Annotated in this window: 55 protein-coding genes, 2 tRNA genes and 1 pseudogene (2 of these 58 running past the window's edge); 19 read left to right on the top strand and 39 right to left on the bottom strand. The window is 72.7% G+C overall.

What is annotated here, in order from left to right:
• Positions 1-191 carry the beginning of a phosphoglucomutase (alpha-D-glucose-1,6-bisphosphate-dependent) gene (pgm, locus tag K336_RS0100730; RefSeq protein ID WP_028706028.1) on the bottom strand. Its footprint begins 1441 nt before the window's first position, so the window shows 191 of its 1632 coding nt (coding positions 1-191); its start codon is at positions 189-191; its stop codon lies beyond the left edge, outside the window.
• Positions 192-311: 120 nt separating this feature from the next.
• On the opposite strand from pgm, the gene K336_RS18265 reads away from it, so the two are divergent.
• The 5 genes from K336_RS18265 to K336_RS16675 all read left to right on the top strand — a co-directional run bounded on the left by K336_RS18265 (position 312) and on the right by K336_RS16675 (position 7153).
• Positions 312-1280: a tetratricopeptide repeat protein gene (locus tag K336_RS18265; RefSeq protein ID WP_021797703.1), complete on the top strand. Its 969-nt coding sequence runs from the start codon at positions 312-314 to the stop codon at positions 1278-1280.
• 122 nt (positions 1281-1402) lie between these two features.
• On the top strand, positions 1403-1849 hold the full coding sequence (gene mce / locus K336_RS0100720) for a methylmalonyl-CoA epimerase (RefSeq protein WP_021797710.1): 447 nt from the start codon (positions 1403-1405) through the stop codon (positions 1847-1849).
• A gap of 244 nt (positions 1850-2093) precedes the next feature.
• Positions 2094-4763, top strand: a complete 2670-nt coding sequence (locus K336_RS13380) for a DUF2339 domain-containing protein (RefSeq protein WP_043149913.1) — start codon at positions 2094-2096, stop codon at positions 4761-4763.
• A 69-nt stretch (positions 4764-4832) separates the two neighbouring features.
• On the top strand, positions 4833-5516 hold the full coding sequence (locus tag K336_RS13375; RefSeq protein ID WP_051245270.1) for a lysophospholipid acyltransferase family protein: 684 nt from the start codon (positions 4833-4835) through the stop codon (positions 5514-5516).
• Positions 5516-7153, top strand: a complete 1638-nt coding sequence (locus K336_RS16675; RefSeq protein WP_051245269.1) for a hypothetical protein — start codon at positions 5516-5518, stop codon at positions 7151-7153. The genes K336_RS13375 and K336_RS16675 overlap by 1 nt, the downstream gene beginning before the upstream one ends.
• A gap of 45 nt (positions 7154-7198) precedes the next feature.
• Here the strand turns inward: K336_RS16675 and nucS are convergent, their stop codons facing one another.
• Complete coding sequence (gene nucS, locus K336_RS0100700) at positions 7199-7906, bottom strand: endonuclease NucS (RefSeq protein ID WP_021796976.1); 708 nt, start codon at positions 7904-7906, stop codon at positions 7199-7201.
• Positions 7907-7982: 76 nt separating this feature from the next.
• Here nucS and K336_RS19535 point away from each other — a divergent pair, with 76 nt between their 5' ends.
• Together K336_RS19535 and K336_RS13365 are read left to right on the top strand one after the other, a co-directional pair.
• Positions 7983-8261, top strand: a complete 279-nt coding sequence (locus tag K336_RS19535; protein ID WP_021796977.1) for a hypothetical protein — start codon at positions 7983-7985, stop codon at positions 8259-8261.
• Positions 8258-9112: an alpha/beta fold hydrolase gene (locus tag K336_RS13365; protein WP_081660453.1), complete on the top strand. Its 855-nt coding sequence runs from the start codon at positions 8258-8260 to the stop codon at positions 9110-9112. Before K336_RS19535 ends, K336_RS13365 begins: the two co-directional genes overlap by 4 nt.
• Here the strand turns inward: K336_RS13365 and K336_RS0100685 are convergent.
• A complete protein-coding gene (locus K336_RS0100685; RefSeq protein ID WP_021796979.1) occupies positions 9099-9791 on the bottom strand; it encodes a peptidylprolyl isomerase in 693 nt (230 codons plus the stop codon). The two genes, K336_RS13365 and K336_RS0100685, sit on opposite strands and share 14 nt — an antisense overlap.
• An 82-nt stretch (positions 9792-9873) precedes the next feature.
• On the opposite strand from K336_RS0100685, the gene K336_RS0100680 reads away from it, so the two are divergent.
• Positions 9874-10539, top strand: a complete 666-nt coding sequence (locus K336_RS0100680; RefSeq protein WP_028706026.1) for a cob(I)yrinic acid a,c-diamide adenosyltransferase — start codon at positions 9874-9876, stop codon at positions 10537-10539.
• Positions 10540-10570: 31 nt separating this feature from the next.
• Here the strand turns inward: K336_RS0100680 and K336_RS0100675 are convergent, their stop codons facing one another.
• The 21 genes from K336_RS0100675 to lysA all read right to left on the bottom strand — a co-directional run bounded on the left by K336_RS0100675 (position 10571) and on the right by lysA (position 29858).
• The gene (locus K336_RS0100675; protein WP_021796986.1) at positions 10571-11620 is read right to left on the bottom strand and encodes a lipoate--protein ligase family protein; all 1050 of its coding nucleotides are present in this window, start codon (positions 11618-11620) and stop codon (positions 10571-10573) included.
• Between the two features lie 15 nt (positions 11621-11635).
• Entirely contained in the window at positions 11636-12103 is a 468-nt protein-coding gene (locus K336_RS0100670; RefSeq protein ID WP_043120710.1) for a DUF2550 domain-containing protein, read from the bottom strand.
• Positions 12104-12166: 63 nt separating this feature from the next.
• Positions 12167-12631 carry a F0F1 ATP synthase subunit epsilon gene (locus K336_RS16670; protein WP_021796982.1) on the bottom strand — a complete coding sequence of 155 codons (465 nt, stop codon included), beginning with the start codon at positions 12629-12631 and terminating at the stop codon, positions 12167-12169.
• Positions 12631-14082 (bottom strand): F0F1 ATP synthase subunit beta, encoded by a 1452-nt coding sequence (gene atpD / locus K336_RS0100660; RefSeq protein WP_028706024.1) that lies wholly within the window; start codon positions 14080-14082, stop codon positions 12631-12633. The genes K336_RS16670 and atpD overlap by 1 nt, the downstream gene beginning before the upstream one ends.
• Positions 14083-15018 carry a F0F1 ATP synthase subunit gamma gene (locus K336_RS0100655; protein WP_028706023.1) on the bottom strand — a complete coding sequence of 312 codons (936 nt, stop codon included), beginning with the start codon at positions 15016-15018 and terminating at the stop codon, positions 14083-14085.
• A gap of 1 nt (position 15019) precedes the next feature.
• Positions 15020-16654 (bottom strand): F0F1 ATP synthase subunit alpha, encoded by a 1635-nt coding sequence (gene atpA / locus K336_RS0100650; RefSeq protein ID WP_021796984.1) that lies wholly within the window; start codon positions 16652-16654, stop codon positions 15020-15022.
• Positions 16655-16708: 54 nt separating this feature from the next.
• Positions 16709-17479 carry a F0F1 ATP synthase subunit delta gene (locus tag K336_RS13355; RefSeq protein ID WP_162142540.1) on the bottom strand — a complete coding sequence of 257 codons (771 nt, stop codon included), beginning with the start codon at positions 17477-17479 and terminating at the stop codon, positions 16709-16711.
• Positions 17480-17484: 5 nt separating this feature from the next.
• On the bottom strand, positions 17485-18039 hold the full coding sequence (locus K336_RS0100640) for a F0F1 ATP synthase subunit B (protein ID WP_021796980.1): 555 nt from the start codon (positions 18037-18039) through the stop codon (positions 17485-17487).
• Positions 18040-18049: 10 nt separating this feature from the next.
• Positions 18050-18271, bottom strand: a complete 222-nt coding sequence (locus tag K336_RS0100635) for an ATP synthase F0 subunit C (RefSeq protein WP_021796988.1) — start codon at positions 18269-18271, stop codon at positions 18050-18052.
• Positions 18272-18321: 50 nt separating this feature from the next.
• Positions 18322-19209, bottom strand: a complete 888-nt coding sequence (gene atpB, locus K336_RS0100630; protein ID WP_081660451.1) for a F0F1 ATP synthase subunit A — start codon at positions 19207-19209, stop codon at positions 18322-18324.
• Positions 19206-19448, bottom strand: a complete 243-nt coding sequence (locus tag K336_RS13350; protein ID WP_043149911.1) for an AtpZ/AtpI family protein — start codon at positions 19446-19448, stop codon at positions 19206-19208. Before K336_RS13350 ends, atpB begins: the two co-directional genes overlap by 4 nt.
• Positions 19438-19890 (bottom strand): hypothetical protein, encoded by a 453-nt coding sequence (locus K336_RS0100620; RefSeq protein ID WP_155944935.1) that lies wholly within the window; start codon positions 19888-19890, stop codon positions 19438-19440. The genes K336_RS13350 and K336_RS0100620 overlap by 11 nt, the downstream gene beginning before the upstream one ends.
• On the bottom strand, positions 19887-21005 hold the full coding sequence (locus K336_RS0100615) for a glycosyltransferase family 4 protein (protein WP_021796975.1): 1119 nt from the start codon (positions 21003-21005) through the stop codon (positions 19887-19889). Before K336_RS0100615 ends, K336_RS0100620 begins: the two co-directional genes overlap by 4 nt.
• Before the next feature lie 7 nt (positions 21006-21012).
• Positions 21013-21762, bottom strand: a complete 750-nt coding sequence (locus K336_RS13345) for an L-threonylcarbamoyladenylate synthase (RefSeq protein ID WP_233418681.1) — start codon at positions 21760-21762, stop codon at positions 21013-21015.
• 5 nt (positions 21763-21767) lie between these two features.
• Positions 21768-22661, bottom strand: a complete 894-nt coding sequence (prmC, locus tag K336_RS0100605) for a peptide chain release factor N(5)-glutamine methyltransferase (RefSeq protein ID WP_028706020.1) — start codon at positions 22659-22661, stop codon at positions 21768-21770.
• On the bottom strand, positions 22658-23734 hold the full coding sequence (gene prfA / locus K336_RS0100600) for a peptide chain release factor 1 (RefSeq protein WP_021798056.1): 1077 nt from the start codon (positions 23732-23734) through the stop codon (positions 22658-22660). Before prfA ends, prmC begins: the two co-directional genes overlap by 4 nt.
• A 121-nt stretch (positions 23735-23855) precedes the next feature.
• Positions 23856-24077, bottom strand: coding sequence for a 50S ribosomal protein L31 (gene rpmE, locus K336_RS0100595; protein ID WP_021798054.1), 222 nt, complete (start codon positions 24075-24077; stop codon positions 23856-23858).
• Positions 24078-24225: 148 nt separating this feature from the next.
• A complete protein-coding gene (gene rho / locus K336_RS0100590; protein ID WP_411431113.1) occupies positions 24226-26085 on the bottom strand; it encodes a transcription termination factor Rho in 1860 nt (619 codons plus the stop codon).
• A 383-nt stretch (positions 26086-26468) separates the two neighbouring features.
• Positions 26469-27083, bottom strand: a complete 615-nt coding sequence (thrH, locus tag K336_RS0100585) for a bifunctional phosphoserine phosphatase/homoserine phosphotransferase ThrH (RefSeq protein ID WP_021797474.1) — start codon at positions 27081-27083, stop codon at positions 26469-26471.
• 33 nt (positions 27084-27116) lie between these two features.
• Entirely contained in the window at positions 27117-28445 is a 1329-nt protein-coding gene (locus K336_RS0100580; RefSeq protein WP_021797468.1) for a homoserine dehydrogenase, read from the bottom strand.
• A 9-nt stretch (positions 28446-28454) separates the two neighbouring features.
• Complete coding sequence (lysA, locus tag K336_RS0100575) at positions 28455-29858, bottom strand: diaminopimelate decarboxylase (RefSeq protein WP_028706018.1); 1404 nt, start codon at positions 29856-29858, stop codon at positions 28455-28457.
• Between the two features lie 204 nt (positions 29859-30062).
• Here lysA and K336_RS0100570 point away from each other — a divergent pair.
• The 5 genes from K336_RS0100570 (at position 30063) to K336_RS0100550 (ending at position 35134) form a co-directional block, all read left to right on the top strand.
• Positions 30063-30134 (top strand) — tRNA-Arg (locus K336_RS0100570).
• Positions 30135-30300: 166 nt separating this feature from the next.
• Positions 30301-31707, top strand: a complete 1407-nt coding sequence (locus tag K336_RS13340; protein WP_021797471.1) for a glycosyltransferase 87 family protein — start codon at positions 30301-30303, stop codon at positions 31705-31707.
• On the top strand, positions 31704-33068 hold the full coding sequence (locus tag K336_RS16665; protein ID WP_021797479.1) for a glycosyltransferase 87 family protein: 1365 nt from the start codon (positions 31704-31706) through the stop codon (positions 33066-33068). The genes K336_RS13340 and K336_RS16665 overlap by 4 nt, the downstream gene beginning before the upstream one ends.
• On the top strand, positions 33065-34459 hold the full coding sequence (locus K336_RS0100555; protein ID WP_028706017.1) for a glycosyltransferase family 87 protein: 1395 nt from the start codon (positions 33065-33067) through the stop codon (positions 34457-34459). Before K336_RS16665 ends, K336_RS0100555 begins: the two co-directional genes overlap by 4 nt.
• Before the next feature lie 426 nt (positions 34460-34885).
• Positions 34886-35134 carry a WhiB family transcriptional regulator gene (locus tag K336_RS0100550; RefSeq protein ID WP_021797476.1) on the top strand — a complete coding sequence of 83 codons (249 nt, stop codon included), beginning with the start codon at positions 34886-34888 and terminating at the stop codon, positions 35132-35134.
• A gap of 118 nt (positions 35135-35252) precedes the next feature.
• Here the strand turns inward: K336_RS0100550 and K336_RS0100545 are convergent, their stop codons facing one another.
• Entirely contained in the window at positions 35253-36737 is a 1485-nt protein-coding gene (locus K336_RS0100545; RefSeq protein WP_021797483.1) for a sensor histidine kinase, read from the bottom strand.
• Positions 36738-36909: 172 nt separating this feature from the next.
• Between K336_RS0100545 and K336_RS20025 the strand changes: the two genes are divergently transcribed.
• Positions 36910-36984, top strand: coding sequence for a 50S ribosomal protein bL37 (locus K336_RS20025; RefSeq protein WP_377174161.1), 75 nt, complete (start codon positions 36910-36912; stop codon positions 36982-36984).
• Between the two features lie 139 nt (positions 36985-37123).
• On the opposite strand, the gene K336_RS13330 is transcribed toward K336_RS20025, so the two are convergent.
• Positions 37124-37435, bottom strand: a complete 312-nt coding sequence (locus K336_RS13330; protein WP_021797480.1) for a zf-HC2 domain-containing protein — start codon at positions 37433-37435, stop codon at positions 37124-37126.
• On the bottom strand, positions 37432-38058 hold the full coding sequence (locus K336_RS13325; protein ID WP_021797473.1) for a sigma-70 family RNA polymerase sigma factor: 627 nt from the start codon (positions 38056-38058) through the stop codon (positions 37432-37434). Before K336_RS13325 ends, K336_RS13330 begins: the two co-directional genes overlap by 4 nt.
• A gap of 161 nt (positions 38059-38219) precedes the next feature.
• Between K336_RS13325 and aroA the strand changes: the two genes are divergently transcribed.
• Genes aroA through K336_RS0100520 form a run of 3 tightly spaced genes read left to right on the top strand, consistent with a single transcriptional unit; the run spans position 38220 to position 41464 of the window.
• Positions 38220-39554: a 3-phosphoshikimate 1-carboxyvinyltransferase gene (gene aroA, locus K336_RS0100530; protein ID WP_028706016.1), complete on the top strand. Its 1335-nt coding sequence runs from the start codon at positions 38220-38222 to the stop codon at positions 39552-39554.
• The gene (gene rsgA / locus K336_RS0100525) at positions 39551-40591 is read left to right on the top strand and encodes a ribosome small subunit-dependent GTPase A (protein ID WP_028706015.1); all 1041 of its coding nucleotides are present in this window, start codon (positions 39551-39553) and stop codon (positions 40589-40591) included. The genes aroA and rsgA overlap by 4 nt, the downstream gene beginning before the upstream one ends.
• Positions 40592-40639: 48 nt before the next feature.
• Entirely contained in the window at positions 40640-41464 is an 825-nt protein-coding gene (locus K336_RS0100520; protein WP_028706014.1) for an inositol monophosphatase family protein, read from the top strand.
• A 263-nt stretch (positions 41465-41727) separates the two neighbouring features.
• Here the strand turns inward: K336_RS0100520 and K336_RS17345 are convergent.
• From K336_RS17345 to K336_RS0100490, 7 genes and pseudogenes are all read right to left on the bottom strand, one after another.
• Positions 41728-42006: pseudogene (locus tag K336_RS17345) on the bottom strand (DUF4956 domain-containing protein); the annotation flags it as partial.
• A gap of 309 nt (positions 42007-42315) precedes the next feature.
• Positions 42316-43509: a phosphoglycerate dehydrogenase gene (gene serA / locus K336_RS0100515; RefSeq protein WP_021798357.1), complete on the bottom strand. Its 1194-nt coding sequence runs from the start codon at positions 43507-43509 to the stop codon at positions 42316-42318.
• Between the two features lie 10 nt (positions 43510-43519).
• Positions 43520-44398, bottom strand: coding sequence for an ABC transporter ATP-binding protein (locus tag K336_RS13320; RefSeq protein WP_021798356.1), 879 nt, complete (start codon positions 44396-44398; stop codon positions 43520-43522).
• Positions 44388-45236: an ABC transporter ATP-binding protein gene (locus K336_RS0100505; RefSeq protein ID WP_021798361.1), complete on the bottom strand. Its 849-nt coding sequence runs from the start codon at positions 45234-45236 to the stop codon at positions 44388-44390. The genes K336_RS13320 and K336_RS0100505 overlap by 11 nt, the downstream gene beginning before the upstream one ends.
• Position 45237: 1 nt before the next feature.
• Positions 45238-46056: an ABC transporter permease gene (locus K336_RS0100500; RefSeq protein ID WP_021798360.1), complete on the bottom strand. Its 819-nt coding sequence runs from the start codon at positions 46054-46056 to the stop codon at positions 45238-45240.
• Positions 46053-47021: an ABC transporter permease gene (locus tag K336_RS0100495; protein WP_021798355.1), complete on the bottom strand. Its 969-nt coding sequence runs from the start codon at positions 47019-47021 to the stop codon at positions 46053-46055. Before K336_RS0100495 ends, K336_RS0100500 begins: the two co-directional genes overlap by 4 nt.
• A 5-nt stretch (positions 47022-47026) precedes the next feature.
• A complete protein-coding gene (locus K336_RS0100490; protein WP_021798358.1) occupies positions 47027-48550 on the bottom strand; it encodes an ABC transporter substrate-binding protein in 1524 nt (507 codons plus the stop codon).
• 451 nt (positions 48551-49001) lie between these two features.
• Here K336_RS0100490 and K336_RS0100485 point away from each other — a divergent pair.
• A tRNA-Met gene (locus K336_RS0100485) sits at positions 49002-49075 on the top strand.
• A gap of 334 nt (positions 49076-49409) precedes the next feature.
• On the opposite strand, the gene K336_RS0100480 is transcribed toward K336_RS0100485, so the two are convergent.
• The gene (locus tag K336_RS0100480) at positions 49410-49982 is read right to left on the bottom strand and encodes a manganese efflux pump MntP (protein WP_021798359.1); all 573 of its coding nucleotides are present in this window, start codon (positions 49980-49982) and stop codon (positions 49410-49412) included.
• Between the two features lie 938 nt (positions 49983-50920).
• On the opposite strand from K336_RS0100480, the gene K336_RS0100475 reads away from it, so the two are divergent.
• Positions 50921-51739 (top strand): class I SAM-dependent methyltransferase, encoded by an 819-nt coding sequence (locus K336_RS0100475; RefSeq protein ID WP_028706013.1) that lies wholly within the window; start codon positions 50921-50923, stop codon positions 51737-51739.
• A gap of 215 nt (positions 51740-51954) precedes the next feature.
• Here K336_RS0100475 and bioB read toward each other — a convergent pair whose 3' ends face one another.
• The 4 genes from bioB to K336_RS0100455 form a co-directional block, all read right to left on the bottom strand.
• Positions 51955-53061: a biotin synthase BioB gene (gene bioB, locus K336_RS13315; RefSeq protein ID WP_043149908.1), complete on the bottom strand. Its 1107-nt coding sequence runs from the start codon at positions 53059-53061 to the stop codon at positions 51955-51957.
• Positions 53062-53191: 130 nt separating this feature from the next.
• A complete protein-coding gene (locus K336_RS0100465; RefSeq protein ID WP_081660449.1) occupies positions 53192-54637 on the bottom strand; it encodes a sugar porter family MFS transporter in 1446 nt (481 codons plus the stop codon).
• Positions 54638-54728: 91 nt separating this feature from the next.
• Positions 54729-55019, bottom strand: coding sequence for a GNAT family N-acetyltransferase (locus K336_RS0100460; RefSeq protein ID WP_021797583.1), 291 nt, complete (start codon positions 55017-55019; stop codon positions 54729-54731).
• 29 nt (positions 55020-55048) lie between these two features.
• Positions 55049-55608, bottom strand: the 3' end of a protein-coding gene (locus K336_RS0100455) for a cobalamin-independent methionine synthase II family protein (RefSeq protein WP_028706010.1). 652 nt of this gene lie beyond the right edge of the window; 560 of the gene's 1212 nt are visible here — the last part of the coding sequence; its start codon lies off the right edge, out of view; it ends in the stop codon at positions 55049-55051.

Genomic DNA, 55608 nt, shown 5'->3' with positions numbered 1-55608 from the left:
GTGATCGCCGCGATGTGCGCCTCGTTGAAGGCGCCGTCGAGGCTGGAGCCGCGGTGGCCCGAGGTGCCGAAGACGACCTGCTGGTCGGGATCGGCGGGGTCGGGCTTCATGTCGTAGTAGGCGCCGATCACTTCGTCGACGTTGATCAGATCGGAGGGGAGAGCCGGTTGCCCGGCGCGTTCATGTGCCATGGCCCCATTCTCTCTCACCCGGACCGCACCGCGCAGGGGGTTCGTGCAGCGACCCGGCCCCAATCGTCCCCCGATCCGGGGACCGACCGGACCCCGATCGCCCGGTGGAACAATGGATGCATGAGTCAACCGGTCAATCCGCACAGGGCCTCCGACGCGCCGCAGCGTCAGGGCGCCGCAGCACCCGCCGCCAACGCCTCGTTCAGTCGTCCCGGCGCCATCGATCTGTCCCAGCTGGCGGCCCGGGCCCCCGCCGAGCAGGACCCCTCCGGCCCGGCCGCCGGCGTGGGCAGCTATGCGGTCGAGGTCACCCAGGCCGAGCTGAATTCCGTGCTCCAGCAGTCCATGAACCACCCCGTGGTCATCGCGCTCCTGTCGGGCTCCGACCCGGGCTGCCGACGGTTCCGGGAGACGCTCACGAGAGTCTCCGACGGCGACGCGGGCCGCTGGCTGCTCGCCACCGTCGACGTCGACACCCAGCCGGGCATTGCCCAGGCCCTCGGTGTGCAAGCCGTCCCGACCGTCGTCGCGGTCATCGGCGGTCAGGTCGCCCCGCTCTTCCAGGGCACCGCCGACGAGCAGCAGGTCCGCGCCGTCATGAAGCAGGTGCTCGACATGGCCGTCGCCAACGGCGTGGCGGGCCGCGTCGCCCCCGTGTCGCACCCCGAGGACGGCCCCGACCCGCGCTTCGCCAGGGCCGACGACGCGATGGCCGCCGGCGACTACGCCACCGCCATCGCCGAGTACGACAGACTCCTCGCGGCGAACCCGAAGGACCACGAGGCGGCCGCCGCTCGGGCCACCGCCTCGATGCTCCTGCGCGGCGCCTCCGGCGACGCCCGGGACGCCGTCGCCGCCGCCGACGCCGATCCGCAGGACATCGACAAGGCGTTCGCCGCCGCCGACGCCCAGATCATCGCCGGCGACGCGGCCCGCGCCTTCGAGCGCCTCATCGGCCTCGTGCGCACCACCGCGGGCGAGGACCGGGAGCGCGTGCGCGTGCGCGTCCTCGAGCTCTTCGAGACGATGGACCCGGCCGACCCGGTGCTGCTGGCCGCCCGCCGCGACCTGGGCCGGGCGCTCTTCTGAGCGCCCCGTGCCCCGGCGCCGGGGCACGGGGTCCGCGGCCGGTCCCGCCGGGCCGGGGGCAGGGCCCGTGACCAATGCCGCCCGACGGCGCCAGGTCGGCCGGTCTGTGCGATGATGTCCCCATGGAAAACGAAGATCTCTTCACCTGCATCGACCATGTCGCCTACGCGTGCCCCGATGCCGACGAAGCCGCGAAGTTCTACATCGAGACCTTCGGCTGGCACGAGATCCATCGTGAGGAGAACCCCGACCAGGGGATTCTCGAGATCATGATGGCCCCCGCCGCCGAGCTGACCCCCGACATGACCCAGGTCCAGATGATCAGCCCGATCAGCGAGACCTCCACCACCGCCAAGTGGCTCGAGAAGAACAACGGCCGCGCGGGCCTGCACCACATGGCGTGGCGCGTCGACGACATCGACGCCGTGAGCGCCACCCTGCGCGAGCGCGGCGTGCGCCTGCTCTACGACGAGCCGCGGGTCGGCACCGGCGGCAACCGCATCAACTTCATGCACCCGAAGTCGGGTCGCGGCGTGCTCATCGAGCTCACCCAGTACCCGAAGAACTGAGTCCTCCCGAGCCCCGGCCGATGACGGTCCGGCGGCGGATCATCCGTGGCGCGCCCTGTCGAGGCGCGCCACGGTCGCGTCCGCGCCGCCATCGGCGCCCGGGGAGTGGCCCCGGACCCGGGTGCCCTGCGCCGCCGCCCCGCCGCTCGTGATGGTCCTCTCCCCCGCCGGACTGCCCGTACGATGGGGGAACGTGGTGGTCCGACCCAGACGGTCCGACCCATCGGCAGAAGGAGAGGCCGCCGTGGATGAGGAGAAGACGATGGGAACGGACCCGGCGCCCTTCTCGGATGACGTCCTCGAGGCCCTCAGGGGGATCGACGCACGGCTCGGCGCCCTCGAGGGACGCCTCGCATCCATCGAGGCGGGCCTGCACGCCGACGCCCCGCGGACGCATGCCCCGCCTGGTGGGGCGGCGGCGCCCGCCCCGACCCCGCCGGCGATGCCCGTGGTCCCGCCGGCGATGGGCGCCCCGGTCGTACCGCCACCGCCCCAGCGGACGGGCGTCCCGCCGCAGGCGCCGACCCCAGCCCCGGTCGCGATGCCAGGCCTCGCGGCCCCGGCGATGCCCGTCGTCCCGGCGATGGGCGCCCCGGCCGTGCCGCCACCGCCCCAGCGGACGGGCGTCCCGCCGCAGGCCCCGCCTCCGGGTCCCTGGACCGTGCCGCCTGCCGCCCCCTCGTGGACCGGCGCGCCCGGCCCCGTTCCCCGGGGGCAGGACCCCCTCACCGCGGCGCCGTCGCGCCCAGCCCGCACGGAGAGCCGCGTCGGCACGTACCTCCTCGCGGGCGCGGCGGCCCTCCTCGTCATCCTCTCGGGGGCGACCCTCGTCGCGATGCTCTGGGATGCGATCCCCGACACGGTCAAGGTTGGCGCGGTGCTGGCCCTCGGCGTCGGGCTCACCGCCACGGGGACGTGGCTGGCGCTGCGTCGGCATGTCAGCGGCCTCCACGCCGCGACGGTCATGGGGATCGGCGGCGGTCTCGGGTTCGTCGGGCTCATGGGGGCCTGTCTGCTGGGGATCGTCCCGGCCGTCCCCGCCTTCGCCGCGCTGGGCGCGTGGACCCTGGTGCTCATCGTCCTCGCCGCGTGCACCCGCCTCGTCCTCACGACGGTCATCGCCGCCCTCGGCGGCGTGGCGACGGCGGCGCTCGCCGCCGGGCAGGCCGCCGCGCGTCCCCAGGAGTCCCTGCTCGCCCTGCTCCTCATGGTCTCCTACGTCGGCGCGACGGCCCTCGCGTCGGCCGTCGTGGTCCGGGTCGTGCCGCCGACGGCACGACCCGCCCACCTCGTCGCGCCCCTCCTCCTCGTCGTCGTCACCGCGGTCCTCGCGCCCTTCGAGGGCGCCCACCGGATCTCAGTGCCGGGGACGGCCGCAGCCACGGGGCTGCTCGTCGGCGTCCTCGTCGCGCACCTGCTCGTCCTCACCGCCTGCGCCCGCGCCGCGCAGGACCTCCGGGAGGCTCCGCCGGCCGACCGGGACGGGCAGGGGCCGAGCCCGGCCGCTCGGCCCTCGAACCCGTGGGGGGCCGCCTGGCTGGGCGCGCCCCTCGTCCTCGCCGTCCTGTTCGTCCGCCTCATCGCCCTTCCGGACGCCCCGTTGGACTCGCGCACGAGCTCCCATCTGCTCCTGGCCGTGCTCGGCGCCGCCGCGCTCGCCCGGCTCCTGCCGGCCGTGCGCCCGACGTTCGCCGCATGGGCGGGCCACTGCCTCCTCGCCGCGGCTCTCCTGGCGGGGCTGATCGGCTCGCCCCTGGGCGGCCTGCCGGCGCCGCTGCTCGGCGAGCTCCTGCTCGTCGCCCTGCTCGCCGAGGTCTCGGTGCTCCTGGCCGGCGACGTGTCGGGGGCGTGGGTCCTCGGCCTCCTCGCGGTGCTCGTCCAGGCGGTGGCGGCGAACCGCTGGGACGACTCCGTCGTCGTCCTCGCCAACGCCCTCGCCGTCGTCTGCCTCGTCCTGCTCGCCGATCATCTCCTGCCGGGCAATGGCGCCGTGCGCCCGACCACCCTCGTCGTGGCGGCCCTGCTCGTGTGGCGGGTCCCCCTGACCGCCGCTGCGACGGCCGGCGGGCTCGGCCTCCCGCAGCGGTGGGTACCGGCCCTGGGCTGGGGGCTCTCGGCGGCCGCCCTCGTCCTGCTCGCCGCGCTCGGCCTGGGCCAGGGGCTGCACCGTCCCCTCGCCCTGCTCGCCGGCCGGCACGCCGGGGACCGCGCCCGGCCCGTCACCGGCACCGGCCGCACCCGTCCCTCCTCGTGGGCCTCCGTCATCCTCGCACTCGTCGCGTGGGCGTGGTCCTGGAACTGGACGCTGCTGGACGCCGCGGCGCCCGACGGGGTCGCCGCCGCGCAGGGCCAGCGCATCGTCCTCGGAGCGGCGACCCTCGCCCTCGCGGTCGCTGTCGTGTGGCTGCTGGCCCCACTGCTCGCGCTGCCGTTCCACGGCCTCGTCGCGGCCCTCGTCGGCACCTGGCTCGTGGTCGCGGCGACCCTCCTCGTGAGAGACACGGCCGTGACGGGCGCGGCCGCCGGGGTCGCGATGCTCGTCTCCGGGGCCCTGGCGATCGTCCTCGGTTTCCGCCGGAGGGCCCGGGCCGTGCGCCTCTACGGGCTGTGCCTCGTCATCCTCATGGTCCTCAGGTTCGCCTTCTGGGACCTCGGGGCGCAGAGCTCCCTCACGAGGGTCCTCGCGCTGCTCGTGGGCGGCCTCGTCTGCTTCGGGCTGTCCGTCCTCTACGCGCGGGCGGACGCCCAGTGGGGCGCCCCCTCCCCCGCCGCGCAGGCCGCGCCGCCGGCAGCCCAGCAGGCCGTGGCCTGGCAGCAGGGCCCCGCCCGGCCCCAGCAGCAGGGCGCCCCCGGGTGGGCGCCGCAGGGGCCGACGCCCTGGCCCGGCGGACCGCCGGTCCGGAACGGCGGCTGAGGGGCCGTGGGGCGCACCTGGTCCGGCGGACCGGGCGTCCCCGAACGGGCGGTGCGGCACGATGGTGTCATGAGAATCCGTCGCGGCCTGGCCGGTCTCGGCTGGCGCCTGTCCCCCTACCGTCTCGTCGGCCACGAGCCGCCGTCCGAGCCGGGCGTCTTCCTCGGCGCGCCCCACACGGGCAACTGGGACTTCATCGCCCTCCTCGGCGTCGCCTGGCACTACGGGATGCCGATGAAGGTGCTCATCAAGGACTCCTGGGTCAGGGGCCCCGCAGGCCCCCTCATCCGGGCCATGGGCGGCATCGGCGTCGACCGCTCCCGTCCCGGCGGTCTCGTCGACGAGCTCGTCGCCCGGGCGGGGGCGACCGCTTCCAGCTCGTCATCGCGCCGAAGGGCACCCGTTCGCCACGCGCGCACTGGCCGGTCGGGATTCCGCAGGATCGCCCTCGCCGCCGGGCCGCCCGTCACGCCGGCGGGGATCGACCCGGCGCGCGGGGAGGTCGAGATCGGCCCCACGCTGACGATGACCGACGACGTGCGGGCCGACATGGACGCGATCCGCGCCTCCTGCGCGCGCTTCGGCGCGTCGTCCCGGCCAGGCGCTCCGGGCTCCGCCTGCGCGAGGAGGACGCCGGGCGCCGGGCCCCGACCGGGCCGCACCGCTGAGCCCGGTGTCCGGGGCGGCGAGTCCGCGGCGCGACGGGCCCGCCCCGTTGGTACCCTTCAGATGACCTTCCTCAGGAGCTTTTGATGAGCGATTACACCGACGCCGGCGCTGACGAGTTCAGCGAGGAGACCGGCCTCAACCTCTTCGACGACCGGGCCAGCGCCGCGGGCAGCTTCCCGCACGCCATGATGGGATACGACCGCAGCTCGGTCGACAACTACGTGCGCGACCTCGAGCGCCGTCTCGCCGCGGCGCGTCAACTCAACCGCGACCGGCTGCGCGACCTCGAGTCGCTCAAGGCCCAGCAGGGCACCACCGACTTCACCCGGCTCGGCGCGCACGCCACCGCGCTGCTGCGCGCCGCCGAGGCTCAATCCGACGACCTCGTCTCGAAGGCGGGCATCGAGGCCGAGCGGATCAAGGAGGAGGGCCGCCGCGTCGCGGCCGACCTGCGCGCGAACGCCCAGACCGAGGCCGACGACATCCGCGTCTCCGGCATGACGAATCTGCGCACGATGCGCGAGGAGCTCCAGCGCCAGAGCCAGGCCGTCCTCGACGAGGCCAAGGCCCAGGCCGGCACTCTCGTCGAGACGGCCCAGCGCCAGGCCCGGACGATCACGGACGAGGCCGAGCACACCGCCGCCATGACGCGCCGCACCGCCGAGGGCGAGGCCGAGGCCTCCCGCAACCAGCTCGCCAAGGAGGCCGCCGACGCGGCGACCGCCTCGCGCAACGAGGCCGACCAGATCACCGGCTCCGCGCGCACGCAGGCCGAGCGGATCATCGCCGACGCCACCGCCGAGGCCGAGCGGATCAAGGCCGACGCCACCGCCGAGGCCGAGCGGATCAAGGCCGACGCCACCGCCGAGGCGGAGGACCTGCTCGCCTCGGCGCGCACCGAGGCCTCCGAGACGCGGACGAAGGCCGAGCAGGAGGCTGCCGATCTGCTGCGCTCCGCCCGCGCCGAGGCCTCCGAGACGACGTCGAAGGCGGGCCGGCTGGCCGCGGACACCGCGAGCGCCGCCCAGGGGCAGGCCGAGAAGATCCTCGAGGAGGCCCGCGCCGGGGCAGACGCCATCCGCGTCGAGGCCAACGAGGCGGCCCGGGCGCGCCAGGAGGAGGCCACCGCCCAGGCCGAGCAGATGCGCGCCGAGATCGCCGAGCTCTACGCGGCCGCGACGAAGGCGACCGAGGAGTCCACCCGTTCGGTGCAGAAGCAGACCGAGGAGGCCCGCAGGATCACCGACGAGGCGCTCGAGAACGCCGAGCAGATCAAGATCGAGGCCGCGAACACGGCCGAGGCGACCGTCGCCGCGGCCAACCGCCAGTCGGCCATGATGAAGGACCGCCTCGAGGAGCAGTACTCCTGGCGCAAGGAGCAGCTCCAACGCGAGACCAACGCCCTCCAGCTGCGCAAGGACACCCTCGTAGCCCAGCTCGCCGACATCCGCGAGCTCGGCGAGGAGGCCGCCGAGGACTTCGCCGACGCGGACGGGGCGGAGCCCCCGGTCGACGTCGCCCTGCCCGAGGGCGGGGACGACCGGGGCGACGAGGACGCCGAGGACACCCGCGAGGTCCACATCACCGACAACGAGGAGTGGCTCAAGGAGGCCCCGCCCGAGGACGCCGGGGCCGCCGCCGACGAGCCGACCGCCCTCATCAACACCGAGGAGGTCGTCGCGGCACCGGCCGCCCAGCAGCACGGGAGGAAGCGCCGCTGAGGGACGCCCGGGCGGAGGAGGGGCGGCCGCTCGACGGCCCTCGGCTCAGAAGAGCCGCTCGGCGGCGTTGTCGATGCCGCGCAGCGCGTCGTAGTCGACGGTGAGGCAGGTGATGCCGCGGTCGGCCGCCAGGACGCGCGCCTGCGGCTTGATCTCCTGAGCCGCGAGGACACCGCTGACGGGCGCGATGAGCGGGTCGCGGTTCATCATCTTGAGGTAGCGGGTGAGCTGCTCGACGCCGTCGATCTCGCCGCGCCGCTTCACCTCGACCGCCACGTAGGCGCCCCGGGCGTCGTGGAGCATGATGTCGACCGGCCCGATGGGGGTCGGGTACTCGCGGCGCACGAGCGTGAAGCCCTCACCGAAGGTGCCGGGGTTCTCCGCCAGCAGGGCCTGCAGATGGGCCTCGACGCCGTCCTTGCGCAGCCCGGGCTCGACGCCCAGATCGTACTCGCTGTCGTCGATGATCTCGGCGATGGCGATCTGGAGGGTGTCCTCGCCGCCCCGGACCGTCCACACCTGGTCGATCCGCTCGTCCAGCTCGGCCGTCGTCGCGGCGAGGTCGGCCGGCGCATCCCGGACGGTGAGCGTGCACGGCGGGGTCATCCAGTTGAGCGGCTTGTAAGCGCGGTCATCGGCATGGACGGACACGGCCCCGTCGGCCTTGATCATGATGAGGCGGGTGGCCATCGGCAGATGGGCCGTGAGCTTGCCGCCGTAGTCGACCTGGCACCGGGCAATCACCAAACGCACCCGACCACGGTATCAGCAGCGCCGCCCCGCCGGTGCGGCGCCGGGCACGGGCCCGGCGCCCGACTAGTCTTGGGGCGTGGCACACCGTCGTCCGAGCAAGCACACGCGCCCCGCGCGCCCGCTGCGGCTCGCCTCGTACCCGACCAGCGCCGTCAAGCGCGACGGCCGCTGGGTCGTGCGCCGGATCCGCGCCGGGCGGTCGACGAAGGACTACCGCTGCCCCGAGTGCGACGGGATCGTCTCCGCGGGCACCGCCCACGTCGTCGCCTGGCCGCACACCCCGCCGATCGGCTCCGGCTCGGGCCTGGACTTCCGCCGCCACTTCCACGGCTCCTGCTGGGAGCGCCGCCCGTGAGCGGGGCCGTCGGGCTGCACACCGCGACGATCGGCTCCGGCCCGGTGCCGGTCGTCCTCCTCCACGGCCTGCTCGGCCAGGGCCAGAACCTGTCCACGGCGGCCAGGGGCATCGCGGACCTGGCAACGAGCCTGCTCGTCGACGTGCCGAACCACGGCCGTTCGGGGCGGACCGAGCACGTCGACTACCTGGAGCTGGCCGACGTCATCGCCGCCGAGCTGCGCGCCCGCGGCGCCGCCGAGCGCCCCGTCGTCCTCGTCGGCCACTCGATGGGCGGCAAGATCGCCATGTGCCTGACCCTGCGCCACCCCGACCTCGTCGCCGGGCTCGTCGTCGTCGACGTCTCACCCGTCGACCACGACGGCGCCGAGTCCTTCGGCCGGATCATCGACGCGATGCTGGCGCTCGACCTGACGCGGCTGCGCTCACGCGCCGAGGCGGACGAGGCGCTCGCCCCGGCCATCCCCGATCCGACGGTCCGCGGCTTCGTCCTGCAGAACCTGCGACGCACCGACGACGGGCCGGGATGGGCGTGGCTCGGCGACCCGCGCCTGCTGCGCGCCGAGCTGGACGTCGTGTGCGGCTTCCCCGACATGGCGGGCGCCCACTGGGACGGCCCTGTGCTGTGGGTCGCCGGAGCCGACTCCGACTACGTGCAGGACCGCCACGAACCGGTCATGCGCGCGCTCTTCCCCCGCGTCCGGCTGGTCCGCGTCCGGGGCGCGGGCCACTGGGTGCACGCCGACCGTCCGCAGGTCTTCATCGGGCTGCTGCGGGCCTTCCTCGCCCCGTGGAGCGCCGGTGCGGGGACTCGCCCCACGCGCCCCGGAGGCGGTCTCAGCCCAGCGTGACCCGTCGCAGCGTCGTGTCCGCAGCCGGGGAGGGCGAGGCGCCCTGGGCGAAGCCCTTCTCGGCGATCTGCGAGAGCACCTGCCGGCCCGCCTCGTCGACGGTGCCGAGCACGGGGTGGTCGCCGGAGATCGTCGAGTCGGCGTAGGTCATGAAGAACTGGCCCCCGTCGTGCTCGGGATCGGCCAGCGCGACCGTGCCCGCCGGGTAGCCGCACTCGGTGCGGTCCCCGTCCGAGCAGCTGACCAGCGGCGAGCCCGTCTCGGGGCTGAGGCCGTAGCCGGAGGTGCCCTTGCCGGTGCCGCCGGGATCGCCGCACTGGAGGACGAACAGCCCCGCCGTGGTCAGCCGGTGGCATCCCGAGCCGGTGTAGTAGCCCTGCTCGGCCAGCGACTCGAAGGAGTGCACCGCGCAGGGGGCCGCGGAGCGGTCGAGGGTGACGGTGATCGTCCCGGCGCCCATCGACAGCGTGACGGTGGCGGTGCCGGAGGCCGGCACCTGCTCCCCGTTCGGCGGGTCGACGGGCCGCGCCGGGCCACCGGTGACGGTGTACTCGCAGGTGACGCGGGCCACGGAGGCCGACCCGGTCCCGGGGCCCCCGGGCGTCGGGGCGCTCGCGCACCCGCCCAGCACCAGCGCGGTCGCCGCCGCGATCCCCACGAGCGTCGTCGTCCTGCCCATCTCATCGACCTCCCTGCTGCCTCACAGGGTGCCATCCTCCGGGCCCTTCTGCACGGCGCGCCATGCCGGTTACCCTGAGCCCATGGTGAATCTCACACGCATCTACACGCGCACCGGCGACGCCGGCAGGACGAGGCTGTCGAACAACGAGGAGACGGCCAAGACCGACCCTCGCGTGGAGGCCTACGGCTGCACCGACGAGACCAACTCTGCCCTCGGCGTGGCGCTCGCGCTCGGGCCTGACGAGAAGCTCCGCGAGGCGCTCGTCCTCATCCAGAACGAGCTGTTCGACGTCGGCGCCGATCTGTCCAATCCCGTCGTCGCGAACCCCGAGTGGGAGCCGTTGCGCGTCGTCCAGTCCTCGATCGACCGTCTCGAGCGCTGGTGCGACGAGTTCGGGGAGCCGCTGCCGAACCTGCGCTCGTTCATCCTGCCCGGCGGCTGCCCCCTGGCGGCCCAGCTGCACATCGCCCGGTCGCTCGCCCGCCGCGCCGAGCGCAGGGCCTGGGAGGCCGTCGAGGCCTTCGGCCCCGAGGACGAGCGGGCCGAACCGCACGGCGGGGTCAGCCTGTTGGCCGTGAAATACCTCAACCGTCTGTCCGACCTGCTGTTCACCATGGCGCGCTACGCGAACCTGGTCGCCGGGCACGATGAGGTGCTGTGGCTGCCCGGCGGTGAGCGCAACGCCGCGCACGCCGAGCAGGTCGCCGCCGCGAGGCCGGTGCACCGCTCCGCCGGCGCGCAGTGATCCGTCCCGTCCCGCCAAGCGGAACGGGACGTCACGGCACGCGGCGGGTCCACTCCTCGGTGGTGAACTTCTCGTCGAGCAGCCGCCGGGCCCGGGCGAGCTCCTCGGGGCGGTAGTCCGACTCGACGGCGTCGTAGCGGCCCATGAAGTGGGCGATGAAGCGCCGGAAGAGCTCGGCGCGGGACAGGCCCGTCTGCGAGCGCATGGGGTCGACGCGCCTGTTGGCGCTCCTCGTCCCCTTGTCGGAGAGCTTCTCGCGGCCGATGCGCAGCACCTGCATCATCTTCTCGGCGTCGATGTCGTAGCTCATCGTCACGTGGTGCAGGACGGTGCCGTCGGTGAGTCGGCGCTGGGCCGCGCCGCCGATCTTGCCCTTGTCGCTGGCGATGTCGTTGAGCGGCCGGTAGACGGCGTGGATGCCGACCTCGGCGAGGGCGCCGAGCACCCAGTCGTCAAGATAGGCGTAGGACTGCTCGTAACTGAGCCCCTCGACGAGCGCGCCGGGCACGGTGAGCGAGTAGGTGATGCAGTTGCCCGGCTCCATGAACATGGCGCCGCCGCCGGTGATGCGGCGCACGACCCGGATGCCGTACCGGGCGGCGTTGTCAGCGTCGATCTCGTTGTGCACGGACTGGAAGGAGCCGATGACGACGAGCGGGGAGTCCCAGTCCCAGAAGCGCAGGACCGGGCCCCGGGCGCCCGAGGACAGCTCGGCGGGGAAGACCTCGTCGAGCGCGACGTGCATGGCCGGGTCCATGACCCTCGGGCCGATGACCTCGAAGGCGAGGTCGTCCCAGCCGATGGCCCCGCCCACCGCGCGGCGGGCGGCGATGGCGACGGCCTGCGGGTCGAAGCCGACCATGCGCACGTCCTCGTCGAGGGCGGCGCGGATGGCGTCGGTCAGCTCCGCCACGGAGGCCGAGGTGGGGACCCCGTCGATGCCGGCGTTGATCCGCTCGAGGGCCTCGTCGGGTTCGAGGAAGAAGTCGCCCGACAGGTGGGCGTTCGCGTAGCGGCCGTCGACCTCATCGACCTGGACGACGACGAGCTTGCCGCCCCGGACCTTGTACTCACCGCGCACGGCGCGTCTCCTCGTTCATCTCGGGTTCGTCTGGTGGCGGCGGCCCTCGCCGGGAGGGCCCGCCTCGAGCCAGCTCATGAAGCCGGTGAGGCACTCGGTGTCCATGCCCAACTGCCACAGCGCGTGCCCGCTGGGGCCGGTGCGCTGGGCGACGGCAACGACCTGCTGGCCGACCGTGAGCCTTTGGAGGTCGGCCTCGGCGGGTGGGCGGTACTCGACCAGCTCCGCCTGGCGGCGGTGGATCACGACGTTCGGGCGCCGTCCGAGGGACAGCACCCGGTACCAGCCCAGATGGTTGCCCTCGTAGCGGGCCAGGCCGGAGTGCCAGGGGCGCACGACCGGGCGCTCCTGGCGCAGCTGACACTCGAAGACGCCGCCGCGCGACCAGATCCACCGGATGCGGAGGGCGCCGAGGACGCACAGCAGGGCGACGGCGACGAAGACCAGTGCCGCGAGCCCGACGACCATCCCTCCCCTGTCCATGGCCAGAAACCTACCCGCCCTGCGCCGGAGTGGCCAACACCGAGCGGACCAGGGGCATCGTCGTCAGTCCTGGTCGACGACCCGGACCGGGGCAGGGGTGACCTCGACCTGTCCTCCCCCGGCGAGCGCGGCCGCCGTCGAGGCGGCCCGCACCTGGGCGATGGCGTGGTTGTACTCGCGGACCTGGCTCTGGTCGGCCTCGCCCGAGTCGACGACGCCGTGCAGGTGGGCGATAGTGCTGCGCGCCTGGTCGACGGAGATCTTCGAGGAGATCTCGCCGAAGGCGCTCAGCAGCGAAACGTGGTTGCTGAAGACCGAGATGAAGCCGTCGGAGACGGCGACGACCTCGGTGACCCCGTCGACGCGCGTGATCTTCACCGCGCACGGCACGAGGGCGGCCATGATCGGCGCGTGGTTGGCCAGGATGCCGATGTCGCCTTCGGTGGTCCGGGCGACGACGCTGATGGCACGGCCCTCCCAGACCCTGCCCTCGGCGGCGACCACCGTGACCTCGAGGGGGGTGGACATCAGGACTCCTTCTTGAGCTGGTCCCACTTCTTGTAGACGTCGTCGAGATCGCCGACGTTGAAGAAGGCCTGCTCGGGGACCTCGTCGCACTTGCCCTCGCAGATCATCTTGAAGCTCTCGATGGTCTGAGCGAGGGGGACGGTGGAGCCCTCGACGCCGGTGAACTTCGTCGCCATGTAGGTGTTCTGGGACAGGAACTGCTGGACGCGGCGGGCCCTGGAAACGACGATCTTGTCCTCCTCGCTCAGCTCGTCGATGCCGAGGATGGCGATGATGTCCTGGAGCTCCTTGTTGCGCTGGAGGATCTGCTTGACCTGCGTGGCGACCTCGTAGTGCTCCTTGCCGACGTACTCGGGGGCGAGCAGCCGGCTCGTGCTGGTCAGCGGGTCGACGGCCGGGTACAGGCCGCGCGAGGCGATCTCGCGGCTCAGCTCGGTCGTGGCGTCCAGGTGCGCGAAGGTCGTGGCCGGGGCCGGGTCGGTGTAGTCGTCGGCCGGCACGTAGATGGCCTGCATCGAGGTGATGGAGTGGCCGCGCGTCGAGGTGATGCGCTCCTGGAGCTGGCCCATCTCGTCGGCCAGGTTGGGCTGGTAGCCCACCGCCGAGGGCATGCGGCCCAGCAGCGTGGAGACCTCCGAACCGGCCTGGGTGAAGCGGAAGATGTTGTCGATGAACAGCAGCACGTCCTGGCTCTGGACGTCGCGGAAGTACTCTGCCATCGTGAGGGCACTCAGGGCGACGCGCAGCCGGGTGCCCGGGGGCTCATCCATCTGACCGAAGACGAGGGCGGTGTCCTTGAGCACACCGGCCTCGTCCATCTCGTGGATGAGGTCGTTGCCCTCGCGGGTGCGCTCGCCGACGCCGGCGAACACCGAGGTGCCGCCGAAGTTGTGGGCGATGCGGTAGATCATCTCCTGGATGAGCACCGTCTTGCCCACGCCGGCGCCGCCGAACAGCCCGATCTTGCCGCCCTGGACGTACGGGGTGAGCAGGTCGAGGACCTTGAGCCCGGTCTCCAGCATCTGGGTGCTGGGCTCCAGCACATCGAACGGCGGAGGGTCGCGGTGGATCGGCCAGCGCTCCTGGACGCTGACGGTGGCGGGGTCGACGTTGAGGACGTCGCCGGTGGCGTTCCACACGTGGCCCTTCGTGACCTCGCCGACGGGCACGCTGATCGGGGCGCCGGTGTCGACGACCTCGGTGCCGCGGCGCAGGCCGTCGGTGGGTTTGAGGCAGATGCAGCGCACCGTGTTGCCGCCGATCTGCAGCGCCACCTCGAGGGTGATCGTGCGGCTGCCCTCGCCGGCGTCGAAGGTCACGTGGAGGGCGTTGTTGATCTCGGGGATGCGGCCGTCAGGGAACTCGACGTCGACGACGGCGCCGATGACGCGGACGACGCGGCCGTTGACCGTCGTCGTGGCGGGATCGGGAGCTTGTGCTGTGACAGTCATTCAGATCTCCTGCGTGGATTCGGACAACGCTCCTGCGCCGCCCACGATTTCGTTGATTTCCTGGGTGATCTCGCCCTGACGCGCCTGGTTGGCCTGCCGCGTGAGCGTGTCGATGAGGGTCCTGGCGTTGTCGGTGGCCGAGTGCATGGCCTGCTGCCGGGCCGCCAGCTCGGAGGCGGCGGACTCGCGCAGCATGTACTTGATGCGGTCGATGACGTACAGCGGCAGGAGCGCGTCGAGCACGGTCTCGGGGTCCGGCTCGAACAGGTACGGCGGGACGAAGCCCTCGGGCCGCTCCAGCGCCACGTCGGGGCTCTCGGCCACGTCCCCACTGTCCCGGACGATCTTGAGCGGCAGCAGCCGGATGATCTCGGTCTCCTGCGTCACGAGCGACCGGAAGCGGGTGAACACCACGTGGATCGAGTCGACGCCGCCCTCGTCGGTCGGTCGCAGGAAGGCGTCGATGAGGGTGCTGCCGATCTCGAAGGCGTGCTCGTAGTGGGGCTCCTCGCTGAACCCGGTCCAGGAACCGGTCAGCTCGACGCTGCGGTAGGCGAAGTACTCCTGTGCCTTGCGCCCGACCGTGTAGATGTCGACCTCGCGGCCGAGCTCGTGCAGCCGGTCGACGAGGCCCCCGGCCGCCCGCATGACATTGGCCGGGTAGCCCCCGGCCAGGCCCCGGTCGGAGTTCACCACGAGCACGGCGACGCGGGTGGCCGTCGTGATGTCGTTCGTCAGCGGGTGGCTCACGCGGGAGTAGGCCGCGGCCGAGGAGACCGCCCGGACCAGCTCGCGCGTGTACTCGTCCGAGTTGCGAGCCTTCCGCCGGGCCCTCGTGACGCGGGAGGCGGCGATGAGCTCCATGGCCTTCGTGATCTTCATCGTCGTGGCCACGGAGTTCTTGCGCTGCCGCAGTTCGCGCAGGGATGCGGGCATGTCAGGACCTCTTCGTCGCGACGATCCTGGCCTGGCCGATGCCCTTCGCGGCGCCCTCGTCGGTCTCCTCGCGGCGCAGCGGCTGGCCGTCGGCGGTGCGGAAGAGATCCGTGAAGGCCTCGATCCGGCGGGTGAGCTCGTCGGCGGACTCGTCCGAGAGCTCGCCGGAGCCCTCGATCGCGGCGAGGACGTCGGTCTGCCCGCGCAGGTGCTCGATGAACTCGTCGACGAAGCGCAGCACGTCGGCGACCGGGACGATGTCGAGGTGCCCGTTGATGCCCGACCACAGGGCGACGGTCTGCTCGGCCATCGGGACGGGACTGGCCTGGCCCTGGCGCAGCAGCTCGGTGAGGCGGGCGCCGCGGTCGAGCTGGCGCCGGCTCGTCGCGTCGAGATCGGAGGCGAACATGGCGAAGGCCTGCATGTCGCGGTACTGGGCCAAGTCGATCTTCAGCGTGCCGGAGATCTTCTTCATCGCCTTGGTCTGGGCGGCGCCGCCGACGCGGCTCACGGACAGGCCGACGTCGACCGCCGGGCGCTGGTTCGCGTTGAACAGGTCGGACTGGAGGAAGATCTGGCCGTCGGTGATCGAGATGACGTTCGTCGGGATGTAGGCCGAGATGTCATTCGCCTTCGTCTCGACGATCGGCAGGCCGGTCATCGAGCCGCCGCCCAGGTCGTCGGACAGCTTGGCGCAGCGCTCCAGCAGCCTGCTGTGCAGGTAGAAGACGTCGCCGGGGTAGGCCTCGCGGCCCGGCGGGCGGCGCAGCAGCAGAGACATGGCGCGGTAGGCCTCGGCCTGCTTGGTGAGGTCATCGAAGACGATGAGCACGTGCTTGCCGTGGTACATCCAGTGCTGGCCGATGGCCGAGCCGGCGTACGGCGCGATGTACTTGAAGCCGGCCGGGTCGGAGGCCGGCGCGTTGACGATGGTGGTGTACTCCATCGCGCCGGTCTTCTCGAGGTTCTCGCGCACCTCGGTGACGGTCGAGTTCTTCTGGCCGACGGCCACGTAGATGCAGCGCACCTGCCGGTCCGGGTCGCCGGTGAGCCAGTTCTCGCGCTGGTTGATGATCGTGTCGGTGGCGATGGCGGTCTTGCCGGTCTTGCGGTCCCCGATGATGAGCTCGCGCTGGCCGCGGCCGATCGGGACCATCGAGTCGATGGCCTTGAGGCCGGTCATGAGCGGCTCGCGGACCTCCTGGCGGTGCATGACGTCGGCGGCCTGGAGCTCCAGGGCGCGGCGCCCCTCGATGCCGGCCAGCGGCCCCTTGCCGTCGATGGGGCTGCCGGTGGCGTCCACGACCCTGCCCAGGTAGCCGTCGCCCACGGGCACCGAGAGGATCTCGCCGGTGCCGTGGACGGCCGAGCCCTCGTCGACGCCCTCCGAGTCGCCGAGGATGACGGCGCCGATCTCGCGGAGGTCGAGGTTGAGGGCGATGCCCGTCGTGCCGTTCTCGAAGCGCAACAGCTCATTGGCCATCGCATGGGGCAGGCCCTCGACGTGCGCGATGCCGTCGCCCGAGCTCGTCACGCGGCCCACTTCCTCCGGTGCCGCCCGGTCGGGCGTGAAGTCCTGCACGAAACTGTCCAGCGCGCTGCGGATCTCGTCCGAGCTGATGCTCAGTTCAGCCATGGCGTCCTGTCTTCCTCGATTCTCCATGTGCCCCCGGGGGCAGGTCTGTGGGGATCAGGCGAGCTGTCTGCGGGCCTGGTCCAGGGTGGCCGCGATCGTCCCGTCAATCACGTCGTCGCCGATGAGCACGCGCACGCCGCCGAGCACGTCCGGGTCGACGCTGATGCTCAGGTCGACCGGCGCCGCGTAGAGGCGCGCCAGCTGGGCCCTCAACCGCTCCGCCTGGTCCTCGGGCAGGGCCCTGGCGACGGTGACCCGGGCCAGCCGCCGTCCGAGGACGCCCGAGGCGATCTCCTCGTAGCCGGCGAGCGTCCGGCCGACCCGCCCGCCGCACCGGGCGGCGTGCTGGACAAGGACGAGCGCGGCGGCGCTCAGCCGGGGGCCGAGCAGCCGCGTCACGAGCGCGGAGCGCTCCTCGGGGCCGGTCCCGTGCGCCGACAGCGCCTGGTCGAGCTCGACGTGGGCGCCGATGAGCCGCGCGCAGGCCCCGAGCTCGGCCCGGACCGCCTCGGGGTCGCCCGTGCGGACGCCGATGCGCACCCCCTGCTCCTCGAGCGCGTCGGCGAGCGCGAACCCCGACGGCCAGTCCAGGGCGACGGCGCGCGCGAGCAGCCCCGTCGCCCCGGGGCCGATCCGCCGGCCGACCAGGCGCTCGGCGAGCCGGCCGCGGGCGTCCGGTTCGAGCGTCGTGTCGGTCAGCGCGCGGCGCAGCGGCGGATTGTCGCGCAGCGCGTCGGCGAGCTCGAGGAGCTCGCCGACCAGTGCGGCGGTCGGGGCGAGCCCGTCGGCGGCCGCGTCGAGCGCCGCGGATCGGTTCTCGGGCACGGCGTTCACTCCCCCGCGCCCGACACGCACACGGGCTGGGACTCGAGCTCGGCGAGGAAGCGGTCGACCGTGCGCCGGGCCCGCTCGTCGTCGTCGAGGGACTCCCCCACGATGCGACCGGCGAGCGTCGTGGCCAGGCCACCCACCTGGGACCGCAGCTCGGTCAGGGCGGCCTCGCGCTCGACGGCGATCTGCGCGCGGGCCTCGGCGATCATCCTCGCCTGCTCCTGCGCGGCCCGCTGCTTGGCCTCGGCGACGATGAGGTCGCCGCGCTCGGTGGCCTCGTCCCGGGCGCGCGCGGCCTCGGCCTGCACCGCGTCGAGCCGCTTGCGGTACTCGGCCCGGGCGGCGTCCGCCTCGGCCTGGACCTGCTCGGCATGCCTGATGCCGCCCTCGATCTCGTCGGACCGCCGCTCGTAGAGCTCCTCGAACCGAGGGGCCACCGCCTTGGCCACGATGAGCCACATGAGGGCGAGCAGGGCCAGCCCGGCGAGGAACTCGGGCAGCTCGGGCAGCAGGGGCCCGAGGTCGAGCAGCGGCACCAGTTCGAACGGTGTCATCGCGGACCGCTCACCGGATGACGAAGGCGAGGACGAAGCCGAGGATGGCGAGCGCCTCGACGATGGCGAAGCCGATGTAGACCGGCTGCATGATGGTGCCCCTGGCCTCGGGCTGGCGGGCGATGCCGTTGATGCCGGCGTAGAAGATGAGTGCCACGCCGATGCCCGGGCCGAGTGTCGCCAGGCCGTAGCCGAGAACGTTCAGCGAGCCGCTGATCTCCAACGGAGTCATTGCATTTCCTTTCGGATGTCTTCCTTCGGATGAAGAGGCTGAGGGGCTCCTCAGTGGGCCTCGCCCACGGATGACCCAATGTACTGCGCGGTCAGCATCGCGAAGATGTAGGCCTGCAGGAAGCCGATGAACAGCTCGAGGCACAGCATGAGCACGCCGAAGAGCAGTGTCACGACGCCGGTGACGTTGTAGAAGACGCTGTGGGCCCACGTGAGCAGGGCGGCGCCGCCGCCGACGAAGACCATGATCGACATGTGGCCGGCGAACATGTTCGCGAAGAGCCGGACCGACAGGGTCAGCGGCCGGGTGAGGAAGGTCGAGATGAACTCGATCGGGATGATCACCGGGACCAGCCAGGCCGGGACGCCCGAGGGCAGCATGGCGACCCGCAGGTAGCCCAACCCGTGCTGCTTGAAGCCGGACACGACGTAGGCCGCGAAGGTGAGGATCGCCGCCGCGTAGGCGTAACCGACCCGGGAGAACGTCGGGAACATGAACAGGAAGGTCTCGCCGAACCAGTTGCTCACGAGCACGAAGCAGAAGACGGTGAGCAGACAGGGCACGAACCGGTGGTAGCCCGGGCCGATCATGTCGCGGCCGATGTCGCGCACGAAGTCGTAGACGTACTCGGCGAAGAACTGCCCCCTCGTGGGGACGACCCGCAGCCGGTGGGCGGCGATGAGCCAGAAGGCGAGGATGCCGACGAAGGCGACGAGGGCCAGAAGGAGCGGCTTGGTGAACCAGGTGGTGCCGAACCAGCCCTCGAACTGGAAGTCCTCGGTGCTCGGGGCCCGCCATCCGGTGGTGGCGCCCGTGAGCAGCTGCGAGCCCCATGTGGTCGCGATCCACACGATGATGACGAGCACCGCGATGAGGGCCGGGCTCGTGCCCCTCCGACGCACGGACTCCTCGGGAGCCGTCCCCTGGGCAGTGCTCATTCATCCCCTCCGAACCGCTTGATGATCAGGTAGACGGCAGCAGCCGTCCCCACGACGAGACCGATGGGCAGGAACACGGTCGCGTGCAGGAGGCGATCGGCGAGCCAGCCGAGCGCCCCGTAGAAGCCGATGCCGGCGAGCAGATGGGAGACCGCCGTGATGCCGTCGCCGCGCGCGGTCCCGGGGACGCGCTGCTCGACGTCGGTCGCCGGGGCGTCGGGCCGGTGCTCAGCACTCATCGGCGTCCCCCTCCGCTCCATCGCAGTCGTAGACGTAGCTCCGTGTACGACGCAGAACCCGTATGATCCCACCGGACCAGCCGCAAACCAAGGCTACCGTCGTCCAGGCGAACCAGTCCACACGGCCACGCCCGGCGAGCCAGCCCGCCGCCGTCAGCCCCCGCATGGCCAGGAGCACCAGGGCCACCCGGACGACGAAACCGACCAGGACCGGGCCGAGGGCCCGCGCGCTCGGGGCGCGCAGCGCGCGCGCATTCCAGACGACGCCCACCGCGAGACAGCCGCCGACGACGACGAGCGCCAGCGCCCAGCCCAGCAGGCCGTCCGCGCCTGCGGCGACGAGACCGCCCACGGCGGTCGGGACGCTGCACAGCAGCGCCCCGGCCGTCCCGCCGCTCAGCATCGTGCGGGGCCAGGAGCGCCGCGAGGTCGTCCTCGTCACCGGGCGTCCCGCCCCGCACGACGATGGCGCGCGCTGAGCGGGCCGACGGTGACGAGAACGGCGAGGATGACGAGCACGACGAGCGCGGCGACGAGCCAGCCGTTCCAGACCAGACCGAGGACGATGACGCCGAAGGCGACCAGGGCGGTCCACATGTACATGATGAGGACGGCCTTGACCTGCGAGTGACCGCGCTGGAGCAGCCGGTGGTGCAGGTGCTTCTTGTCGGCGACGAACCACCAGTTGCCGTTCCAGGTCCGGCGGACGTAGGCGAGCGTCAGATCGGCCAGCGGGATCGCCATGACGGCGATCGGCAGCAGGATCGGCAGCAGCGCGGGCAGGATGTCGCCGCTGCTGGGCGTCAGGGCTGACGAGTCGATCTGGCCGGTCAGCGAGATCGTGCTGCAGGCCAGCAGCAGGCCCAGCAGCATCGAGCCGGAGTCGCCCATGAACATGCGCGCGCGGTGGAAGTTGTGCGGCAGGAAGCCGGCGCAGATGCCCGCGATCGTCGCGCTGACGAGCGAGGCCGTCGTGGCGACGGCGAACTGCTGCTGGTAGGCCAGCAGATAGGTGTAGAGGAGCAGCGCGAGCGCGCCGATGCCCACGACCCCGGAGGCCAGCCCGTCGAGCCCGTCGATGAGGTTGACGGCGTTCACGCAGACGAAGATGTAGAGCACCGTGACGAGCAGCGACGTGGGCGTGTCGAGGGCGATGATCTGGTGCGGCAGGCTCACCCAGTACATGCGCACCCCGTTGAGGACGACGACGCCGGCGGCGAGCACCTGGCCCGCGATCTTCGCCATCCACGGCAGGTCGATCGCGTCGTCGATGGCGCCGATGACGCAGATGACCGCCGCCGCGACGAAGATGCCCAGGGCGTCGTGGGTGAGTGTGGCGTGGCGGCCGAGGAAGGGCAGGTGGATGGCCAGGAGGAAGGCCGCGAGGACGCCGATGAGCATGGCCACGCCGCCCAGGTAGGGCGTCGGGCGCGAGTGCACGTCCCGTTCGCGCACCGGCGCGAGGGCGCCCGTGCGCACGGCGACGCGCCGGCACGGTCCGCAGAGCAGGAAGGTGCCGAGGGCCGCGATGAGCATGACCAGGAGGTACTCGCGCATGGCCGCCTCAGCCCCCGGTCCGGTCGTCCCGGCCGGCGTCGGCCGGGCGGGACGACCGGACCGGTTCGGCGTCCGGCCCCCCGTCGGCGCGGGGGAGGTCCTCGAGGCCCGGGCTGCACTCGCGCAGGGCCTCGAAGCCGATGACGCCGGCGCGCAGCATGCGGCCGCCGTAGCCCCTAGTGAAGTCGACGATGGTCGAGGCCGTCGGGCCGGGGGTCGGGCCGCCGTCGAGGTAGACGGCGACGCTGTCGCCGAGCATGGAGCGGGCGGCGGCCACGTCGGTGGCGGGCGGTCGGCCCGAGACGTTGGCGCTCGAGACGGCCAGCGGGCCGGTGCGGCGCAGCAGCTCCCGGGCGTCGTCGTGGTCCGGGACGCGCACGGCGATCGTGCCCCCGCTCTCCCCCAGGTCCATCCGCAGGCTCGTCGGGGCCCGCAGGATGAGGGTGAGGGCGCCGGGCCAGAAGCGGGCGATCATGCGCCGGGCGCCGGGCGGGACGGCCGAGGCGAGCGCGGGGAGCATGCCGGGTTCGGCGATGAGCACCGGCGGGGGCATGTCGCGCCCGCGGCGCTTGGCGTCGAGGAGGCCCTGGACGGCCTCGGGCGAGAACGGGTCGACGCCGACGCCGTAGACGGTGTCGGTGGGCAGGACGATCGGGCGCCCCTCGCGCACGGCCCGGCCGGCCGCGGCCATCGCCTCGTCGTGCTCGGTGCGCAGGTCGAGACAGCGGCCCGGCCCGTTCGGCTCGGACTCGTTCACGGCGCTCATTCTTCCACCTCGGGCCGCCGGGCCCCGGACGCACGCACCGCGCTGACGAAACGGGGGCGGCCGGTCAGGTCGGGGTGGTCCTCGATCGTGCCGAAGGCGCCGGAGCCGGCCAGCAGCCGGGGCGCCGAGCCGTCCTGGGTCTCGTCGTGCTCGGCGACGAGCCAGCCGCCCGGTCGCAGGAGCCTTGCGGCCGCGCCGACGAGCACGCGGAGGGCGTCCAGGCCGTCCTCACCGGAGAAGAGGGCCTCGGGCGGGTCGTGGTCGAGCACGTCGGCGGGCAGCGCCCCGGCGGCCGCGGCGGGCAGGTACGGCGGGTTCGCGACGACGAGGTCGACGCGGCCGTCGAGCTCGTGGAGGGCCTCGGCCATGTCGGCGTGGACGACCCGGACCCCGCGCGGCTCGAGGTTCCGCCGGGCCCACACGAGGGCCTCCGCGGAGCTCTCGACGGCGTGGATGCGCGGCTCGCCGGGGCACTCCTCGGCGATCGCCGCGGCGATGACGCCCGAGCCGGTGCACAGGTCGACGACGAGGGGCGTCGGACCGGTGCCGGGGCGCAGGGCGACGAGCCGGCGCAGCGCGAACTGGACGACGGTCTCGGTCTCGGGGCGCGGGATGAACACGCCGGGGCCGACGAGCACCCGGATCGTGCGGAACCAGGCGACGCCGGTCAGGTGCTGGACGGGCTCGCCGGCGGCCCGCCGGACGAGGAGCCGCTCGTAGCGGGCGGCGACGGGCTCGTCGAGCTCGCGCGTCGTGGCCAGGCCGGACGGATCCATCCGCGCGGCGTGGGCCAGGAGCAGGCGGGCGTCGGCCCGCGGCGTCGGCAGGCCCGCCCCGGCGAGCCGGGCGACGCCGTCCCTGAGCAGCGCCGCGGGGCGGCGGGCGCTCACGAGCGCCCCACCCTCTCGAGGCGCCAGGCGAGGTCGGCGGCGGCCAGGGCCTCGAGGAGCGGGCCGAGCTCGCCGGCGAGGACGGCGTCGAGGTTGTGCGCCTTGAAGCCGATGCGGTGATCGGTGATGCGGTTCTCCGGGAAGTTGTAGGTGCGGATGCGCTCTGAGCGGTCGACCGTGCGCACCTGACAGCGGCGGGCCTGCTCGGCCGCGGCGGCGGCCTCCTGCTGCGCGGCCGCGACGAGGCGGCCGCGCAGGATGCGCAGGGCCTGCTCCTTGTTCTGCAGCTGACTGCGCTGGTCCTGGCAGGTGACGACGATGCCGCTGGGCAGGTGCGTGACGCGCACCGCCGAGTCGGTGGTGTTGACGCCCTGGCCGCCCTTGCCCGTGGAGCGGTAGACGTCGATCCGCAGGTCGTCCGGGTCGATCTCGACCTCGTCCTCCTCGACGTCGGGCATGACGAGCACGCCGACAACCGAGGTGTGGATGCGCCCGGCGGACTCGGTGACCGGCACGCGCTGGACGCGGTGCACGCCGCCCTCGAACTTGAGGACGCCGTAGGGGGCCTCGTCCGCGTCGGCGCCGGGGGCGGCGCGGAGGGCGACGGTGACCGACCGGTAGCCGCCCAGGTCGGTGCCCTCGGCCTCGAGCGGCTCGACGGCCCAGCCGACGCGCTCGGCGAACCGGGTGTACATGGTCAGCAGGTCGGCGGCGAACAGCGCCGACTCCTCGCCGCCCTCGCCGGACCTGATCTGGAGGATCGCGTCGTCGGCGTCGTTGGGATCGCGCGGGGCGAGCAGGCGGGTGAGCCGCTCGGTGACGGACGCGAGGCGGGCGCCGAGCGAGTCGGCCTCGGCGGCAAAGTCGGAGTCGTCCCCGGCGAGCTCCTCGGCGGCGGCGAGGTCGTCGGCGAGCCGGTCGTGCTCGTCGAGGGCCCGCACGATGCCGGAGAGCTCCGAGTAGCGCCGACCGATCCGGCGCGAGCGCCGGGGATCGCCGATCACCGCCGGATCGGCGAGCTGGGTCTCGAGCCGGACGAACTCCTCGCGCAGCGACTGCGCGGCCTCGAACACGTGGACCCCTCTCCCCTTCCGGCCCGGCGCTCCGGCCCGGTGATCGGCACGGCGGGCGACGGGCGCCCGCAGACGACGGCAGGCGCCGGGGGACGGGACCCCCGGCGCCTGCCGATGAGAACTACTTGGCCGCCGCCTTGCGCTTGCCGTAGCGGCGCTCGAAGCGGGCCACCCGGCCACCGGTGTCGAGGATCTTCTGCTTGCCGGTGTAGAAGGGGTGGCAGTTGCTGCACACGTCGACGGACATGGTCTCGCCCGGGTGGGTGCTGCGGGTGGTGAACCGGTTCCCGCAGGTGCACACGACCCTGATGTCGTGGTATTCGGGATGGGTGGCCTTCTTCATGAGTCTCTCCTGTTCCGTCGTCCGGGTCGCCATCGTGGGGCCCGCACCAGGTGCCGGGCCGGGCGTGAACCGGAGCGCCGCTCAATGGTAGCCGATCGGTCGGGGCCGTTCCAGCCGCGCCGCGGCCCGCCCCGCCGGCGAGACCGGCTCAGTCGTTCCCGGGCGTCGTCCGCGAGATGACGACGAGGAACTCCGAGTTGTTGCGGGTCTTGCGCAGCCGCCCGAGCAGCGTCTCGGAGGCCTTCTGCTCGTCCAGCCCGGACAGCACCCGGCGCAGCTTCCAGATGATGTCGCGCTCCTGGGCGCTCATGAGCAGCTCCTCGCGGCGGGTGCCGGAGGCCTCCACGTTGATGGCCGGGAAGATGCGCTTGTCGGCGAGCTGGCGCGAGAGGCGCAGCTCCATGTTGCCGGTGCCCTTGAACTCCTCGAAGATGACCTCGTCCATCTTGGAGCCGGTCTCGACGAGCGCGGTGGCGAGGATCGTCAACGAGCCGCCGTTCTCGATGTTGCGGGCGGCCCCGAAGAACTTCTTGGGCGGGTAGAGGGCCGCCGAGTCGACGCCGCCGGACAGGATGCGTCCCGAGGCCGGGGCGGCCAGGTTGTAGGCGCGCCCCAGGCGGGTGATGCCGTCGAGGAGGACCACGACGTCGCGTCCCAGCTCGACCAGGCGCTTGGCGCGCTCGATGGCCAGCTCGGCGATCGTCGTGTGGTCCTCGGCCGGGCGGTCGAAGGTCGAGGCGATGACCTCGGCCGTGGTCGTGCGCTGGAAGTCGGTGACCTCCTCGGGGCGCTCGTCCACGAGGACGACCATGAGGTGCACCTCGGGGTTGTTGAGGGTGATGGCGTTGGCGATGTTCTGCATGACCATCGTCTTGCCGGCCTTCGGCGGGGAGACGATGAGGCCGCGCTGGCCCTTGCCGATCGGCGACATGAGGTCGATGATGCGCCCGGTCATGTTGCCCGGCGTCGTCTCCATGCGCAGGCGCTCCTGCGGGTACAGCGGCGTGAGCTTGGCGAACTCGGGGCGCTGGCGCATGGCCTCGGGGGCGGCGCCGTTGACGGTGTCGAGGCGCACGAGGGGGTTGTACTTCTCGCGGCGCTCGCCCTCGCGGGGCTGACGGATGGCGCCGGTGATGACGTCGCCCTTGCGCAGGCCGTTCCTGCGGACCATCGACAGCGAGACGTAGGCGTCGTTGGGGCCGGGCAGGTAGCCGCTGGTGCGGACGAAGGCGTAGTTGTCGAGGACGTCGAGGATGCCCGCGACGTCGAGCAGGACGTCGTCCTCGCGCACCACCGGGTCCTCGAGCTCGTTCATGCCGCCGCGACGACGGTTGGAGCGATCGCGGTTGCGGCGTCGGCGCGAGCGGCGCGAGCCGCCGGACTCCTCGTCGTCGCGGCGGTTGCGGCGCTGCTCGCCGCCGGCGGACCTGCCGGCGTCCGACTCGCCGCCCCGGCCGGAGAGCCGGTCGAGGCGGGCCCCGACCTCGCCGGCGGTGTCGGACTCGGCGCCCCTGTCGGACGACCCGTCGCGGCCCTCGGCGGCACGTTCGCGGGCGGGGCGCTGGTGACGGCCGGAGCGCTGCTCGGCCGCCTCGAGGCGGGCGGCCACGGCGTCGGCCGTCGACAGGGGGGCCTCGTCGGCGTCCTTGTCGGCGTGCCGCTCGGCCCCGGTCCCGCCGGCGGCCCCGCCGCCGCGGTCCGGGCGCTGGCCCTCGCCGCCGCGGCGCCGGCGCGGGGCCTGCTGCCCGGTGCGCCCCTCGGCGCCGTGCCCCTCGGCTGCGGAGCCCGCGTCGCCCCTCTCGGCGCCGGTGTCGGCGCCCCGTTCGGCGCCGGCGCCGGGGCGCTGGGCGTTGATCGCCTCGACCAGAGCGCTCTTGCGCATGCTCCCGGCGCCCTTGATGCCGAGTTTCGCGGCGACCGCCTTCAGTTCGGGCAGCCTCATGGCGCTCAGTGCGGCGGTGGTGGAGCCCTCGCCGGCGATGGCGAGGGTGGCCTGGGATTCGGTCACTGGTTTCCTTTCAACAACCGCACGCGGCTGCGGCGGTACGTCGTCGAGTCGGGCGGCGCCGCGTCGGTCGTCCGAGCGCGGCGAACGTGTGCGTGCCCCTGGACGCGTCACGGGCCCCGCTCGTCCCTGCGGACCGGGGCACCCGTGCGGCGCGTCGTGACATCGAGGAGTCGGTTCGGCGAGTTCCGGATCGCGGCGCACACACTGCGCGTCCGACGCGCAGGGAGGAGGCCCACAGCGAATGAGGATTCGAGGACCGGCCCGTTCGGCTCAATGCCGGGGCCTTGCGAGGACGAGGACCCTGAGCGCCTCGTCACGGACGACTGTACCAGCGGATCGGAGCCGCGGCGACCGGGGCGCGCCCCGCGCGTCGCGGAGCGGCCTCAGCGGCCCTCGAGGCGGGCCCCGGCCTGCTCGAAGAGCCGGGCCAGCGCGTCGTAGTCGGCGGCGACCGGCAGCTGCGGGAACTCGGCGACGACGTTGGCGGGCGGGCGGAACAGCGCGCCGTAGTCGGCCTCGAGGAGCATGCGGGTGTCGTTGTAGGAGTCTCCGGCGGCCAGCGTCGTGAAGTTGAGGCGCCGGAACGCCCGGACGGCCTCGCGCTTCTGGTCGTCCAGGCGCAGCCGGTAGCCGACGATCCGGTCGCCCTCGACGACCAGGTCGTGGCAGAAGATCGTCGGACGGCCCATCTGCGCCATGAGCGGATCGGCGAAGTCGTAGAAGGTGTCCGAGAGGATGACGAGCTGCCAGCGCCCGCGCAGCCAGTCGAGGAAGTCGACGGCGCCGGGCATGGGGCCCATGTCGGCGATGACCTCCTTGATGGTGCTCAGCCGCAGACCGCGCTCGGCCATGACCCGCTGGCGGTGCCCCATCAGCTCGTCGTAGTCGCTGATGTCGCGCGTGGTGAGGCGCAGCTCGTCGATGCCGGTGGCCTCGGCGACGTTGATCCAGATCTCGGGGACGAGGACGCCCTCCATGTCCAGGCATGCGACGTGCACGATGCGTGCTCCCTCCTCGTGGCGGACGGCGGCTCAGAGGCCCTCGGCGCGCATGAAGCGCACCTGACCGTGGACGTAGCCGGTCCTCTCGAGCTCGGCGATGCAGGCCATGACGTCGGCCTCCCGGGCCAGGTGGGTGACCATCGACAGGACGGCGGTGCCGGTGGGCCGGTCGTCGGCGCGGGGGGCGTGCTGGTGCACCGAGTGGATCGACACGCGGTTGCCGGCCAGCAGCCCGGCGGCCGCGGCGAGCACGCCGGGCTGGTCGACGACCTGGAACCTCAGGTGGTAGCGGGTGCGGGTCTCGCTCATCGGCGCCACGGGCAGGCCTTGGTAGACCGAGTGGGCCGGGTTCTCGACGCCGCGCAGCCGGTTGCGGGCGACGGTCACCAGATCGCCGGTGACGGCACTGGCCGTCGGCGAGCCGCCGGCGCCGGGGCCCATGAACATGAGCCGGCCGGCGTTCGCCGCCTCGACGAAGATGGCGTTGTTGGCGCCCTGGACCATCGCGAGCGGGTGCTCGCGGGCGACGGTGGCCGGGTGGACGCGCACCTCGATGCGGCCGGCCTCGTCGAGCCTGGCGATGGCCAGCAGCCTGATGACGCAGCCCATCGACTCGGCGGCTTCGATGTCCTCGCTCGTGACACCGGTGATGCCCTCGCGGTAGACGTCGTCGATGCGCACCGTCGAGTGGTACGCCAGCGAGGCCAGGATGGCGGCCTTGGAGGCGGCGTCGAAGCCCTCGATGTCGGCCGTCGGGTCGGCCTCGGCGAAGCCGAGCCGCTGCGCCGTGGCCAGGGCCGTCGCGAAGTCCTGGTGCTCGGTGGTCATCTTGTCGAGGATGTAGTTGGTCGTGCCGTTGACGATGCCCATGATGGTGAGGATCTGGTCGCCGACGAGCGACTCGCGCAGGGGGCGCACGATCGGGATGGCGCCAGCGACGGCGGCCTCGTAGTAGATGTCGACGCCCTCGCGCTCGGCCGCGGCGTAGATCTCCTCGCCGTGCTTGGCCAGCAGCGCCTTGTTGGCGGTGACGACGGAGGCGCCGCGGTCGATGGCCGACAGGACGAGCCGGCGCGGCGGGTCGATGCCTCCGATGAGCTCGATGACGATGTCGGCGCCGCCGTCGGCGACGAGCGCCTCGGGGTCGTCGGTGAGCAGCTCGTCGGGGATGCCCGGGCGCGGCCGGCCGGCGTCATGCACCGCCACGCCCACAAGGTCGAGCTCGCAGCCGCTCTTGGCGGCCAGGTCCTCGCGCTGGGTCAGCATGGTGCGGGCCACCTGCGCCCCCACCGTGCCGCAGCCGAGCAGCGCCACCCGCAGCACGCGCGGCGCGTCCACCTCGTTCGTCTCGTTGACCATCTCGCCCTCTCAGTCGCCGACGTCCAGGCTCATCAGATCATCCATGGTCTCACGACGGATCATCGGATGCAGTGCGCCGCGGCTCACGCGCACCACCGGCGGGCGCAGCGCGTGGTTGTAGTTGCTGGCCATCTCGCGGCTGTAGGCGCCCATCCCCGGCACCGCGATGAGGTCCCCCGGGACGATGTCGCCGGGCAGGAAGACGTCGCGGACGAGGATGTCGCCGCCCTCGCAGTGCTTGCCGACGACGCGGCACAGCACGCCGCTCTCGTCCGAGGCGCGGTTGGCCAGCACGCCCGAGTACTCGGCCGCGTAGAGGGCCGGGCGGATGTTGTCGCTCATGCCGCCGTCGACGCTCACGTAGACGCGCTGGGCGCCGCCGTCCAGGTCGACGACCTTCACCGTGCCGACCGTGTAGACGGCCATGGTGCTCGGCCCGGCGATCGCCCGGCCGGGCTCGACGGACATGCGGGGCACCGCCATGCTGTAGACGTTCGCCTCGTGCTCGACGATCTCGCGCAGGCCGGCCGCGAGGTGCTCGGGGGTGGCCGGCGAGTCGGCGCTCGTGTAGGCGATCCCGAAGCCCCCGCCCAGGTCGAGCTGCGGCAGGTGGACGCCGGTGGCGTCCGCGAACTGACCCATGAGCTTGATGGTGCGCCGGGCGGCGATCTCGAAGCCGCCGGTGTCGAAGATCTGGGAGCCGATGTGGCTGTGCACGCCGAGCAGCTCGATGCAGGGGCTGTAGTGGCAGCGGACCATGGCGACCATGGCCTGGCCGTTGGCGATCGAGAAACCGAACTTCTGGTCCTCGTGGGCGGTGGCGATGTACTCGTGGGTGTGCGCCTCGACGCCGGGGGTCACGCGCACCATGACCTTCGCCCGCCAGCCGCCCTCGCGGCACAGCTCCTCGATGCGACCGATCTCGTCGAGGGAGTCGACGATGATGCGGCCCACGCCCGAGCACAGCGCCAGTTCGAGCTCCTCCGGGGTCTTGTTGTTGCCGTGCATGCCGATGCGGGCCGGGTCCATGCCCCCGGCGAGCGCCACGGTGAGCTCGCCCCCCGAGCAGACGTCGAGGTCGAGGCCCTCCTCCGAGATGATGCGGGCGACCGTGCGCGTGAGCATCGCCTTGCCGGCGTAGTAGACGTCCCAGCCGGTGAAGGCGCGGGCGAACTCCCGGGCGCGGGCCCGGAAGTCGTCCTCGTCGAAGAGGTAGACCGGCGAGCCCTCGCGCTCGACGGCGGTCCGCACGTCGACCCCGCCCACCTCCAGGCTGCCCTCGCCGGTGCGCGCGACTGTGCGACTCCACAGCGCCGGGTCGAGGGCGTTGAGGTCATCGGGCTCGGTGAGCCACTGGGGGCTCGGGGCGGCGACATCGGCGTGGATCGCGCCGGCGACATGCATGTGGGTCACGATCAGCAATCTTTCCAGACGGGGTGAAACGCGGCGATCGACGAACATCAGGCGGACCACGGCCCGGGCCCCGGGGAGGGCCCTCCTCGGCGGGCGCCCCGCGGGGTCCTCCGGGACGGTTCCGCAGCGGCGTCCGGCGCGGCGCGGTTCGCCGTGCTCCGGACGGGGCGCTAAGCTGAGGCACGGTCCCGTCGAACGGGTCCGGCTCCCGTAGCTCAGGGGATAGAGCACCGCCCTCCGGAGGCGGGTGCGAGGGTTCGAATCCCTCCGGGAGCGCTGCCCGAGGAGGCATCTCTCCCTGCGCCGTGGCGCGGCTCCGCCGTCCTGCGCCCCGGGGCGGGCCTCATCGACCGCGCACCCGAAACGAACCTCATGGACCGCGCGCCGACGCGGGCACCACGGACGAGGTTCGGCACACCTGCGCTGCGGAAGGGGCACGGCGATGACGGATCAGCCGCTCGTCCACGCCGGCGCGACGGCGGCCACCCCCTCCCGGTTGTCCACCCGCATCTCGCGCCGGATCACGCTGGCCTTCACCCGCGAGCGCCTCCAGTCGGGCCGTTTCCTCCTGTTCTTCTGGTTCGCCGCCCGGCTGCTCATCTTCTGCATCTGGGCCTTCCTCACGCCCTCGACGCAGGGCGACGTCGTCTACTACTACGAGAAGATCCAGGTGCTGTTCGGCTCCGGGCCGGCCCGCACCCTCACCGAGTACCCGACCCCGGTCATCGGGCTGCTCGCCGTGCCCTATCTGCTCGGCCTCGGCACCCAGCACGGCTACGTCATCGTCTTCGCGCTCATGATGCTGGCCATCGACGCGGCCTTCACCTGGTCGCTGTGGCACACCGGCGGGGCGATGAAGGGCCAGGCCGTCGTCTTCTGGACGCTCTTCCTGGCCCTCGTCGGGCCCACCGCTTATCTGCGCTTCGACCTCATCACGTGCGTCCTCGCCGGCTGGTCGGTCATCTTCCTGCTGCGGCGGCACAACGTCACGGCCGGCGCGCTCACCGCCGCGGGCGCGGCGGTGAAGCTGTGGCCCGCGCTGCTGTGGCCGGCCCTCCTGCCGGGCGCCAGACGGCAGAAGATCACCACGACGCTCGGCTTCGCCCTCACCGGCGCCGCGCTCACCGCCGCCTCCATCGCATTCGCCGGCTGGGACCGCCTCATGTCGCCGCTGCACTGGCAGTCCGGACGCGGACTCCAGATCGAGTCCATCGCGGCCACCGTCCCGATGCTCGGACGCGCGCTGGGCACCGGCGACTACGTCGTGACGCTGAGCCGCTACCAGGCCTACGAGATCTGGGGCCCGGGCGTCCACCCGATCGTCACGATCGCCGACCTGGCCTTCTACGCCGGTCTGCTCGCCGCGTTCGCCGCCTACCTGGTGTGGCTGTGGCGGGGCCACGGCCGCATCATCGAGGCCGTCGCGCTCGTGCAGCTGGTGATCCTCATCATGATCGTCACGAACAAGACCTTCAGCCCGCAGTACATCATGTGGGTCGGCGGTCCCCAGGCCGCCGCCTACGCTGTGCTCGGCGCGCGCAGCCAGCGCACGAGCAGATTCTTCACCGACCGTTCGCGCATGAACGCGATCTCCATGTGGATGCTCGTGACCACGGCCTTCACCCTGCTCGTCTACCCGCTCAGCTACAACCGGCTGGTCAGCGACTGGAACGTCGGCGACGAGCTGCTGCGCCTGCCCGCCACCGGGCTGCTGGCGGCCCGCAACATCACCGTGGTCATCGTCCTGGGGCTCGTCGTGCGCTGGGTGTGGAGCTTCCTGCGCCCGTCCGCGGTCCGGGCGGTGCGCTCGGCCGTGCACCCCGGACCGGCCCGCACCCCGGACGCATGAGGCCCTCGCACGGTACGGCGTCCGGGGTCGAACGGCTCCGGCGCCACCTGCCGCTCAGCGGCTGGGTCGGCGTCGTGGCCTGGCTCGGCACCCGCTCGGTGATGGCGCTCGTCCTGGCCACGCTGTGCCTGTACGTGCGCGAGGACGTCGGCTACTACGCCGTCCAGCTGCAGAGCGTCCCGATGCTGCGCTCGCACGGCCTCGGCGGGACGCTCGTCGAGTACCCGGTGCCGGCCGTGTGGCTCCTCGAGGCGCTCCGCGTCCCGGCTGGCGCCTCGAGCGCCGTCTACGTCTACGCCTTCGCCCTGCTCATGGTGCTCCTCGACACGTTCTGCTGCTGGGCGCTGTGGACGCACCACTCCCGGCTCGGGGCGCTGCTGTGGATCGGCTTCACCTTCTGCATCGGGCCGCTCCTGTGGTTCCGCATCGACCTCGTCCCGGCCGTCTGCGTGCTCGTGGCGGCCCACCAGCGCAGCCGGCGCCCGGTGCTGTCCGGCGCCGCCGTCGGGCTCGGCGCCGCGATGAAGCTGTGGCCCGCCCTGCTCGTCCTGCCGTTGCTGGGCGCCGACCGGGCGGGGCGACGCCGGGGCCTCGGCCTCGTCGGGCTCGGCGGCGCGCTCGGAGCGCTCTCGTGGCTCGCCGAGGGCTGGACGCGCTCGGTCTCACCCCTGGGCTGGCAGAACGGACGCGGCCTGCAGGTCGAGTCGGTCTGGGCGACCCCCCTCATGGCCGCCCGGCTGGTCAGCGACGGCTGGCACGTGCGCCTGAGCCGGTACAACGCCTACGAGGTCTTCGGGCCGGGCGTGCCGACGCTGGTGCGGCTCGCCTCGGGCTCGATGCTCGTCGTGGTCGGGCTGGGCCTGGTGCTGTGCTGGCTCATCGGCTTCGGCGGCGCCGGACTGCCCGGTCACCGGCTGTCGGCGGCCCTGGCCCCGGAGCGGCGCCGGGACCGCGACCGGGCGCTCCTGCTGGGACTCGTCGCGATGATCTGCGCCGTCATCGTCGCCGACAAGACCTTCAGCCCGCAGTACATGATCTGGCTGGCCGGGCCCTTCGCCGTGCTCAGCTCGGCGCAGTGGCGCAGCGGGGACCGGCGCCACGGGGCGGTGCTGGTCGTCATGACGCTGTGCTGCGCGGCCCTGACGCAGCTGATCTTCCCGCTCAACTACTCGGCCCTGGTGACGGCGACCGACCCGGGCGTCGCGGTGAGCGCCCTGCTCGTGGCGCGCAATGCGCTCATGTGCGTCCTCGCCGGGCACTCCGCCGCACTGGCCCTGTCCGGGGCGTGGCGCCTGGGACGCCCCGCGCCGGCGCACCTGCCATCATCGACCCAGCCCGACGACGAGGAGCCGCACGCATGAGCCGCAGGAGAACCCACCAGACGACGGTTCCCGGGGAGCTCCCCCGCGGACCCGTCGACGACATCGTCTGGCTCGTCCTGTTCTGGGTCCTGAGCCGCATCGTCATGCTGTGCCTGTGGCAGGCGCTGTGCGGCTTCATCCGCAACGACGTGAACTACTACGCGATGTCGGTCGCCGGGCGCCCGGTGCCGGTCCTGTCGGACCTGACCGGCGTGCTCGAGGAGTACCCCGCCCCCCTGGTCTGGCTCCTCCAGCTCCTCGAGGCGCCCTCGGGCGGCTCGGTCGACCTGTACGTCCTGCTCTTCGGGCTGCTCATCGCGGTCGCCGACGGGGCGTGCTGCCTCGCTCTGCGTCGGCGTGAGAGCGCCCTCGCCGCGTGGGTCTGGGCGATCTGCGGCGCCCTGCTCGGCCCGCTGCTGTGGTTCCGGCTCGACATCGCCCCGGCCCTGTGCGTCCTGGGCGCCCTGCACTGGATGCGCCGCCGGCCCGCCCTGTCGGGGGTGCTGCTGGCACTCGGCGCCGGGTTCAAGCTGTGGCCCGCCCTGCTCATCCTGCCGATGCTGGGGCGCTCGCGCGCTGCGCGGCACCGCGGCGCGGGCTTCGTCGTCACCGGCTCGGCGCTCGTCCTCGTCTCGCTGCTCACCTCGGGCCTGGCGCGGACGTGCTCCCCGCTGGGCTGGCAGTCCGGGCGCGGACTGCAGATCGAGTCGGTGTGGGCCACGCCCCTCATGCTCGCCCGCGCTCTCGGCGGCACGGACGTGAACGTCGCCTTCAGCGGGTTCAAGGCCTACGAGGTCTTCTCCCCCGCCGTGGCCGGCTGGCGGACCGCGGCGGGCGTCTCGATGCTCGTGCTCATCGCACTGACCCTGGTGCTGTCAACCCTGATCGTCCTCTCCAGAGGCGAATGGGGGACATCCCCTGATGCGCCCCCGACCGAGGAGACGGCCGAGCACGAGTGGGCCGTCCGGCTCGCCGTCCTGGCGATCATCGCCGGATGGATCGTGGTGAACAAGACCCTCAGCCCTCAGTACATGATCTGGCTCTTCGGACCCCTCGCCGTCATCGCGTCCTCCACGGCCCCCCGGAGCGCCCCTCCCGCACAGGCGGGCCGGGGCGTCCCGTCCCCCCAGGCGGATCAGGAGCCCCCGCCCTCCCCGACCGGACGGGACCGGGCGCCGGCGGCCCGGCGCCTGGTGACCCTCGGACTCGTCTCGGTGGCCCTGACCCAGCTCGTCTACCCGCTCACCTACAGCGGCCTCATCGCCCTCACCGATCCCAGCATCGGGGCGACGATGCTCCTCGTGCTGCGCAACCTCGCCATGGTCGCCCTGGCCGTGGCGGCCTGGGGGGAGGCCCTCAGAACGGCGCGGCGACCCCGACGGACGCCCTGACAAACCGGTCGCGCGCCGGGGCGGGGCGACCGGGCCGACGGCTGCTCCACCGCGGACCGCTCCCTTCCCGACCGGCTCCCGCCACGGCGACATCCCTTGTCAAGTCGGTGTGGACGATCGGTTCGAAGAGTGCAACCCGACGATCGAGTTGCACAACGGGAACAAATGTGCTCACCGGCTCTGGATCAATCGCGGCGCGCATGGCAAGCTAGGTGCTCGGGGTTCGAATCCTCCGTCGCCCTCGCGCCGTGGACCGCATCGCGGGACTCGATCGTGCGCGAACGGCGCCGGCGACCGGATCCCCTGACCAGCTCAGGATTGTCCCAGGAATCGTCACCGCATCCGCGATGGGCCGACGGGCCCGGACGCGGACGACGGGACGGCGGGCCGACGGGCCCGCCATTCGCCTAAGGAGTCGTGCACGAAATGGACTGGCGCCACGAAGCCGCCTGCCGGGTCGAGGACCCGGAACTCTTCTTCCCCATCGGCAACACCGGCCCGGCCCTCGCCCAGATAGAGGAGGCCAAGAAGGTCTGCAGCCGCTGCGGCGTCTGCGACGAGTGCCTCGCCTGGGCCCTCGAGGCCGGCCAGGACCACGGCGTCTGGGGCGGCCTGTCCGAGGACGAGCGCCGCGCCATGAAGCGGCGCGCCGCACGCGCACGCAGGGCCGCCTGAGCAGCCACCCGGCAGCAGACACGAGGGAGGGGCGTCCGCATCGGCGGACGCCCCTCCCTCGTGCGTCCTGTCCGCGCCGCCCGCCCCGGGTCCGGGATCCTCCGGTGCGCGGGCGGGCTCACGCCCCGGAACCCGGAACGGCCAGGGTCTCGGCCGGGATCACCACCCGCGAGGTCGCGCCGACGCCGTCGGCGTTGTTGAACAGCGTGAACTCGCCGTGCATGTCGGCCACGAGCGCGGCGACGATCGAGGTCCCCAGACTGTCGGTCTGGAAGAGCCGGAAGTCGTCGGCCAGCCCGACGCCCTGGTCGACGACGTCGAGGACCAGCCCCCCGTCCTCCCGGCGCTGCGGGACGACGCGCACCGCGCCGGCGCCCGCGTCCAGGCCGTGCTCGATGGCGTTCTGGCACAGCTCGGTCATGATGAGCGACAGCGAGGTGGCCGCCTTGGCCGGGACGAGCCCGAAGCTGCCCTCGCGCGTGGCGCGCACGACACCGGAGCTGGCCGCCACGTCGCCGACCATCTGGAGGATCTTGTCGGCGATCTCGTCGAACTCGGCGGCCTCGTCGAAGCTGCGCGAGAGGATCTCGTGGACGATCGCGATCGACTGCACGCGGCTCATCGCGTCGTCGAGGTCGTCGCGGGCCTCCTGGGAGGTGGCCCGGCGCGACTGGAGGCGCAGGAGGGCGGCGACGGTCTGCAGGTTGTTCTTGACCCGATGATGGGTCTCCCGGATCATCGCGTTCTTCGTCATGAGCTCGCGGTCGCGGTAGCGCAGGTCGGTGATGTCGCGGCACAGCGCCATGATCGCGATGCGCTCGCCGTCCTCGCTCAGCGGCAGAACGCGCAGCCGCATGGAGCCCGCGCCGTTCTCCGCCTCATACTCCCCCGCCCGACGGCCGTTGAAGCGCATGCGGGTGGGTTCGACGGGCTGCACCTCGGCGCCCAGGCCGTCGACGGTGAGCCGGCACAGGTTCTCGCCGATGAGGTCGCCGACCAGCCCCAGCCGGCGGTAGACCGAGACGGCGTTCGGACTGGCGTAGGTCATCTCGCCGTCGGCGGAGGCGAGGATGAGGCCGTCGCCGACGTGGGGGCTGAGCGTGAGGTCGCCCGGCGGGTCGATCGGGAAGTCGCCGTGCCAGAGCATGTTGGACAGGGTGTCGGCGATCCTCAGGTAGGCGTCCTCCATGGCGCCCGGCGCACGGACGCCCATCCGGTTCGTGTGCCGCTCGACGACGCCGATGACCTCGCCGTGGCGGATGACGGGGATGGCCCAGACGTCGACGGGGATGCCGGCCTGCAACTTGTTGTCGCTCGTCTCGCAGATCTCGCGCGACAGATAGGCCTCGACGACGAGCGAGTCCGGCTCGTAGCGGATCTCGGAACCGACGACGTCCTCCTCGAGGGCGGTCGGGCCGGTGACGGGGCGGCGCTGGGCGACGGCCCAGAAGATGTTGTCGTCGACGTCGGGCACCCACAGGACGAGGTCGGAGAAGCTCGTGTCGGCCAGCACGTGCCACTCGCGGACGAAGGAGTCGAGCCAGTCCCGGTCCTCCTCGGCGAGCGTGGTGCGCTGGGTGAGCACCCGGTCCATCGTCAGCATGGAGCCGATCCTAGCGGGCGGCGCGACCGGGCCGGCCGGACGCCGACGCGCCGGTTCGACTGCGGGCCCGGCGCGTGGCAGACTCAGAGGCCGTGCCCCGACCGCACCGGCCGGGGCCGTGGATCATCGACGTCGGGCCGCCGGGCCCGGCCCTGGACTTCTGGAGGTCGACATGGCCAAGACCGGTCGCAAGCGCCGCGCCCGCCGCAAGAACGGCGCCAACCACGGCAAGCGCCCCAACGCCTGAGCCGGACGCCCGTCCGGGCCCCGGCGCGATGCGCGCCCGCCCCGTCCCCCACGGAGGTTCGGGCGGCGGGGCCCGGCGGACGGGGGCTCCCGCCCGCGCCGCGGAGCCGACCCGGGCGTCGGACGGGAACCGTCCGGGCCTAGGAGGCCTGCTGCCCGGTGGCCCGGGAGGCCTGCCGCCCGATGAAGGCGAGCCGGACGATGCGGGCGCGCAGCTCGACGGAGGCGCAGGGCGTGTCGGCGCAGCTGCGCCGCACGAGGGTCGTAATGGTCGACTCGATGTCGAAGTCATCCATGCAGTTCTCGCAGATCATGAGGTGATGGCGGATCTCGTCGGCCGTCGCCTCGGGCAGCTCGCCGTGCAGGAAGGCGTACACGCTGGCCATGGCGTACTCGCAGGCCTCCTCGTCGGTCGCCTCCACCGGGAAGAGCTCGGGACCGATCTCATTCATCTCTGCTGCCTTCCGAAGCCGTGCTCGCGCGCGTAGTCGACCAGCGACGAGCGCAGCTGCGCTCGGCCCCGGTTGAGCCGCGACATCACCGTGCCGATGGGCGTGCCCATGATCTCGGCGATCTCCTTGTACGAGAAGCCCTCCACGTCGGCCAGCAGCACCGCCTGGCGGAAGTCGTCCGACAGCGCGTTGAGCGCATCGGTGACCGCCTGGTCCGGGATGGCCGACAGCGCCTCCGTCTCGGCGGACCTCAGCCCGCTCGAGTCGTGGGAGGCCGCCTTCGCCAGCTGCCAGTCCTCGACCTCCTCGCCGCCGCTGGTCCGCGGCTGGCGCTGGGCCTTGCGGTAGCTGTTGATGTACGTGTTCGTGAGGATGCGGTACAGCCATGCCCTGAGATTGGTGCCGGGCCGGAACTGCTTGAACGAGCCGAAGGCCTTCGCATAGGTCTCCTGCACGATGTCCTCGGCGTCGCTGGGGTTGCGCGTCATGCGCAGCGCCGCGCCGTAGAGCTGGTCGAGATGGACCATGGCGTCGCGCTCGAACCGGGCGATCCGCTGCTCGTCGGTTTCGGTGTCGCGGATGTCGGCGTCCCGCCGGGGCGGGTCGACGTCGGCATCGCGCATTTCATCAGTCGGGTTCATCGCACATGACAGTACCGAATCACCCGGCGCCGTCGCTGTCATCACACCCGGACAACGCCGGAACCGGCGCGGGTATTCCCGCCGGGGCCGGCCGGGTGCGCGCCCCCGGAGGGCCGGCGGGAGGACTCGATAGTCTGGGGCCCATGAGCGAACCCGCGACCGGCACGCGCGCCCCCCGACCGTCCGCCGTGGGCCCCTGGCGGGCGCCCCGCCCGGCCGGGCCCCTCCGCGCGGTGGTCGAGGTGCCCGGGTCGAAGTCCGAGTCGAACCGGGCGCTCGTCCTCGCCGCGCTGAGCGAGGGCCCCAGCACCATCCGCGGCGTCCTCGACGCCCGCGACACCCGCCTCATGGCGGACGCCCTGCGCGCCCTCGGCGCCACTGTCGAGGCCGAGGGCCCCGCCCTGCGCGTCGTGCCGGGCCCGCTCCACGCGGCCGCGCGGCCGATCGATTGCGGCCTGGCGGGCACCGTCATGCGCTTCGTCCCGCCGATCGCGGCGCTGGCCGGCGGACGGACCTCGTTCGTCGGCGACGAGCGGGCCGGCGAACGCCCCGTCGCCCCGCTGCTCGCGGCCCTGCGCGCCCTCGGCGCCGCCGTCGACGCCGACGCGCTCCCCTTCACGCTCGACGCCGGCGACGGGCTGGCCGGGGGCCCGGTGCGGATCGACTCGAGCGGCTCCAGCCAGTACGTCTCCGGGCTCCTGCTCGTCGGCGCCCGCCTCCCGCGGGGCCTGGACGTCGAGCACGTCGGCCCCCCGGTGCCCTCGGCTCCGCACATCGCGATGACGATCGCCATGGCCGCCCGGCACGGGATCGACGTCGAGACCCTCGTCGGGGGCCGTCACTGGCGGGTCCGTCCGGGCGTCGTCGAGGCCCGCGACGAGCGCATCGAGCCGGACCTCACGAACGCAGCGGCCTTCCTGGCCGCCGGCGTGCTCACCGGGGGGACGGTGACGATCGCCGGCTGGCCGCGCCGCAGCACCCAGCCGGGCGCGGCGATCCGCGACGTCCTGATCCGCATGGGCGCGGCCGTCACCGCCGCCCCCGACGGGCTGAGCGCCTCAGCCGCCCCGCTCGCCGGCGCCCCGCTCGACCTCCACGAGGCCAGCGAGCTGACTCCGGTCGTCGCCGCGCTGGCGGCCGTGGCGGAGGGCCCCACGACGATCACGGGCGTCGGGCACATCCGGGGTCACGAGACCGACCGCATCAGGGCCATCGCCGCCGAGCTGGGCCGTCTCGGCGTCCCGGTGCGCGAGCTGGACGACGGGCTGGTCGTCACCGGCATGGCCGGGCGGCTCGATGCGCTGCACCCCAGCGCGGGCGATGGCCTGTTCGCCTGCCACGGCGACCACCGCATGGCGCACTTGGGCGCGCTCATGGGGCTCGTCGTCCCCGGTGTGCGGCTCGACGACGTGGGCTGCACCGCCAAGACGATGCCCGACTTCGCCGCGCGCTGGGACGCGATGGCGGCCGCCCGATGAGCCCCCGCCGCACGCGCGGCGCCATCGGCCGCGGCACCGACTTCGACGCGCACGACTTCGGGCGCCCCGCCCGGCGCAGTCGTCCCCGGACGAAGGACCGCCCCGACTACTCGGCGGCGCGGCTCGCCCGCGTCATCACCGTCGATCGCGGCCGCTACCACTGCCGCATGGTCGACGGCGACCGGAGCGCGCTGCTGGCCACCAAGGCCCGTCGGCTGGGCCGCAGGGGCGTCATCGTCGGCGACCTGGTGCGCGTCGTCGGCGACACGAGCGGCGAGCGCGGCACGCTGGCGCGCATCGTCGAGGTGGAGCCGCGGCGCACCGAGCTGAACCGCACCGCCGACGACACCGACCCGAGCGAGCGCCCGATCGTCGCCAACGCCGACCAGCTCGTCGTCGTGACCTCGCTGGCCGATCCCCCGGCCCGCCCCGGCATGATCGACCGCGTCCTCGTGGCCGGCTACGACGCCGGGGTTCGACCGGTCATCGCGCTGACCAAGGCCGACCTGGCCGACCCGGCCGGGCTCGTCGCCCTGTACGAGCCGCTCGACGTGCCGATCATCGTCTGCGCGCCCGGCTCCGACCTGTCAGGGCTGCGCGCGCTCCTGGCCGGCCGGGTGACCGTTCTCGTGGGCCACTCCGGCGTCGGCAAGTCGACCCTCATCAACCGCCTCGTGCCCGGCGCCGGACGCGTCACCGGGCGCGTCAACGACGTCACCGGCAAGGGGCGCCACACCTCGACCTCCGCCGAGGCCCTCGCCCTGCCGTCCGTCGACGACCGAGAGCCGGGCTGGGTCATCGACACCCCCGGCGTGCGCAGCTTCGGCCTGAGCCACGTGCGGCCGGAGACGATCTTGGCGGCCTTCACCGATCTGGCCGGCTTCACCGCCGACTGTCCCCGCGGCTGCAACCACCACGCGGGGACGCCCGAGTGCGGGCTGGACGAGGCGGCCCGGCGCGGGGAGCTCTCCGAGGCCCGCCTCGGCTCGTTCCGCCGCGTCCTGGAGGCCGTCGACCGGCCCGTGACCCGCCGCTGAGCCGGCGCCGCCGGGCCGGCGGAGGACCGAACGGTTAGAGTCGGGCGCATGGCCGCTGCACCCGACTACACCGATGATCTGCGCCTCGCCCATCTCATGGCCGACAACGCCGACTCCCTCGCCCTGAACCGCTTCAAGGCGCGGGACCTGAAGGTCCGGGCGAAGGCCGACCGCACGCCCGTCTCCGAGGCGGACCAGGCCATCGAGGCCTCGGTGCGGCACACGCTCGCCACCGCCCGTCCCCGCGACGCCGTCCACGGCGAGGAGATGCCCGACACCGGCTACGGGCCGCGTCAGTGGATCATCGACCCCATCGACGGCACCGCCAACTACGTGCGCGGCGTGCCGATCTGGGCCACGCTCATCGGCCTCCGGGTGGGCGGAGAGATGGTCGTCGGCGTCGTGAGCGCCCCGGCGCTGGGGCGCCGCTGGTGGGCGGCCGAGGGCTCGGGCGCCTTCACCGGCACGTCGCTGTTCACCCCGAACCCCATCCGCGTCTCGGGCACCTCACACCTCGCCGACGCCTTCCTGTCGTACTCCTCCATCCACGGCTGGATCGACGGGGGGCGTGGCCAAGGCTTCGTCGATCTCATGCGCGACTGCGGTCGGACGAGGGCCTTCGGCGACTTCTTCAGCTACATGCTCGTCGCCGAGGGGGCCGTCGACCTGGCCTGCGAACCGGACCTGGAGCTGTACGACATGGCGGCCCTCGTGCCCATCGTCACCGAGGCCGGCGGCCGCTTCACGAACCTCGACGGGGCCCCGGGCCCGGTCGGTCGTGGCGCGCTGGCCACCAACGGCATCCTCCACGACGAGGTACTGGAGCGCCTGGCCCCCGACGAGGGGCCCGATCCGGACGACGGGCGCTCCTGAAGCCCGGGCCGCCGGCCGCCCGAGCGACCGCTCCCGGACCCCGTCGGGGCGCCCTGCCGCCGGCCGTGCCGACCGTCCGGCTGGCCCGCGCCCGACCGCTCCCCGCGCTCACCGGTCGCGAGGGGGCCCCTCGACGACGGTGAGGTCGGGGGCGAGGCCGCCCATCGTCCGGTGCCACCTGTTGTGCGGCGGCCCCGGGTCGAGGCGGCCCGCGCCGCGCCGGGCCGCGGGGCCCCGGCGCGGGACCGGACGCCGACCCCGCCGAGCAGGCCGAGCGCCAGGGCGCTGAAGCAGTAGGCGGTCTCGATCTGGCCGAGCTCCTCGGAGCGGAGACGGATGATCGACAGGACGCCGAACAGCCCCATGCCCAGGCCGGCCGCCGTCGCGCTGATGGACAGCGCGACGGCCACGGCGAGGACGCCGATGCCCACCGTGATGTACGAGACGACCATGTCCCTGCGGTGGTGCCTCGGCAGGTGGACGCCGAACACGAGAAGGCAGATCACCACTGCGTCGACGGCGACGAGGACGTGGCTCGACATGATCAGGCTCCATTCCTCCGGGGTTTGCGAACGGCTCAGCCGCGCAGAACCGCGGGCACCCCGTGCGGAGGGTGATGCGCTCTGTGCCCCGATAGTCCGTGCCCCGATAGGGCTACGGCAACCGTGCGGAACCGCCCCGGACCGGCGGCTCTCAGAGGCGGGGCCGCGTCAGGGGGTCTCCGGGGCCCGTTCCAGGGTCGGTACGGCGCCCGGACGCAGATCCATCCGCCCCTCGGTGCCGGCCCGTCGTCGAGGAGCCGACGCCCGGGACCGCAGGACGCGTCCCCGGGAGGCCTCCCGGCCGGTGCCTCAGCGGATCACCCGGCAGCTGATGGTGTTCGGCACCTCGGCCAGGGCGTCGAACCAGCCGGACTCGGCCGCCACGACGTCGGTGACCGCGTAGCCGACCTCGCCGCGGGTGGACAGGGCCTGGAAGGCAATGTTCGCGTTGTGCTCGGACAGCACCGAGTTCACGGCGCCGAGGACCCCCGGGACGTTGCGGTGGATGTGGACCACCCGGCTGCCCTCGCGCGCCGGGACGGTGACCTCGGGCAGGTTGACGCTCATCGAGGTCCCTCCGGTCGTGACGTACTCGCTGAGCTTGCCGGCGACGTACCGGCCGATGCTCACCTGGGCCTCCTGGGTGGATCCGCCCACGTGCGGGGTGAGGATGACGTTCGGCAGGCCCTGGAGCGGCGACACGAAGCGCTCCCCCGCCCTCCTGGGCTCGGTCGGGTGGACGTCGACCGCGGCGCCGGCCAGGTGGCCCGAGCGCAGCGCGTCGGCGAGGGCCCTGTGGTCGAAGACGGAGCCGCGGGAGAGATTGAGGAAGAACGAGCGGGGCCGCATCGCGGCGAACTCGTCCTCGCCGAAGAAGCCGGTGTTCTCGGGACGCCCGTCGACGTGCAGCGAGACGACGTCGACCCGAGAGAGCAGCTCCTCGAGGGTGTCGCAGCGCTGGGCGTTGCCCATGGCCAGGCGGTCCTGGATGTCGTAGTAGTGGACGCGCATGCCGAAGGCCTCGGCCAGCACGGACAGCTGCGACCCGATGTTCCCGTAGCCGACGATGCCGAGCCGGCGGCCGCGCACCTCGTGCGAGCCGGACGCCGACTTGTTCCACGTGCCCTCGTGCATCTGGGCGTTGCGGTCGGTGAGGTGGCGGGCCAGGGCGACGATCTCGGCCATGGCCAGCTCGACGACCGAGCGGGTGTTGGAGTACGGGGCGTTGAAGCAGGCGATGCCCTTGGCCGCGGCGGACTCGAGGGCGATCTGGTTCGTGCCGATGCAGAAGGCGCCGATGGCCTTGAGGGTGGAGGGGATGCGCGCCAGGACCTTGTCGGTGACGTTGGTGCGCGATCGGATGCCCAGGAGCTCCACGCCGTCGAGTGCGGACACCAGTTCGTCCTCGCCCAGCGCCCCGGCGCGCGTCTCCACGTCGTAGCCGGCCTCGGTGAGGATCCTCGTGGCCTCGGGGTGGACGTTCTCGAGCAGAAGTGCCTTCATGGCGTGAATCCTATGCGGGCGACCCCGCGTCGGACGCGCCCATCTCATCGTGCCCGCCCCGGGCGGGCCGGACCCGCAGCCTCGGCACCGAGGCCAGCAGGGTCCGGGTGTACTCCTGCTCGGGCCGCCCGTAGACCCGCTCGATCGGCCCGGACTCGACGATCCGGCCGCCGCGCATGACGGCGACCGAGTCGCACACGTGCCGCACGACGGCCAGGTCGTGACTGACGAAGACGAGGGTCAGCCCCCCGCCGCGGACGAGCTCGGCGAACAGGTTGAGCACGTGGGCGCGGACCGACACGTCGAGGGCCGAGACCGCCTCGTCGGCGATGAGGACGTCGGGGCGGGGGGCGATGGCGCGCGCGATGGCGATGCGCTGGCGCTCCCCGCCGCTGAACTCGTGCGGGTAGTGGTCCGCCGCGTCGGCCTCGAGATCCACCTGGGCGAGCACCTCGTGGAGACGTTCGCGGTGGTCGCGCGGGATGTCGGCCCGCCCGCGCAGCAGGGGCGAGCGGAGCGGCTCGGTGACGATGTCGCCCACCCTCATGCGCGGGTCGAGGGAACTGCGCGGGTCCTGGAAGACCATCTGGACGCTGGAGCGCAGATCCCCGAGCCGGGAGGCCGAGGCGTCGTCGATGCGGCGGCCGCGGAACAGCACCTCGCCCGAGCTCGGGGGCAGCAGCGCGTCGAGGACGCGGATGAGGGTGCTCTTGCCCGAACCGGATTCCCCCACGATGCCCAGCCGCTGGCCGGCCCGCACGGAGAGGTCGACGCCGTCGAGGGCCCGCGCGATGACCCGCCCCCCGGTGCCGCTGCGCCGGAAGGTGCGGGTGAGGCGGCGGGCCTCGAAGACCGGGACGTCCGCCCCGGCGCGCTCGTCACCGGCCATGGGCGCTCCCCCGTCCGTCCCAGAAGTCCTCGATGACCGGCAGGCGGTCCCCGGGCGCGAGCTCGTCGATGCGCGCGGTGGCGATGAGGCCCGCCGTGTACGGGTGCCGCGGGCGGGCGAGCACCTCGGCGATCGACCCGGCCTCGACGATGTCGCCGCGGTACATGACCGCCACCTCGTCGCAGACCTGCGAGACGACGGCCAGGTCGTGGCTGATGAACAGGCATGCGGCGCCGGCGGCGTCGAGCTGCTCGTCGAGCAGGCGCAGCACTCTGGCCTGGACGGTGACGTCGAGAGCGGTCGTCGGCTCGTCGCAGATGACGAGACCGGGCTGGTTGATGAGGGCCATGGCGATGAGGACGCGCTGGCGCTGGCCGCCGGACAGCTGGTGGGGGAAGCTCATCGAGATGCGACCCGGATCGGGAAGGCCGACCCGGTCGAGCATCTCGAGGACGCGCGCCCGCGCCATGCCCGCCGGAGCCCCCTGGTGCAGGCGCAGCACCTCGGCGACCTGGCGTCCGACACGCATCGTCGGGTCGAGGGCCGTCATGGGCTCCTGGAAGATCATCGAGACGAGATCGCCGCGCAGCGCGGCGAAGCCCGCGTCGGACAGGCCGACGAGCTCGCGGCCGGCGAACTCGATGGAGCCGGAGACGTGGGCGTTGTCGGGCAGCAGGCCCATCGCCGCGAGCGCCGTGACGGACTTGCCCGAACCGGACTCGCCGATGAGGCCGACGCGGGCGCCCGCCTCGACGGTCAGATCGATGCCGTGCAGCGCCTCGACGCGGCGCCTGCCGAAGTCGACGTGCAGATCGCGCACCCTGAGCAGCGCACCCACCTCAGTCCTCCTGCCTCAGTCTGGGATCGAGGAGCTCGCGGAGCCCGTCGCCGAGCAGGTTGAAGCCGAGCACCGCCGTGGCGATGAACACCGCCGGGACGACGAGCTGGGCGGGATGGTCGTAGATGAACTTCTGCGCGTCGTAGAGCATGCGTCCCCATGTGGGCGTGCTCGGCTGGGTTCCGACGCCCAGGTAGCTCAGCGCCGCCTCGGCGAGGATCGCCGTGCCGAGCGCCGAGGAGACCTGCACGAGCACGACGGGCAGGATGTTCGGCAGCACGTGGCGCCAGGCGATGGCCGGCCAGCTGATGCCCGAGGAGCGCGCCGCCGCGACGTAGTCGCGGCTCATGACGCCGAGGCTGGCGCTGTTGGCGACGCGGGCGAAGGCGGGGATGGCACTGATGCCGATGGCGACCATGGCGGTCGCCGTCGAGCCGGTGCCGCGGGCGGCGGCGAGCAGGATGGCGAGCAGCAGCGCTGGGAAGGCGTAGAGGATGTCGGCCCAGCGCATGATGCGGTGCCCGACGCGGCGCCGGCTCATGCCGGCCCAGATGCCGACCGGCACGCCGATGAGGGCGCCGATCGCCGCCGCCATGACGCCGACGAGCATGCAGATGCGGGCGCCGACGAGGACCCGCGAGAAGATGTCCTGGCCGAAGCCGTCGGTGCCGAGCAGGTGCGCTCCGCTGGGGCCCTGGAGCGCGCTCGGCGCGTCGACGACCCCGGGGTCGTACGGCGTCCAGAGGAACGAGACGACGGCCAGTGCGACGACGACTCCGACGAGCACGGCGCCCACGACGAGCGAGACGCTGCGCCTCATGAGCCGACCGCCTCCTCCCGGGTGCGCACGCGCGGGTCGAGGAGCTGGTGGACGATGTCGACCGCCGTGTTGATGACGAGGACGATCGCGACGAAGATCATGACGATCGCCTGCACGACCGGGAGATCGCGCTGGTTGACCGACGTGAGCAGCTGCGATCCCAGGCCCGGCAGGAGGAAGACGTTCTCGACGACGATCGAGCCGACGAACAGCGAGGCCAGCTGGAGGCCGGCGACGGTGACCACGCCGAGGCTGGCGTTGCGCAGGCCGTGGCGGGTGACGGCCGGGACGAACCGCCAGCCGACCGCGCGGGCGGTGCGGAAGTAGTCCTCGCCGAGCACCTCGATGAACGCCGAGCGCACATAGCGGGTGAGCATGGCCGCCTCGACGACGGCGATGGCGACGACCGGCAGCACGAGGTGCCGCAGCCACTGCAGCGGGTCGCGGGTCAGCGGCGTGTAGCCGTTGGCGGGCAACCAGCGCAGCCGGACGGCGAAGACAATCATGAGCACGAGGCCGACGAGGAAGTGAGGCACGGCCATGGCGAGCTGCGTGAGGCCCGAGATGACGACGCCGTCGGCGCGCTTGCGGCGCACCGCGCCGTACAGGCCCGCCGGGACCGCCAGGACCACCGCCAGGAGCATCGCTCCGGTGGCCAGCCACGCGGTGACGGCCAGCTTCGAGCCGATGATCGAGACGATCGGCGTGCTCGAGAGCGCGGACGTGCCCAGACGCCCGGTGAGGAGCCCGCCCAGCCACTCGGCGTAGCGCAGCAGCAGGGGCCGTTCGAGACCGAGGCGCCGACGCAGCGCCTCGATGGACGCGGCGTCGGAGTTCGGGCCGAGGATCGTCGCGGCGACATCACCGGGCAGCGCGTTGACGAGCATGAACACGATGAACGAGGTGATGAGCAGGCTGACAGCCAGGCTCAGCAGCCGGCGCCCGACGGAGCCGAGGGTACGCATGCCGGTCAGATGTTCGTCGATGACGCCGCGGTCAGGTCCAATGATTCGCTGGTGAGGTTCTCCGGGACGCCCGAGATGTCCGAGCGCAGGACGACGAGGTTGGCCATCGAGTAGAGGAAGTCGGCGGCCGCGTCGTCTGCGAGGAGACGGGCGGCCTGTTTCATCCTCTCGGTCTGCTCGTCGGCCGGGCCCGTCCTGGCCTCGGTGATGAGCCGCTGGAACTCGGCGTTGTCGTAGTGCCAGTAGTAGTCGGGGTTGGCCCACTTCTCGATGTCGCGGCCCTCGACGTGGCTGATGATCGTCATGTCGTAGTTCGACTTCGTCATGACCTCGTCGATCCAGCGGGCCGGGAACTCGAGGGTGTCGGTGGTCACCGTGATGCCGACCTGGGACAGCTGACTGGCGATGAAGGTGGCGGCGCTCGTGGCGTAGGGCAGGTTGGGCACGCGCAACGCCAAGGTGAGACCGTCGGGGTGGCCGGCGTCGGCCAGCAACCGGCGGGCGGTGTCGGGGTTGTAGTCGTAGGTGCCCGACAGGTCCTCGTACCAGGGATCGGTGGGGGCGACCATCGAGCCGATGAGCGTGCCGTAGCCGGCGGTGACCGTCTGGAGCAGGTCGGACCGGTTGATGGCATGGTTGATGGCCTGGCGCACGCGCACGTCCGAGAAGGCCTCGCGCTGGTGGTTGAAGCCGAGGACGACCTCGCCCATCGTCGTGCCGTTCAGGATCGTGTACTGGTCGGTGCCCTGGAACTGGCTGATCGACTGCGGCGCCTGGACGTTCGAGATGACGTCGAGGTCGCCGCTGCTCATGGCGGAGTTCTCGGCATTCGGGTCGCTGAAGTACTTGATGGTCACGCTGTCGAAGACGGTCGGCGTGCCCCAGTAGGAGTCGTTGCGCCGCAGCACCATCGGGTTGCCCTCGCTCCAGGAGTCGAAGACGAAGGGGCCGGAGCCGGCCGGGGCGGTGTCGAGCTGGTCGAGCCTGTCGGGCTCGTAGATGATGCCGGCGGTCTGGGCCGCGTAGTAGAGCCAGTTGTTGTCGCGCTGGGACAGCTTCACGACGACGGTCGAGTCGTCCTGCGCGGCGACCGACTCCATCGAGCCGAGCTGCGACTTGAGGGTGGCGATCACCGAGTCGTCGTTCACGATGCGCTCGAGCGATGTCTTGACGGCCTCGGCGTTCAGCGGGGCGCCGCTGGCGAAGGTCGCCTTCGGCTGCAGCGTGAACGTGTAGGTGAGCCCGTCCTCGGACTCGTTCCACCCCGTGGCGAGCAGCGGCACGATGTCGCCGGACGAATCGATCTTCACGAGGGTCTCGTAGACGTTGTACAGCAGGGCCTGCGAGATGGCCGCGCCGCTGTTGGTCGAGGGGTCGAGCGCCGCGGGGGCGGCCGTCGCGCCGATGACCAGCTGCCGGGCCTGCTCCTGGGTCTCCTCCGCTTCGCCGCCCGAGCAGCCGACGAGCGACGCCGCCGCGCCGATCGCCGCCGCGCTCAGGAACGAGCGGCGTCCGAGCCGGATGTTCATTGAAGGTCTCCCCCTCGATCTCGTGGCCCGCGGCCCGCCGGCCACGGGGAGTGGCCGAACGGCCGGGCCGGCCTGCGTTGTCCGGACGGGACGGGTCTTCCGCGATCCTACGCCAGTGACCCGCCCCGGCGCGCCTGGGAACGACTGGCGAGTTTCTCAGCCGGCCATGCTCAGCAACACCCAGCTTCGACACGGAAACAACCCAGCAACAACCCCGAACATCGTTCACTGCCCTGAAGGTCGCCCACCGCCCGTCCTCCATGGGCCCGCCTGACGGGTCCCGCGCGGGCGTCCCCGCGTCGGGCGGTGCCGTACCGGCAAGGCGCTGCCTGCCGAGGCGGCCGCGGGAGCGCCGCCCCTCGACGGACCGCGCCCGGGCCGGTGGCGCCGAGAACCGGCAGAGAACCGATCTTGACTTTGCCACGGGGGTGCCTACGATGGGAGGAGCCGACGCGGGGTGGAGCAGTTCGGTAGCTCGCTGGGCTCATAACCCAGAGGTCACAGGTTCAAATCCTGTCCCCGCTACGAGACGAGAGGTCCCGGCCCGATGGGCCGGGGCCTCTTCTGCAGGTGCGTCCGGCGCGCGGCGGGCCCGGTCATTCCGTGGTCTCCCCGCACGGGCCGCGGTCGGCGGGCGGCGCCGCCGGCGACGACGATCGTCCCACGGCCTCCCCCTCACGGGCGGACGGGTCTGCGCACGGCGACGGCGTCGCGGGTGGTTTCGACTCCCTCCCCCTCACGGGCGGACGGATCTGCGGCCCGGTCGGTGGAGCCTGTCCCGACGGCCCCCTCGCCCGGGCGGACGGGTCGCCCCGTCCCGGCTCGCCGCCACATGGCGGGCGCCCCGCGGGCCGGGGCGTCACGAGGCGAGGACGCCCAGGTGCTCCAGCAGGATCCTCGTGCCGAGGACGATGAGCACCGCGCCGCCGATGATCTCGGCGGGGGTGCGGAAGCGGTTGCCCAGGCCGTGGCCGACGGGCACGGCCAGCAGGCTGACGACGAAGGTGACCAGACCGATGATCGTCACCGCCCCGAGGATCGAGACGTCGAGCACGGCGAAGGAGACGCCGACGGCGGCCGCGTCGATGCTCGTGGCGACGCCCAGGAGCAGGAGCCGGCGCAGGCCCATCCACTCGGCGCCGGGACCGTCCTCGTCGTCCGGGCCCAGGGCCTCCTGGATCATTCGGACGCCGAGGAGGGCGAGCAGACCGAACGCGATCCAGTGGTCGACGGGGGCGACGAGCTCGGCGAACCGGGAGGCCAGCGCCCAGCCGATCAGGGGCATGAGGGCCTGGAAGAATCCGAAGGTACCGGCGACGAGAACCGCCCGGCCCCAGTGGAGACGGCGCATGCGCACCCCCGATGCCATGGAGGCGGCGAAGGCGTCGGCGGCGACGCCGAGGGCGATGAGGACGATCGCGATGGTGGACATGGGGCCTCTCGGTCGGTGGCCGAGGAACCGCGGGACCCCGGCCGTCATGGACAGCCGAAGGTCTCGCTCACTCCGCCGCCCTCGAGGGGCGATGCCGTCGAGGGCACGGCCTCCGCGAGGCCATGACGCGGGACGGGCATCCGCGAAGCGATGCGCCGGGCGGGATCGCCCGCCAGTGTGTCGACGCATCTCCGGGCCGTGGGGCCCTGAGTGGGAGCTACTCCCCTTCATCGGGGAGGCTACACGGCCCGCCGGGCGGGCCGTCAACGGAGCCGTCCACCGCTCGGACGCGGCCCGCCCGCAGCAGCGACTCGACCGCCCTGCGCTCGTCCACGGCCTCGTGGGCGTCCCGGACGTCGCCGAGGTCGGACTCGGCCGGTGACCACGCGGCCCGGGACGATCGCCCCGGAGAGCACGGCGTCGAGCAGGACCTCCCGGTCGTAGGTCGTCACCGAGGCCGGGACCGCCGCGCGGACCGGTGCTGCGCCGGAACAGGCCCATCAGGTCGATGGTCACGTCGTGGGGCACCCCGACCCCGCCGATGATGGCGCCGGGGCGGGCCAAGCCGACCGCCGCGACCCCGGGCCGACCTCGGCCATGCGGGCGCGTGGTGGCCGGTCGCCATGACGTCGGACAGGGTGAGCAGGCCCCTGCGCGCCGGGTCGGAGTGGTCCCCGGGCGCACCGGGCACCGCCACGAGGGTGCCGTCGGCGTCGGTGGGCCTCTCGGCGACGGACTCGGGGCGGTCCTCCACCACGCGCACCGCCCCGGACTCGACGGAGACGGCTGCCCTCCACGGGTCCTCCTCATCATCGCGGACCTTCGAGGACCGTCGCACCGGGGTCGTACCGGGCATGTCGGTCAGGATTCCGTCGCCTCTTTGAAAATTAGGGTCGTCTTCCCTTACTTAAACGCGGTCGAGAGCCTAGCCTTCCATCATGACCGACAAGAACAGCGAACCCGACATCCCGCTGCCCTTCGCCGACCGGCCCATCGCCACCGCACCCGGCCACTGGGTGCTGGCGCGCGCCGGCAAGCGGGTGCTGCGCCCCGGAGGCGCCGCCCTGTCCCGGACGATGCTCGACCACGTCGGGATCGCCGGCGCCGATGTCGTCGAGCTGGCCCCCGGCATGGGGCGTACCGCCGTCGAGGTGATGCGTCGCGGGCCCGGCTCGTACACGGCGATCGACCGGGATCCGCAGGCCGCCCGCCGTGTCGCCGCCATCGTCGGCGACCGGGGCGTCTGCCGCCGGGGCGAGGCCGCCGACACCGGCCTCGACGACGGATGCGCCGACGCGGTGATCGGTGAGGCCATGCTCACCATGCAGGGCGACAGGGGGAAGCAGGCCATCGTCGCCGAGGTCTCGCGGGTCCTGCGCCCCGGCGGGCGCTACGCGATCCACGAGCTCGGCGTCGTCCCCGACGACATCGACGAGGCCCGGTGCACGCGACTGCGCCGGGACCTGGCCCGCGCCATCCACGTGAACGCCCGCCCCATGACCGCAGCCGCCTGGCGGGGGCTCCTGGAGGACGCCGGCTTGGTCGTCGACTGGGTCGGCACCGCACCGATGGCCCTACTCGAGCCGCGCCGCAATCTCGAGGACGAGGGCTGGTCGGGCGTCTGGCGGATCGTGCGCAACCTCGCCGGCGACAAGGAGCTGCGTCGGCGCGTCCGCTCCATGGCGGCGACGTTCAGGGCCCACGAGGACGTCATGTGCGGTATCGCCCTCGTGGCCCGCAGGCCGCAGTCCGGTTGACGCGGGCCCGCCCGGCTCGCGAGCCGCGCGGCCGGCCGCTGCCGACCGGATCGCAGCCCGCGGCCCGGACCCGAACGAGTACCGACGCCGGGCAGAGCACATCGTCCACGGGACACGCCCGAGGCGGGGGCAGGCGGGAGTCGGCGGCCGGTGAGGGGGCTCGGGGATGAGAGGATCACAGGCCCGCGGGACCGGGCCCCGGGCCGCCGCCCGCCTCAGGACGTCGCGGCCCGCGGGATCCCCGGCCCCCTGCGGCGCAGGGGAACGCCGGCCGCGTCGAGGCGCGAGGGCCGCCGCGCCCCGGGTCCCGCTTGGCCGTCGCCGAGGCAGATCGTGCCCGCCTCGGCCCCGGCCCCCTCGACGTGGAAACCGAGATCGGCGATCATCGCCAGGTCGTCGCGGCCGGGCCCGCCCTCGCTCGTGAGGTAGTCGCCGAGGAAGATCGAGTTCGCCACCTCGAGGACGAGCGGCTGCAGGGTGCGGATGTGGTACTCGCGGCCCGCCGCGGAGCGCACCTCGACGTCGGGGTGGACGAGGCGCACCATCGACAGGATGCGCAGGCAGCGCTGCGGGGTCAGCTCGCGGTGACCCGCCAACGACGTGCCCTCGAAGGGCAGGAGGAAGTTGACCGGCACCGAGCCGACGCCGAGCTCGCGCAGGGCGAAGGTCACATCGACGAGCTCCTCGTCGCTCTCCCCCATGCCGGCGATGAGCCCGGAGCAGGGGCTGATCCCCGCCCGGCGGACCGCGCGCACGGTGGCGGCGCGGTCGTCGTAGCCGTGGCTGGTGCAGATCTCGCCGTAGTGCGAGCGGGCCGTGTTGAGATTGTGGTTGTAGCGGTCGACGCCGGCCTCGCGCAGGATCGCGGCCCGGTCCTCATCGAGCAGACCGAGGCAGGCGCACAGGTGCACCTCGGGATGCTCGCGGTGGATGCGGGCGACGAGCCCGGCGACCCTGGCCGTCTCCCGGGGCGACGGGCCCCGCCCCGAGGCCACCAGACAGATCGTCGAGGCGCCCCGCGCGATGCCCTCCTCCACCGACTCGTGCACCTGCTCGTCGTCGAGCCAGGTGTACCGGGGGATCTCCGCCGACGAGCCGAGGGCCTGAGAGCAGTAGGAGCAGTCCTCGGGGCACATGCCGGACCTGAGGCTCACGAGGTGATTGAGTCGTACGCCGGTGCCGAAGAAGTGGCGCCTCACCCGCCCGGCGGCGGCGACGATCGGCAGTGTCCGGGCGTCGTCGGCGGCCAGCAGCTCCAGGGCGCCCTCCCGTGGGATCGACCGTCCCCGCACCGCGTCCCGGACCATCGCATCGAGATCCATCCCACACCTCCGTCCGCCCCGACGGGAGAGTCCCGTCCGGCATGGACAGCACCCTACCCGCCCACCTGAACGATGTTCAAGTAGGCGGGTGGGAGCGCCTTCGAAGGGCCCGGGGCGGCCCCGACCGGGATCAGTCGTCCCCGGCCAGGCCCAGACGGGCCTCCATCTCCTCGAGGGGCACGCCCTTGGTCTCGGGCATGACCTTGAGCACCCACAGCAGCTGACCGCACATGAACACGAAGAAGATCGTGAACGCGATACCGCCGCCGAGCGAGGCGACGACGGGCGGGAAGGCGTAGGTGGTGAGGGCGGCGAAGGACCAGTGCGTCATCGAGCCGAGCGACTGGCCGCGGCCGCGCACACGGTTGGGGAAGATCTCGGAGATGAACACCCAGATCACCGAGCCCTGGCCGAAGGCGTGGGCGGCGATGAACACGAGCAGGCCGATGAGCACGAGCACCGACGAGGTCATGTTGAAGTGCCCCGAGAAGCCGAACATGACGCCGGCCAGGAAGCCCAGCGCGGCGAGGTAGCCGATGGAGCCGACGATCATGAGGGCGCGCCGGCCGATCCTGTCGATGACGGTGAGGGCAGCCATCGTCGCGATGAGGTTCATGAGGCCGACGGCCACGCTCATGAGGTACGACGAGTCGGCCGAGGCGCCGGCCTCCTGGATGACGACCGGGGCGTAGTAGAGGATCGCGTTGACGCCGGACATCTGGTTGAACATGGCGATGCAGAACGCCAGGAGGATCACCTTGCGGTAGCGTCTGGAGAAGAACCTCACCTTCACCGACCGCAGCTCCGCCTGCTCGGCGAGCTGGGCGCGGATCTCGGCGATCTGGTCGTCGGACTCGGCCCGGGTGCTGCACAGGCGGCGGCTGATGGCGACGGCCTCGTCCTCGCGCCCCATGGACATGAGCCAGCGGGGCGTCTCGGGCACGGCCAGGAGGAGGGTGAGGAAGACGATGGCGGGCACGGCCATGACGCCGAGCATCCAGCGCCAGGCGACGTCCTCGGGGGCGATGAGACGGATGACGTAGTTGCTCAGGTAGGCCAGCAGGATGCCGAGCACGACGTTGCCCTGGACGAGGCCGACGAGGCGCCCGCGGTGGGCGGCCGGAGCGATCTCCGCGGTGTAGATGGGCGCGCACACGCTCGACATGCCGACGCCGACGCCGCCGAAGAAGCGGAACACGAGGAAGAGCCCGTGGGCCCCTCCCGGCGTGAACGCGCTGCCGAGCGAGCCGATGACGTAGAGCAAGCCGATGCCGTAGAGCATCGGCTTGCGTCCGTACCGGTCGGCGAGGTTGCCGGAGAACAGGGCGCCGACGATGGTGCCGATCGTGGCCATGGCCACGGTGAAGCCGAGGCCGGAGGCGCTGAGGTGGAAGACCTTCTCGAGCGATGTCGTGGTTCCCGAGATCACGGCGGTGTCGAAGCCGAAGACGAGACCGCCGAGGGCGGCCACGACGGCGCTTCGCAGCACCAAGCCGTTGGCCTTGGTGGGCTGAGCCGGCTGGACGCCGGCGGTGGTGTGGGACATTCGTCTGCCTCCAGAGGTGGTGGAACCCATCGCGGATGGTTCCGGATGGTCCTCCGAACCTACGCCCGCAGGGGACGATGAGGAGCCCGTCCCACTCATTCCGGGGGCTCGGCCCAAGGGGTCAGGGCTGCACGAGGCGCTCGTACCCCGGGTGGTGGGCGATCCAGTCGGCGACGAAGGAGCAGCTGGGGACCACGGTGCGCCCCGCCGCCGCGGCGTCGTCGAGGGCCCGTCGGACGAGCCTGCCGGCCAGCCCGCGCCCGCCGAAGGCGGGGCTGACGACGGTGTGCGGCATCGTCACGACGTCGCCGGCGACGGAGTACTCCAGGAAGCCGGCTCCGACCCCGTCGACGAGCACCTCGTAGCGGTGCTCGGCGGCGTCGTCGACGATCTCGATCCGTTCCTCGCCCATGGAATGCCCTCCTCCTCTTCTCCCCCGGCTCAGGCGTCCAGCCGGTCGCCGGCAAGCCGGGCGCCCTCGACGAGCGAGGCCAGCTTGGCCCATGCGATGAGCGGGTGGACGCGGCCGCCGAGGCCGCAGTCGGTCGACGCGATGACGCGGTCGGGGCCGACGACCTGGACGAAGTTCGCGATGCGCTCGGCGACCAGTTCGGGGTGCTCGACGACGTTCGTCGAGTGCGAGACGACGCCGGGAATGATGACCTTGTCCTCGGGCAGCCCGACGTGCTGCCACAGCCGCCACTCGTGCTCGTGGCGGGCGTTGGCGGCCTCGAAGCTGTAGCCGTGGGCGCGGACCGACAGGACGAGGTCGACGATGTCGGCGAACGGGATGTCGGTCGTGTGCGGGCCGTGCCAGGAGCCCCAGCAGACGTGGAGGCGCACCTGCTCCTCGGGGATGCCCTCGAGGGCGCGGTTGACCGCGTCGATGCGCAGGGCGATGAAGTCGCGGTAGTCCGAGACGGTGGGCTCGGGGTTGATCTGGTCCCAGCTCTCGGCGATGTCGGGGGCGTCGATCTGGACGGTCAGCCCGGCGTCGGTGA

This window comes from Propionibacterium acidifaciens DSM 21887, from assembly GCF_000426605.1.
In the GTDB taxonomy this organism is placed as follows: domain Bacteria; phylum Actinomycetota; class Actinomycetes; order Propionibacteriales; family Propionibacteriaceae; genus Propionibacterium; species Propionibacterium acidifaciens.
This window is presented reverse-complemented; position numbering and strand designations above follow the sequence as displayed.

What these genes read in the sequence shown, in the direction of transcription:
- K336_RS18265 (WP_021797703.1), top strand. Translation starts at nt 312, where the DNA reads ATGAGTCAACCGGTCAATCCGCACAGGGCCTCCGACGCGCCGCAGCGT.
- mce (WP_021797710.1), top strand. Translation starts at nt 1,403, where the DNA reads ATGGAAAACGAAGATCTCTTCACCTGCATCGACCATGTCGCCTACGCG.
- K336_RS13375 (WP_051245270.1), top strand. Translation starts at nt 4,833, where the DNA reads ATGAGAATCCGTCGCGGCCTGGCCGGTCTCGGCTGGCGCCTGTCCCCC.
- K336_RS16675 (WP_051245269.1), top strand. Translation starts at nt 5,516, where the DNA reads ATGAGCGATTACACCGACGCCGGCGCTGACGAGTTCAGCGAGGAGACC.
- K336_RS0100685 (WP_021796979.1), bottom strand. Translation starts at nt 9,791, where the DNA reads ATGGGCAGGACGACGACGCTCGTGGGGATCGCGGCGGCGACCGCGCTG.
- K336_RS0100680 (WP_028706026.1), top strand. Translation starts at nt 9,874, where the DNA reads ATGGTGAATCTCACACGCATCTACACGCGCACCGGCGACGCCGGCAGG.
- K336_RS0100670 (WP_043120710.1), bottom strand. Translation starts at nt 12,103, where the DNA reads ATGGACAGGGGAGGGATGGTCGTCGGGCTCGCGGCACTGGTCTTCGTC.
- K336_RS16670 (WP_021796982.1), bottom strand. Translation starts at nt 12,631, where the DNA reads ATGTCCACCCCCCTCGAGGTCACGGTGGTCGCCGCCGAGGGCAGGGTC.
- atpD (WP_028706024.1), bottom strand. Translation starts at nt 14,082, where the DNA reads ATGACTGTCACAGCACAAGCTCCCGATCCCGCCACGACGACGGTCAAC.
- K336_RS0100655 (WP_028706023.1), bottom strand. Translation starts at nt 15,018, where the DNA reads ATGCCCGCATCCCTGCGCGAACTGCGGCAGCGCAAGAACTCCGTGGCC.
- atpA (WP_021796984.1), bottom strand. Translation starts at nt 16,654, where the DNA reads ATGGCTGAACTGAGCATCAGCTCGGACGAGATCCGCAGCGCGCTGGAC.
- K336_RS0100640 (WP_021796980.1), bottom strand. Translation starts at nt 18,039, where the DNA reads ATGACACCGTTCGAACTGGTGCCGCTGCTCGACCTCGGGCCCCTGCTG.
- K336_RS0100635 (WP_021796988.1), bottom strand. Translation starts at nt 18,271, where the DNA reads ATGACTCCGTTGGAGATCAGCGGCTCGCTGAACGTTCTCGGCTACGGC.
- atpB (WP_081660451.1), bottom strand. Translation starts at nt 19,209, where the DNA reads ATGAGCACTGCCCAGGGGACGGCTCCCGAGGAGTCCGTGCGTCGGAGG.
- K336_RS13350 (WP_043149911.1), bottom strand. Translation starts at nt 19,448, where the DNA reads ATGAGTGCTGAGCACCGGCCCGACGCCCCGGCGACCGACGTCGAGCAG.
- K336_RS0100615 (WP_021796975.1), bottom strand. Translation starts at nt 21,005, where the DNA reads ATGCGCGAGTACCTCCTGGTCATGCTCATCGCGGCCCTCGGCACCTTC.
- rpmE (WP_021798054.1), bottom strand. Translation starts at nt 24,077, where the DNA reads ATGAAGAAGGCCACCCATCCCGAATACCACGACATCAGGGTCGTGTGC.
- K336_RS0100580 (WP_021797468.1), bottom strand. Translation starts at nt 28,445, where the DNA reads ATGGTCAACGAGACGAACGAGGTGGACGCGCCGCGCGTGCTGCGGGTG.
- K336_RS13340 (WP_021797471.1), top strand. Translation starts at nt 30,301, where the DNA reads ATGACGGATCAGCCGCTCGTCCACGCCGGCGCGACGGCGGCCACCCCC.
- K336_RS16665 (WP_021797479.1), top strand. Translation starts at nt 31,704, where the DNA reads ATGAGGCCCTCGCACGGTACGGCGTCCGGGGTCGAACGGCTCCGGCGC.
- K336_RS0100555 (WP_028706017.1), top strand. Translation starts at nt 33,065, where the DNA reads ATGAGCCGCAGGAGAACCCACCAGACGACGGTTCCCGGGGAGCTCCCC.
- K336_RS0100550 (WP_021797476.1), top strand. Translation starts at nt 34,886, where the DNA reads ATGGACTGGCGCCACGAAGCCGCCTGCCGGGTCGAGGACCCGGAACTC.
- K336_RS0100545 (WP_021797483.1), bottom strand. Translation starts at nt 36,737, where the DNA reads ATGCTGACGATGGACCGGGTGCTCACCCAGCGCACCACGCTCGCCGAG.
- K336_RS13330 (WP_021797480.1), bottom strand. Translation starts at nt 37,435, where the DNA reads ATGAATGAGATCGGTCCCGAGCTCTTCCCGGTGGAGGCGACCGACGAG.
- K336_RS13325 (WP_021797473.1), bottom strand. Translation starts at nt 38,058, where the DNA reads ATGCGCGATGCCGACGTCGACCCGCCCCGGCGGGACGCCGACATCCGC.
- aroA (WP_028706016.1), top strand. Translation starts at nt 38,220, where the DNA reads ATGAGCGAACCCGCGACCGGCACGCGCGCCCCCCGACCGTCCGCCGTG.
- rsgA (WP_028706015.1), top strand. Translation starts at nt 39,551, where the DNA reads ATGAGCCCCCGCCGCACGCGCGGCGCCATCGGCCGCGGCACCGACTTC.
- K336_RS0100520 (WP_028706014.1), top strand. Translation starts at nt 40,640, where the DNA reads ATGGCCGCTGCACCCGACTACACCGATGATCTGCGCCTCGCCCATCTC.
- serA (WP_021798357.1), bottom strand. Translation starts at nt 43,509, where the DNA reads ATGAAGGCACTTCTGCTCGAGAACGTCCACCCCGAGGCCACGAGGATC.
- K336_RS13320 (WP_021798356.1), bottom strand. Translation starts at nt 44,398, where the DNA reads ATGGCCGGTGACGAGCGCGCCGGGGCGGACGTCCCGGTCTTCGAGGCC.
- K336_RS0100500 (WP_021798360.1), bottom strand. Translation starts at nt 46,056, where the DNA reads ATGAGGCGCAGCGTCTCGCTCGTCGTGGGCGCCGTGCTCGTCGGAGTC.
- K336_RS0100495 (WP_021798355.1), bottom strand. Translation starts at nt 47,021, where the DNA reads ATGCGTACCCTCGGCTCCGTCGGGCGCCGGCTGCTGAGCCTGGCTGTC.
- K336_RS0100490 (WP_021798358.1), bottom strand. Translation starts at nt 48,550, where the DNA reads ATGAACATCCGGCTCGGACGCCGCTCGTTCCTGAGCGCGGCGGCGATC.
- K336_RS0100480 (WP_021798359.1), bottom strand. Translation starts at nt 49,982, where the DNA reads ATGTCCACCATCGCGATCGTCCTCATCGCCCTCGGCGTCGCCGCCGAC.
- K336_RS0100475 (WP_028706013.1), top strand. Translation starts at nt 50,921, where the DNA reads ATGACCGACAAGAACAGCGAACCCGACATCCCGCTGCCCTTCGCCGAC.
- bioB (WP_043149908.1), bottom strand. Translation starts at nt 53,061, where the DNA reads ATGGATCTCGATGCGATGGTCCGGGACGCGGTGCGGGGACGGTCGATC.
- K336_RS0100465 (WP_081660449.1), bottom strand. Translation starts at nt 54,637, where the DNA reads ATGGGTTCCACCACCTCTGGAGGCAGACGAATGTCCCACACCACCGCC.
- K336_RS0100460 (WP_021797583.1), bottom strand. Translation starts at nt 55,019, where the DNA reads ATGGGCGAGGAACGGATCGAGATCGTCGACGACGCCGCCGAGCACCGC.